This window comes from Martelella alba (assembly GCF_005217455.1).
In the GTDB taxonomy this organism is placed as follows: domain Bacteria; phylum Pseudomonadota; class Gammaproteobacteria; order Enterobacterales; family Enterobacteriaceae; genus Acerihabitans.
This window is the reverse complement of record NZ_SZPQ01000039.1, coordinates 1-42,129: the sequence shown is the minus strand read 5'-3', so window position 1 is coordinate 42,129 and position 42,129 is coordinate 1. Positions and strand designations below refer to the sequence as shown.

Genomic DNA, 42,129 nt, shown 5'->3' with positions numbered 1-42,129 from the left:
GAAAAGCGAGTATTTTTAGTCATCCTGTTACCTCTCTCTCAAAGAGTTTAGTCTCCAGGATTCCCGGGGCGGTTCAGGTCCCTTATCACCGCACTGCATTTCCTCGCCAACAGTTTCGGTACGCTGATAGGCTTAAGAATAGGTATCGGGACTTTCGAAGCGCCGGTAATGCCGTCCAATAACCGTGTTATTTCAAGCTGGTTCCCGGAGCAAGAACGCGCGACAGCCATCGGTATTTATTCTTCGGCGCAATTCGTGGGCATGGCCTGCCTGACCCCACTGCTATTCCATATCCAGGCGCTCTTTGGCTGGCGCGGCCTGTTTCTGTGCACCGGTGTAGCGGGTATGGTCTGGGCGGTCCTATGGTATTGGCTCTATCGCGAGCCGCTGGAGCATAAACGGGTTTCGAAAGCGGAAATCGACTACATCCGCGACGGTGGCGCATTGCTGGAAAGCCGGCAGGAGAAGAACGCACGCACGTTCAACTGGCCCGATCTCAAATTGATGTTCAGTAGCCGCAAACTGATTGGCATTTATCTCGGACAGTTCACTATTTCCGCCACCTTCTGGTTTTTTCTCACTTGGTTTCCCACCTATTTGGTGAAATATCGCCATATGGATTTCATCAAATCCGGTTATGTGGCATCGGTTCCCTACTTGGCGGCCTTTTGTGGGGTACTGCTGGCGGGCTGGGTTTCCGATCGGCTGATCCGTCGGGGCGTCTCGCCGAGCGTTGCCCGTAAATCCCCGGTTATCCTTGGTATGGCACTGACCCTGTTTATTCTTGGCGCCAGTTATACCAATAATTCTGTCTGGATCATTTTTTTTATGTCGATTGCCTTTTTCGGCAACGGCCTCGCAACCATTACCTGGGTATTTGTCACCGCACTTTCGCCCAAACATTTAATTGGCTTGGCGGGAGGCGTATTCAATTTTACCGGCGCGCTCTCTTCCATTGTGGTACCTATTGCGATTGGCGCACTTATCGATGGGGATAACTTTGCCCCGGCACTGGTATTTATCGCGGCACTGGCAGGGTTAGGAATATTTTCCTATCTGTTTGTGGTGGGCGAAATTAAACCGGATACCTCAACTGCCCTGACCAAATAGCAGCTTAGCCGGCAAGCTTACACTACGAAATAGGTTATTTTATCGCACTCACTGCCTATAAGGGTAGGCGCTTGTTCTGTCGCTCAGCTCTGGTGTAGGGATTCCGGCTGCAACAAATGTATCTGATGACTATACCGGGATCATACCATTCCTCCGGTTCGGCGGTCTCATGCCTCAATCCGGTGGGAAATCATTTTCTTGTCTGCTGATAGCACAGTTCAATTAAGCGGCATTTTATGAGAGGAATAAGAATATGATGGCCTTAAGGAAAACGGCTGTACTTTTCACAGTCATATCTTTAAGTTTGACAGTGTTACCTGATATCGCTCAGGCGGATATCACCCTACTGAACCGAAACAATAGCGTGCCAATGCTTGATGGGCTGGAATTACAAGTCGGCGGATTTCTCCGGCCGCAATACCGCAATAAAATGGGATCGGCTGATGATGGCACGTATATGCAACGAGGCTATGACAGCGGTAGTTTAGTACATACCTCAATAAACTATTATCTTAATGATAATATCAGCGTACTGTGGTATTACGAAGTCAGCTTCGACATTTTTAATGAGCTCGGTTCCAGCAGTCATTATGATCACCATAAAGATACCACTTATATTCGCAAAAATTATTACGGTATATCAAGCCAGACTTTTGGAACGCTGACCTTCGGTCAGCAAAACAGCGTTTATTACAGTGTCATCGGCGCAAAGACTGATCTGTGGGATAATGACGAACATGGTCAGGCATCGGGTAATGGTGTCAATGGCAACTTTGACGGTTCCTTCCGTGCCAAGCAACTGCTCAAGTATGTGGTCGACGCCGGTCCGGTGACGCTCAGCACCAGTTGGGACGCGCCAATGGACGATTATTATGTCGAAAGCGACAATGTCCGTTATCAGCGCCAGACCGGGGGAGCGTTGGGCATCGACTACCACGTAACCAAGGATGTAACGCTCAGTGCCGCCTACAGCTATACCCGCGCCTATATCATCAATCGCACGCCCGTCGGCAACGGGGAGGATACCGTGGGTTACAACCAGCAGCTCACCGGCGTGGCGGCACAATGGAAACCGAACAACTGGACGCTGGCGGGCTCCACAGGCTTGTTCCACGACTTTATCCCGTTGCGCCAGGGACGGATACCGGCGAAATATTTCGCCGGTCAGGCGAGGGGCTGGGAATATCTGGCCGCATATCGCTGGCCACTGAACCGGCGATTTATTAGCGCCGTTAAGCCGTACGTGGCCGGCGACGGGATGCGCTGGGACAATTACCATGCCATTCACAGTTATCTAGGTATCGCCACTGAATTACCATACGGTTTCCAAATCGATTACGAACATACCTTCAGCAATACCACGGATAATCAGCCGGATGAAAACTGGGTCCGACTTTGGTACCGATTTTGATCGAACACTTCTCCGGGCCGGGCCGATAACGGTCCGCCCGACAAGCCCTCCCTCACAGTAAAACGCGTATTTCCTCCAAATCGGGTAAATGATACCGGATGTAAAAGCACCGGCCTGTCACGGCCGGGCGCTTTTCAATAAGCCGTGAGATGCAATGCCTCGGCCTCTTTTTCTCCTTCACCAGCTCTTGACGGTTAATACCGCCATGACTTTAGCAAGGCGTTGCGATACCGTCCCACGTTCATCCTAGTCAAACGGCTCAGGGATTAATGCGTTATCAATGCTACAGTTTTGATACGCCCTTTTTTCTAATGCTTCACTATATGAAGCAATTTTGCCCGTTATTTTATGACTGCTTTCACGCAACGAAGACGTACGATAGCGCCCTGTCCCCGCCCGCCTACACTGCTGTTCAGGTAAACAAAATAGCTATCGAAGCCTTCCGGAGTTCCTTGTGTACCCTCAATGGCGAACGACGCTTCGTTCAGGAGACAAAATGACAAATTCCATCACTCAGCGGACGGCAATGTATGAGGCTGAGGCAGCACGAACCAAAAGGCAGCGAACCTTTAAAATCATGATGTCGGCGGGTATCGGTCACTTTATCGAGTGGTTCGACTTCGGCCTCTATGGCACGCTCGCGGCCATCATCGGCAGCAATTTCTTTTCCAGCGGCGATCCGACGGTGGCGCTGCTGAAATCCTTCGCCGTGTTCGGTTCCGGATTTATGATGCGTCCGCTAGGCGGCTTTTTCTTCGGATCAATGGGCGACAGGCTGGGACGCAGGAAGGTATTGGTGACAGTAATTGTCATTACATCTTTTTCCACCTTTGCCATGGGCATCCTTCCCACTTACCCGAACGTCGGAATCATCGCGCCCGTACTATTGGTATCAATCCGGTTGGTGCAGGGGTTCGCGGCGGGCGGTGAAAGCTCCGGCGTTATTACATACCTTGCCGAAAGCGCTCAACCCCATCGCCGGGCCAGCCTGACCTGCTGGAGCGAAAACTTCAGTTTTATGGCGTTTGTCTGCGGTTCCGGATCGGTACTGCTTCTGACGCACCTGCTGGGTGAGCCAGCCATGAACGATTGGGGTTGGCGTATTCCCTTCCTATTGGCCGCTCCCTTAGGACTCGGCGGTCTCTACATGCGCCGCAACATGGAAGATTCCGCTGAATTCCGTATGCTGCAAAAAGAAGGGAAACTGGAACATTCCCCACTGCGTACCACGCTGACGGCCTCCACCCGCGCCTTGCTGTTTTGCGTCGGCTTTGTCGTGGTGAAGGCGGTGAGCAGTTGGGTAATACAATCGTTTATGCCAAGCTACCTCTCAACCTATCTGCATTATTCCCGTACCGATTCCTACTTGATAACCACAATTGGCCTGCTCAGCGTGGCCATCGTGATGCCTCTGTCCGGCTGCTTGTCTGATCGGTGGGGCCGCCGACCGCTGATGCTGATCGGCTGTGGCGGTTTCATCTTGCTGTCCTATCCGGCAATGCTGGTGATGGCTCAGGGATCGGTCGCCATCTCCGTCGCCGCCATGAGCCTGCTTGGGATCCTGATCGCCCTGTTCAACGGCGGCTGCGGCGCGGCGATGGCGGAACTTTTCCCTACCACGCTACGCTACGGCGGTATCGCCATCGCCTACAACATGACGGTGGCACTCTTCGGAGGTGTGACGCCGCTTGTTTCGGCGAGCCTGATCTCCGCCACCGGTGACCCGTTGTCACCTGCTTTCTACGTCATGCTTACCGCGCTTATCTCTTTTGTCGCCGTTTTGTTCGCCAAAGAAACCGCCGGCAAAAAACTGGATTAACCCGCATAACCGGAGTGGATATGAAGATTGTTGATGTGCAATGTTTCCCGTTAAAAATTAAACCGAAAGAGATTTATCTCGGCGGGGATCCGGATGAGGGCGCCGGGGATTACTACTATCGCCCGGAATACCGCTGCGTCTATTCACGCAAAATGGAAACCTGCCTGGTAAAGATAACCTGCGATGATGGCCATGTTGGGTGGGGCGAGGCCCTGGCCCCGGTCGTGCCACAAGTGGCCGCGCAATTGATAACACACTTGTTCAAACCCCTGCTGCTCGGTGCCAACCCGTTTGCAAGCAATGTGCTGAACGCGCGGATGTATAACTCGATGCGCGACCGCGGCCATGTCAGCGGTTATCACATTGATGCGCTGGCGGCGGTCGATATCGCGCTGTGGGATCTCAAAGGACATATCCTGGGCCTACCAGTTCACCAGTTGCTGGGCGGCAACTTCTGCGACCGTATACCCTGCTATGTTTCAGGACTCCCGCGTCCTACCATTGAGGCCCGCTGCGAGTTGGCCCGCGAATGGCAGGCTAAAAACTTTAACGCCGTGAAACTGGCGCTTGGCTACGGCGTCACCGAGGACCTGGACAATATAAGTGCCATTCGGGAAGCGCTCGGGCCGCAAGCAACCTTGTTTATCGACGCGCACTGGAATTACAGCGTACACGAGGCGTCAACGTTGGCGGAAGGACTTAAAGCCTATGACGTCCGTTTTCTGGAAGCACCGTTGCTGCCGGAAGACGTCGCGGGCCATCGGGAATTACGCCAAAGAATCGCGGTGCCGGTGGCACTCGGCGAAACAGAGCGTACCCGCTATCAGTTCCGTCCTTTTATCGAGCAGCGCGCGATCGACATTCTGCAACCGGATGTCGGTCGCACCGGCATTACTGAACTGATGCACATTGCCTCGCTGGCCGAAACCTGGAATCTGCAAGTGGCCCCGCATCTGAGCGTCGGTCTGGGACCCTGCATCGCAGCCTCCATCCAGGTGGCGGCCGCGCTACCCAATCTCTTTATGCTCGAGTTTCAGCCTCCGGTGTTTGACGTGGCCAATAGCCTGCTGCGCCAGCCGCTCTTTTGCGCGGAAGGTCATTATGCGCTGCCCGCGTCGCCGGGCCTGGGTATTGAAATCAATGAAGAAAAAGTCCATGAAAATGACTGGAGTGACGCATGTTAAAAGGTAATGTTCCTATCCTGGCGACCGCTTTTGATCAACAGGGCGCGGTCGATCTACTCGCCATCGGCAGGCTGGTGCGTTTTTTACTTGAAAAGGGCATCGACGGTCTGGCGTTGTTCGGCAATGCTTCGGAAGGCTATGCGCTGACCGGGCGGGAAAAAGAAGACATTTTTCACAGCGTAAAGGCCCTCACTGGCGGTTTGCCGCTGGTCGTCGCCACCGGCGGCGGCGCCTCGGCGATAGCGATAGAAGAAATAAAACGCGTGCAGTGGTGGGGCGCGGATGTGGCGATGATCAATCCCCCCTCGGTTGTCAAACCCGGCCCGGAAGAGATCTACCGATTCTACCGCGATATCTGCCGGCAGTGCGATATCGACATTATGATTCAAGACGCGCCGCAAATGACCGGCGTCAACTTTCCGGTGCCTGTCTTGGTCCGGCTGTGTGAGGATTTCCCGCAGATTCGCTACATCAAAGTGGAACAACCGCCCACTACGCTGAAAATCAGCCAGCTTAAGGCTGCGCTGGGAGATAAGGTAGGGCTCTTCGGCGGGCTCAATGCCGGTTTTTTATACGAGGAACTCATGAGGGGCATTGTCGGCACCATGCCCGCCTGTGAATTCCCTGATGTCATCAATGCCATTTTGCAGGCCTGGGCACATGACCGGGAAGCGGCGCGAAGCGTGTTTTACCGCTACCTGCCTTTCCTGCGCTATGGCGTTCAGCCGGGCTTGGGCGTGGCGGTTCATAAGGAGATCTTGCACCGCTCGGGGCTGTTTGCCACTTCAGCCGTGCGAGATCCCGCGAAGGGACTTGATGAAATGACACGCCGAGAGCTCAAGGAGATAACTGACCATCTGCCGCTGGCGATTCTGGGGCAGGTGCAATGAACTATATTGCCGTCGATTGGGGAAGTAGTAATTTCCGCGCCATGCGCGTTAAAAAGGGCAAGGTGATTAGCGGCGTGCAGTCCGAAAAAGGCGTCGCCCGCTGTCCGCGCGAGCAGTTAGGGGCAATTTTACGCGAAGAATTGACACGGCTGGGGGATGATTTTGACGAGCGGTTGCCGGTGATCCTTTACGGTATGTCTCCGACGTGGAAATTCCCTCTAATGTTATAAAGTTCAGCGGAATACTGGCTGATCACCTTAGCAGCGATTTTTATCCGCCGCTGATTTTTTGCGCAGCCGAAACCAGGAATTGCTTCAACGTTTCGAGTTCCAACTTTTCGCCGCTCAGGTTTGATAATGCTATCGCCGCTTGCATGCCCGGAATGGAGCAGGCCATCCGGTAATCATTCCCCGGCGGGTACCGTTTCACCAAAACCTGATGGCGCCTGGCGTTGTCGATATCTTCTTTTATTAGTTGAAAATCATGTATGCCAATTAACCGGATGATCTCTTCATCACTGCACCCGGCCAAAAGTTTAATGCCAATAATTGAATCGGTAACCGGAAATGAATCATAATTGCCTATTGCCCGGGCCACGCTTTTCCCCTGCCGGGTATGGATCAGATACACCACATCCTTGCCGCTCAATACGCCGATAACAATGGATACCGGTTTGTTGCCCACTTCTTCAAGTATTTCAAGCACCGCTTTATAAAAGGCGGAATTATGAATAGCGTGGGCCGAAAAACGATGCACCCCAAGTCCAAGGGAATACTTGCGTTTTTCATTACGGTGCACCATCTCCAACGCAAGCAGCGTTTGCATTATCCGGGTGACTTTTGCCGAATCCAGAGACAACTTGCGGCCAATTTCGCGGATTCCCGTCGGTTCGCTAACGGTCGCCAGCAGGTTCATACAACGAAACGCATCATATACTGAACGTAATAGCATCTTTTTTTCCGTCTGAGTACATTGCGTTTTCACGCGCATCCGATCAGTAATTGGCTTTCACGTTCGATCAGCTTTTGGCGCGTTGATTCTATCAAGCTTAGCCTTAGCTCTTTTTTCTCCCGCTGCCAACCCCAGTTTATTTTTCCTCAGGAATTCATTCTGTAGCTCCAGTCGGTAGACGTTGTGAACCAGCCGGTCCCGCGTGAAAGTTTTTGTTCGCATAACCAAAGATGCTCTGACGCTCCAGCCAATCATCCGTAACAGGCGGGACGCTGGCCAGGCTACTATGCGCCACCGCCAGTGCAAATAGCGGCCAACCTGATAAGTCAGCAAAATCTGCCATTATCACCCCTTCGGATAAAGTGAATTTAAAAGATCTCCATTTAGTATGAGACAACAATAACTCCCTCAATGCACCGGACTGAGTTATTGTTGTCTCATACTATCCATCAGTTCAGTAACATTCCGACCAGGTAGTCAATAAAAGCCGTCACCCGGCGTGGCGGATATCGGCCCGCCGCGTGCACGGCGTAAAGGTTCACGTCCGTCTGCTGAAAAGTTTCCAGCGCCGTTTCAAGGTTACCTGCCTGCAAGTCGTCGGCAACGTCGTAATCTGACTTGAGAACCACGCCAGAACCTTCTATGGCCCATTGCCGCAACAGACCGCCATCGTTAGTAGCCCGGTTTCCCGAGACTTTCACGGTAAGTTCCCTGTTGTTGTCCTGGAACCGCCAGATATGTTGAGGATCGCCTCGACGTGACAGCACTAAGCAATTGTGCTCCACCAACTCCTCGGGGTGCCGTGGCTTCCCGTGTCGGGCCCAATAGGCGGGTGAAGCGCAAACTGAACGACCAGCTTGCAAAATCAGCCGGGCCTTGAGTCGAGAATCGGTCAGCGGTCCGGTGCGAAGTGCCAGATCGTAGCCGGTCTCGATCAGGTTTATGACTTCGTCGTCCAGAGATAGCTCAAACTTCACTCCGGAATGGTGTGCCTGGAAACCGTCGATCAGTGCCGATAGCCGTGAGCGTCCGAAGTCGTTGATACAGGTTAACCGGATAATCCCCTTCAGCCGCCCAGCATCAGCTACCTGGTCGATGGCTTCATCCAGATCACCGATGATGCGACGACAGTGTTCGAGAAAACGCTCACCCTCCAGTGTCAATGACAAGCCTCGGGTGGAGCGGAGCAGCAGCCTGGCGCCAACGTAGGATTCCAAGCGTTGCAAGCTGGCCGTCACCGCGGACGGGGCCACACCGCGCATCTTGGCCGCTGCGGCCAGGCTACCATGATCGGTAATGGCGATAAGGTCACGCAGATGGGAAAGCAGGTCCATAATTCACATAAACAGAATAAAGGGAATATTTTAAACCCAATTGTTCTCTATTCATACATCATTTACGTTGTTTCTTTAACATTCCACCCAGTCATCTATGGAGAATAAGATGAACGCATCCCAACTATTTGACATACACCGCAGAGGCTGAAAGGCGCGGGTGTGGAGCCCCGCAGATTTTCGGCATCATTGTGCCCAATAACGGAATGCATATCGCTCCCCAGACAGGAGGCTCCACACATGAATAAATATACTCCGGTTGGCGTAGATAGATATCGCAAAGCACCTGATTAAGGTTCACTTCATTGATTAACATAGCGGCGAAGTGGTGGACAGGCAATTGTGCCGTCAGGATTTCCTGACCTTCTTCAGCAACCGGGAACCCTGTCTGATTGGTATGGAAGCCTGCGGCGGCTCCCAGTGCTGTGCCAGGGAGCTGAAAACCATTAACCCATAAACGAAAGGGGGAATGCGGAAAGGTTGCGAGGGCAGCCAGAGTGATGACGAAGACAGGTAAGACCGGGATTTGCGAAACCTGAATGGTTTGTCGGGCCTGAAGCCCCCCAGGAAAATGAGGTGCGAGTCTGCGAATCTCATCAGGGCCCGCAGCGCAGGTGCAATAAGACTGGATAAATGACTAAATGGAGCGCGCACATTCAATGCCGATGATCGATTGCCGTGCCAGGCTGGCCTTACTGGTGGCAGGCACGTTTTTCATGGAGAACCTGGACGCTACGGTGATCACCCCGGCAATCCCGGCGATGGCTCACAGCTTCGCCGTGCTACCGGTTGATCTCAATGCTGGCGTGTCAGTTTATATGCTGACGCTAGGCGTCCTCATCCCTATCAGCGGCTGGGCGGCGGAGCGCTTCGGCGCGCGGTGCGTGTTCTCTGTCGCCATTGCCTTGTTTACCATTGCTTCACTGCTATGCGGCCTGTCGGAATCGCTGCTGCAGTTCGTTATCACGCGTATTTTGCAAGGCATCGGAGGAGCGCTGATGGTGCCGGTCGGGCGGCTGGTGGTACTACGCGAAACACCCAAGAAGGAACTAATACGAGCCATCGCGGTACTGACCTGGCCGGCGCTGGTGGCACCGGTGTTAGGGCCGCCGTTGGGCGGACTGATAGCTGACCACGGCAACTGGCGCTGGATTTTCTGGCTCAATCTGCCGCTGGGAGTGATTGCCTTTCTACTGGCATGGTGGATCGTGCCAGCGTTGAAGCCCGACCGGGAAAAGTCCTTCGACTGGCCGGGCTTCCTGCTGACCGGCGGCGGCCTTTTTGGTCTAATGACGGCCACTGAAATCTTGTCTCGGACCGAGGCGGCATGGGATGAATCGGTGCTGCCGCTGGTTGTCGGCCTGGTACTGATGGGGATGGGCGTGGTCCACCTCAAACGTGCGGCACGGCCAATGTTCAACCTCGGCGCGCTCGCGTTTCCGACTTTCGCCGTGGCGATCTGCGGGGGTTCGCTGTTCCGTTTGGGGGTAAGCGCGATACCGTTCCTGATCCCACTGATGTTCCAACTCGGTTTCGGCTTTGACGCTTTCTCGGCGGGTGCGATGCTGATGGCGGTGTTCGCCGGAAACCTGGCGATGAAGCCGATGACCACATGGGTGATGCGCCGCTTCGGCTTCCGGCAAGTGCTGGTCATCAATGGCCTGCTCAATGCCACCCTGATCGGCATTTGTGCATTGTTCTCCAGTCAGATACCGCTGTGGCTCATCTGCGTCGTGTTATTCCTCGGAGGGATGGCTCGCTCAATGCAGTTCACCGCACTCAATACTATAGCGTTCTCAGATGTGCCACAGGCGCAAATGTCAGATGCCAACACACTATTCTCTATGGCAATCCAGCTTGCTATGGGTCTGGGTGTCGCACTAGGCGCGATCGCCTGGCGTATTGGACAAGCCGTGTTGCCTCATGCGGGGGTTGAAATGCCATTTCGCATCGCGTTCCTGGTCGTTGCCATGACCGCGCTCTTGGCGGTGGTGGATAGTGCCCGGCTTAAGCCCGGTGCCGGCGATCATGTAGCCAAAGACAAATCCTGATAGAGTGAAGTGGGCTAGCATCAATCTTCGGCATCGACTTCAGCCACTTCAGCGTGACCGTCAGGGCATTGATGCGGTTTGCGCATGTTTCACACAGGAGGGCGGAATATTACGGGAAGGCCTCTACATCATCATAGCTAAAGAATAGCTGCCTGGACAGTCAGAGGTTGGTTCACAAAGGGGGCTAGATCTAAAAGATCCTCTTGGTTAACACCAAGTCAGCAAAGGCGTAATCCGGCATGAAGTAAGGAGTCATTCGTACGGTCAGGCAACCGGTTATGAGGAAATTGGATAGACCAATATACCGATTCTTTTCACGTACTGTCCCTCTACAGATCCATTATACCACTTAATAACTCCTCTGATCTGATGGTTTTTGTGAGATTACTATCATTTCTGATTAAATTGGATGGACAACCAACCTAATTAATAGAATAGTCAGCGTAACAGAACCAAAATCAGTGAAAGGCCTTTCAGATGTACAAAACCAATTTCAAGCCAGGATCTACCCGTTCGGCGGTACGGAGCGCGCAATGGCGTAGCATAGATATCCGAGTGGAAGACATGGGCAAGCCCAAAATCGCTATCATTAATGCTTCCCACAAGCTTTCCAACTGTTATGTTCATCTGGATGAAACTGCCCGTATCGATGCACTCATTTGGCTCTGCCTTACATTTTGCAGCCAGCTTGCACATGGCGGCCTCGCTGGTCAACACTGAACGAGTTGAATCGGAAGAAAATGTTAATCCCCTCAGAACCAAGATAATAAAACAACCGTTTGTTACCAACGAGAAGATGGATTTCATTTTACGCGATGAACATGGTTTAGGTATTGATATCGACTGGAATGAAGTGTGCCTTCTGACCGTCAAGAGATAAGGTGGAGTTTTATGTTGAGTATTTTTGGGCTGCTGGCTTCGATATTTGTCATTGCATTTCTTGTGTATCGAGGGTTGAATACAATCCCTGTGTCAATTATTGCTTCCATGGTTATCATTGTCAGTAATCATATGCCAATCTGGAAAACTTTCATGGAAGGCTACGCTGTAGCCCTGCAAAATTTTGCTGGTAATTATTTTATTATGTTCGTGCTGGCCGCTATTTTCGGGGTCATGATGGAAAAGAGTGGAGCGGCCTTTTCAATATCACTCTGGTTGATGAAAATTCTGGGAAAAGAAAGGGTGATTCTGGTTATCTTTCTAACTACGCTGGTTCTTACCTACTCGGGGATAAGTACCTTCCTGGTTGCTTTCACACTTTATCCTATCGGTCTAGCCTTATTCCGTGCGGCGGATATCCCAATGAAGCTTTTCCCCGGCACTGTATTGGCCGTCGCCGCCACCATTACCATGACAATGCTCCCAGGTACGCCATCAATACAGAATGTCATGCCGACCAAATACTTAGATACCACGATCTTCGCAGCGCCCTATATTGGCATTGCATGTTCGGTGTTAACGTTTATCCTGAATTATTATTATCTTGTTTCCCAGCAAAAAAAGTTGGCTTCCAAGGGAGAACACTTTGTTGTTACGGACGATAGCGCAAAGATGGAGTTGTTTGGAAAAGGCGAGGCTTCTGCACCGTCTATCATCTTATCTTTGATTCCTGTTGTGGTATTATTGGTAGCAATTTTTTCTTTGAAAGGCGTTGTGGACTCTCTTTACTCCGTCGTTATAGCAATGAGCCTATCGATATCTTCTGGCTTAGTTGTTTTTCATAAAAAGCATATCCTGAGTACAGTGCTCAATGATGGTTCTAAAAACGGAATTATTTCTTTGCTTATCACTGCCTCAGTCGTGGGATTTGGCGGAGTGGTAAAATACGCACCTTCATTTCAACTGTTTATCGATTATGTTAACAGATTCTCTTTCGACCCTTTAGTTTCCGCCTCTGTTTCAATCAATATATTTTCTGCGATAACGGGTTCAGCGGCGGGTGGCCTGGGTATTTTCCTTACGGCTCTCGGTGCCAAATATGCCGCTATGCAAATAAACCATGATGCCATACATCGCGTCATTACCATGTCATCAGGGGCGCTTGATGCGATGCCGCATTCAGCCGGGACAGTGGTAACGTCATCTATCGCCAGAGTCGAAATCAAAGATACCTATAAATATATTTTCACTACGTGCGCCATGGTGCCTTTACTGGCTATCGCTCTGGCAATCATTATGGCGAAGTTGGGTATCGTGTAAATATTACCGATAATTTTCTCGATTCAGCGCCGATGATACTCTGGAAGCGGCAGTCAGAGTTTTTTTACTCGTAACGCGCCAGTATGGTTTGCCTGCGGTGTTAAAACGTGACGTGCGCGATAGGACACAATCATTCCCGTCACTATGGTAATTTTATCTTCAAAAAGAGGACATAAACGACGTAAATACCTGTACTTGTGAGGTAAGTAACTCCCCCTTGCCCATAAATTGGGCAGCAGCAAATTAACCCTGGTGGCTTTCAGTAAAACGGATGTTTTCACACCCCATGACATCATAAGATTGTTTAACCGTAAGATGCCAATTGGGCAGTATTTGCGTGCTATAAGAGCAACGATCGCTACAGTTGCGGTTTGCAGGCCAATTTCAGTTTTTCAGCAACCCGAATTGAGATGCTTGATCTACTGACTTCTGACACCGCACGCAAACGCTTCTCCAGGTTCTAGCACACCAGGATGATCTTAGCACGGATGAGTGAAGTACCTTTCGGATACGGGCGAATTTTCCGGAATCACTCATAAGATCAAGCGAGTTAGGGGTGGGAAATCATTCTTAAAGATGCGTTTTTATCTATGGTTTCCATCCGCGTCAGTAAGTTGCAGATTTCCACTTTGCTGAAAACTGCGAGCCACCGAAGAGAAGAATGCTTAGCCCTTAAAGAAAGGGTTCCGGCGCCTGATTCATAACATATTGTGAAAAAATGCCACCCCTTGGTAGAGGGCTTCAGTAGTGACTTTATGCGTGGCATTTTCGTCAATGATCAATGTGGTTTTCGCTGCATAATCATGGTGTTGTAATTCAGCATAGAGTGCTTCGCTTTCATATACCGGTACTATTTCATCCTGCTTACCATGCCACAAGAAAAGTGGGACCGCGCCAAGGGCAGCGAGATTCATTCGTGAATCCAATTTATTCAAATTAGTCATGATCCGGTCAACCTGAGCAAAGTCCGCCTCATTGTTAATCGGCACTGGTGGAAAAAGATTATGCGATAATGTTGCAAAGAAACCTGAACCCATATAACTTGCCGCCGCATTGATGTTAGTATATTTGGCAAGTAATCCTAGTACTGTAAAACCGCCCATTGAAGTGCCGGATATGCCAATTTTCCCTTCAATCAGTAAACCCTTTTTCTGGTAGTGGCTTACGTACAAAGCAAATTCATCAATATTTCTTTCGAGTATTTCCCAAAATTGATAACGGCGACGTTCTATATTGCCATCAAAGCGTTGCCCATGCTGTATGGCTTCTGGAAGAATGACACGAAACCCAGCACGGGCAAATGCATAGCCAAAAAAGCTATGTAATTCTTTTGACGAGGTATAACCGTGAAAATGAAAAATTGTTGGTAATGCTTTATCTTTTTCACCCGCGGGAACCACATGTATAACAGGGATGTTCCCTATATATTCATCATAAATTTCAATCGGTTGCACATTGATCTCTTCGCTGAAAATGGCCTTTACTCGATTTTAGTATGCGTGATAACTCAAGGTATTTTATAATGGCTGATCACTACCTCATCAGGTTCCAACCCTATGCCTGGTCGATCACTTAGCATAAACAGGCTGCCGTTACGGATAGAGGTGTAATTAAACAAGTCGGCTTCGGGTCTAACATATAAATACTCCACATCTTTGATATTACAACACGCCTTAGCCAAATGTAAAGTTGCCAGAAAGCCTGGGCCGAAATAAGGGCAATGTGGCAGGATCTCCATATGCTGCAACAGCGCGTTTTTGGCAATTTTCAGAAATTCAGTAATACCGCCCACTTTCGTTACGCTAGGCTGGATAAAATCAACCGCTTGATATTCAAGAGCCAGCTGAAATTGATACTCAGTGCACCAATTTTCCCCAGCCACCAGTGGAACATGGAAATGACGCAGTTCCGCCAATACGGCGAACGCTTCCGGCGGGAAAATGGGCTCTTCCAGCCATGAAATACGTTTCATATTTTCAAATATATGTAAGTATTCCTTGGCTTGCTGTAACGACCAACTGCAGTTAACATCAATTGCCATTTGCGCGCTGGGACTATTTTTGCTGATATGGTCATGACAGGCGGTAATAATCGCCAGGTCAGTTTCATGAATCTTGACGTTGATAAACCCGTCATCGATCGCTTTTTGGCATTGGAACGGCGTTACAGTAGGGTCATTGTAACCGACAAGGCTGGCATAAGTGGGCAGCATTTTTTTCTCGTCGGCTCCCAGTAAACTGTATAATGGCGCTTTGTGGCGTTTTGCCCATAAATCCCACAGCGCAATATCAAGGCCGGAAATGGCGAACATGGTTATACCGTAACGACCATAGACATGCAATTTGTGTTGTATCGCGCGGCTCCAGTCAGATATGGATTCTACTTCGTGACCTTCTAATAAAGGTTTGAGAAGATTGTCAATGATTGCTTTCGTCGCTGCAGAAACAAAATAGCCGAAAGCTTCCCCCCACCCCACATTACCATCGCTATCCTCTACCCGGACCAGCACCATTTCCAGGCTATTCCAAGTTGTGGGCGTGACGACTTTTTTATTTCCCCCATCATCGAAGGGAATATTGATAGCCTGCGCCTGAACTGAGCGAATCTTCATCGTTGTTCTCCTATTTCCGGCGGGAATGGAATATAGGGCCCGCCAACCCACGCGGGGCCTTCCTCGTCAGGCATTTCATCGAGAGGAATGAAATCAACAGCTAAATTAGCTTGAGCATTATCCTGCGGGGTATAACCCAGTTCTCTCGCTCTGTCGTTCGGAAAAAATGCCCCTGGGCATGCTGAAATGCCGTAGACAATATCACCACGCGCATCTGGGTGTTCAAGACCAATCAGAGTCAGTTGCGCCATATCGGCGGCGCTTAGCCAGATATGTAGGCGACGACCATCCATGACTTTGTCCACCGCGCTTCCTATGCGAATACTTAATCCCTTAAGACCTATTTTATGGACATACAGCGCTAAAGCCGATTCGCCAAAGACTTTACTCAACGCATAAAACCCATCTGGGGCCACTGACGCATGATCGTCGTAAAAACCGCTCGCGGGATGATGACCCACAACATGATGCGAACTGGCATAGACAAAACGTGGAATGTTATAGTGTCTACACGCGTCAAGCAAATAAATCATCCCGCGATAATTCGCCTGGAGCGTATCTTCAAACGTGATATGCAAACTGTAGGCGCAAGCCAGATGAATGATACCTGCAATGTTTTCACACGCGTTCAATACGTCTTCCCTGTCGGCGATATCACCAATAACTTGTTCCTCGTTTTTTTGAATATCTTTACATCCCACACGATCGAATAAACGTAAACGATATCTATCACGTAAATAAGGGCGAAGCCGGGTACCTATTCCACCCGCTGCGCCGGTTATCAGGATCGTTTTCATTCTTTCCTCGCTAGATCAGCCGCCCTATGTCCCGAATTAATTCCCTCGGTTTAACATGATAAATTTATTTGTAAAATTTTGAAGTCAAGGAAAGCAAGCCGGTTTTCAGAACGCCCAAATCACTGGCAATCGCTATAAAACTGACCCCCTGTGCGATATATTGCTGTACAGCATCCTGATCGAAAGAGACCGTTCCTACCGCTTTGCCAAAATTTTTACAGACTTCAATAAGTTTTTTAGTAGTACTAACGACTTGCGGATGTCCCGGGTTACCAAGATGGCCCAACGACGAGGATAAATCACTCGGTCCAATAAAAATGCCGTCTATCCCTGGTACTTGAATTATTTCTTCGATATTGTCGACACCCTTGGCGCTTTCAATTTGAACGATAACGCCGATGTTTTGGTTGATGCGCGGCAGATAATCATCCATCATACCAAAATAATTACCCCGGTGCGAAATAGCTAAGCCGCGCATACCTTCTTGGGGGTATCGGGTTGCCGCAACAGCCCGTGCTGCTTCCTCGCGTGTTTCTACCATGGGCACTAAAAAATTGGTACAGCCAATATCCAACAAGCGTTTGAACAATACTGGATCATTGCAGTAAGGCCGCACAACGGCGGCTGTTTTCGTCCCCTTAAGCGCCATTAGCTGTGGCACCAGATTACTGACATCATTGGGTGAATGCTCACAATCAAACATTACCCACGCGAAACCGCATAATCCGACCATTTCGGTAACTATTGGACTGACGGAAGAACCCCAGCAACCAATCACCAATTCCCGATTGTTTAAACTGGCTTTAAATTTATTTTCAACGAATGGATATTTCATGTTACTTCCTAGTTCTGTTCACTTCGATAACAATTCACATGCCTGAGACCATCATTGCACAAGGACATGCCGATGTTCTGGTACTTTTGCCCTGACCAGGAAAAATACGACGCAAGAACCTATTACGCCAAGGACGCCCGCTAAAATAAATGCACCAGCATAGGAACTCGATTGGACAATCAAACCGGTCACAGCGGGACCAATAATACCTGAGGTGTTGGCGATGCCATGCATCAGACCACTTGCACTACCGACATATTTTTTCGAAGCGGCATCCTGGATCAGCGCCCAGTAGGCCGGGCCGGCGAGTTGTAACAAGCCAATCGCCGCTGTCATAGTAGTGACCGCGATCACTGTGGTGTCAGCGATTCCGGTTACGGCAATACAAATCGAACTGATAAAGAAAGCGGTGACAAGCACAATTTTGCGCGAAAAAAAACGTCGTTTGGTTCTGCGATAAATCATATCGATGACTACCCCGCCCAGCGCATATCCGATTGCGCCCATCAGCCAAGGCAAGGAAGTGATAAAGCTCATATCATGCGCACTGACACCGCGGGCATCCACCAAATACGTCGGAAACCAGGTGATAAAGAAGAAGAGTACATAATTATAGCAAAAGAGAGAAAGCGCCATAGCCAGAATGGCCGGTTGCAGGATGGCTTTCCACATTGAAGATTTACCACCTGACTCCGGTTCTTCAACGCTTTCCTGATCCCGTTGATTGATCAATGCCAGCTCGTCGGGGCCGACCCGTTTGTGCAGGCTTGGCAGCGAGGTGGATTTCAGGCTCCAGATCAGGACCCAGGTCAGACCGATAAACATCAGCGCCAAAAAAGAAAAACGCCAGCCAAAGTAATAGCAGACCATACCGACAAGCGGACCGGATATCGCCCCGCCCAAGGGACCGCCGGCTTGCTGAATACCTACGGCTGTGGCTTTTTCTTTGATTGGGAACCAATCATAGATTACTTTGTTAGCGACCGCCGCATTCGGACCCTCACCCATACCAAAGAATACACGGCAAAGGAAGAAGGTCCAAAAGCTGAATGCTCCAGCGGTCAATCCGCACATAATGGACCAAAACCCCATGGCGATAGCCAGGACACGTTTGGCACCGAATTTATCCGCCAACGCGCCGCCAACAAAATTAAACAACGCATAGCCGATTGAAAAACTACCGAAAATTATTCCTTTTTCGATATCACTTAAATGAAATTCAATGCTAATAAAGGGCATGGCGACTGACAAGGCCGAACGATCGATATAATTAATTAAATAGGCCGAAGTCAGCATTGCCAGTATTGCATAGCGATAATTCACAAATAATGGCATAAAATTCACCTGTTTGTAGGGTATGGCTAGAAATAATTTTTCGCAGATTGTGAATTTTTTATTTAAATATTGCAGATGACAAGTAATTCACTACTTTAAGCTTATCTAAGTTTACTTTCTTCGTTTATCTGAATGCCCGCGATCTGCTCGAAAACCTTGATGATATTAGAGTGGTCTTCGTTGCCTATTCCCTGCGCCATGCAAGTTTTGTACAGTTCGTGCACCAAACCGGCGACCGGCATTGGCGCGTCGATACCCTGACTCAGCTCCAAGGCAAGATTAAGATCCTTATATTGCAAGCGAGTCATAAAACCCGGTGCGAAGTCGCGCGCCAAAATCAGGTTGCCGCGGATATCCAGCGCGCCGCAACGGGCATAGCCCGCCGAAAGCACTTCAACAATTTTTTCCGGCGCGACGCCCGCTTTGACACCCATGACCAATGACTCGCCTAGCGCCGCCATAGTCGCCGCCGCCAGGACCTGGTTGCAGGATTTAACCACTTGCCCCGCACCGTTAGCGCCGACATGGGTGATACGTGCACCGAGAATGTCCAATACCGGTTTGCAGCGTTCAAATACCGATGCATCGCCTCCCACCATAATTGAGAGCGTGCCGCTTTGCGCACCTTTGTCGCCGCCACTGACTGGCGCATCCAGCATATCTGCCCCTAATCCTTTAATTCTTTCGGCGAACCCCCGCGTGGCCAAGGAAGAAATCGTGCTCATATCAATGACCACTTTGCCTGGGCATAGCGCCCCGGCAATGCCGTTTTCGCCAAAAAGTATCTCTTCAACCTGCGGAGTGTTCGGTACCATGGTAATCGTGATATCCGCTGCTTGCGCCACCTCGCGACAATTGAGGCAACCTTTGCCCCCGTCCCGTTCTATTTCACGCACGTCGCTGTCAACGATACTGTATACATACACAGAATAACCGGCGGAAAGCAGGTTACGTACCATCGGTTTGCCCATAATACCCAAACCGATAAAACCTAATCTTGGCTGCATATTTTTATCCTTAATGGGTGTGATATTCGATCAAGCAACGCAATTCATCGACATCAATATCTGCAAAGGAGCAATCGTCGCGACGGCTCAAATGCGCCGCTGCGCCTGCTGCATATCCAGTGAGAAAACACTGGGCGGTGACCCGCGCTGAAGCAAGCGCCTCATGCTCGGCACATAGCGTCCTTCCCGCGGTAATCAGATTTGGGATGTTTTCCGGCAGTAAGACGTCGTAAGGAATGTCGTAAAAATCGTTATCCAGGTAAAACATGAAAATACCGTCGGGGCCGTGTGCTTCAATACACCAGGCACTACTGGCAACATTGCGCCGGCTTTTGCGCGCCTGGTAAACATCCTCGTTGCTCAGGCGGCCGCGCCCCTGAATGGTCCGGCTTTGCCGGATACCTATTTGTGCCGCCACATCATTTAGGTACGCGGACTCGAACCCCGGCACAAAATTCCGTAGGAAACGTTCGTACTCCCGTACCAATTTGCGTCCTTTTAACTCGGCGAACGTCAAGTCTTCTGCCTGAGTGGCATCAATCGGCCGCCCATCGTCTCGCAGTACGCTTGTGACATTGCACATCACCTCTCCCGAGCGCGGCGATGGCAATAAATAAATATGCTTGCGCGGTAGGAGGTAGCTTTGTTTCTGAGCCTGTTCGACCCAGCTTTCCAACTGTGATACCGGGTGGCCGATACCACGGCCGATATCGACCTTGGCCATCCGGAATACCATACTGGGATACTGCACCATGCCGTTGCGGCCCAGGGTATAAGGCACGCCCGCTTTTGCGCACACATCCCCATCACCGGTAGCATCAATAAAACGCTGGGCGGCGATGCATTGCCGTCCCGTTTTATTCTCAATGATCACACCGCAAAGCCGATTTTCGTCCATGATTACGTCGGTCATTAAGGTATGAAACAGGATATGCACGCCCGCAGCTGCCAGCAGATCATCGGCTATCTCTTTCCAAGTATGGGGTTCATGCACCACCAGTTCGGTCTTGCCGAACGGGAACGGATCGCTTACGGCGCCGCGCTGCTTGAGATGGTGGTAAAATTCCCCGGCAAAGCCATGTACCAATTGTTCATGCGGCCCTTTCCCCGAAGTGAACAAGCCGCAAATGGTGCCAGACATCCCGGCGGTCGCCATCCCGCCGCAAAAACCGTAACGCTCAATCAGTAAAGTCCGCTCCCCAGCGCGCGCGGCTGCGGTCGCCGCGGCGACACCGGTGGGACCTCCACCGACAACGAGTACGTCTACCGTCAAAGAAATCGGAATATCCCTGGCATTTTCATGACATAATTGCATGGTTGTTTCCCCGCCTAGATTCCTAAAGTCAATCGGCATTTTTGCAATGGATGCGGCGCTTGCCGAGCACAGCTCCCTGGGCAATAGGCTGAACCAGTTGCGCATATTGTGATAGATAAGTGCTATTGCCGCCGCCGAGGGGTATCGCCGTTGGCTGCCAGGCCGCCAAACGGGCATCGATCACAGCCTTCGGCACATCCATATTGATGCTCAGGCCGATAAAGTCAATTTCGACTATGTCGCCTTGTTCGATGACCGCCAGCGGGCCGCCCGCTGCCGCCTCCGGCATCAATTGGCCGACGATAATCCCACGGTTAAGGCCAGAAAGTTCGCCGTCGGTGATAACCGCCACATGCGCGGCAATGCCTGCACCGTTGAGCGCGGCGACAAAACTACAGGCGAATACCGTGCCTGGCCCACCCGCCGGTCCCATGTTACGTAGTACGATCACGTCACCTTTATGGATTTTACCCTGGCCAAGGGCCTCAATGGCCTTATCTTCATCCTCGTAGATGTTGGCTGGACCGCTGAACTGCTCTATTTCTCCCGGTACGGCGGAAAGCTTTACGATTGCTCCGTCTGGGGCCAAATTGCCGCGGAGAATAGCCACTCCGGGCCGCTGGCTGATCGGATTATCTAGCGAATGGATCACCTCGCGGTTTTTTACGGCCGCAGTATAAATATTCTCACCGACGGTTTTTTGCGTCACAGTGAGGGCATCTAGATTAAGGAAATCGCGCAATTGGTTCATTACCGCCGAGGTCCCGCCGGCAGCCTCAAGATCCTCGGTGCGAAATGGACCATTTGGCCGTACCGATGTGAGCAACTTGATGTTTTTGCCATATTTTTCATAGAGTGATACCACATCGATCGGCAGCTCGGCTTCGGTGGCGATGGCGGCCAGGTGACGTACGGTATTCACCGAGCCGCCTACTGCCATGATAGTCATTACCGCATTCTGAACGGCTTTTTCGGTGATGATATCGCGCGGCAATACCTGCTGCTCAGTCAGTTCGACGATACGTTTCCCGGCGGCTTGCGCATACTCTTTGACTCTACGGCCATTGGCCCAAATCGGCGAGTTGCCCGGCAAGGACATACCCAGCGCTTCCGCCACGATATGCATCGAGTTTGCCGTCCCCAGACCCGCACAGACACCCGGCGACTGGATACCAACATCGGTCATGTCAGTCAGGTCTTGCAAGGTAATGGAACCGGTCGCCAGTGCGCCTACCTGTTCGTAGACATCGTCGATATCAAAGAACTGGTCGTCGAATTTCTCATTGGAGCATTTACCGCCAATTTGATAACCGCAAGTTAGCAATATTGACGGGACATTGAGACGCGCGGCGGACATCAAGTGCGCCGGAGTGGTTTTATCACAGGAAGAAAGACAAATCATGCCGTCCAGCACCGCACCTTCCATCATGCATTCCACCTCGTTAACCATCAAATCGCGGGTGGGCATGAGGTAACGGGCTTTTTTGCCGGCGCTAGTGACGAAATCACTCGGCGCGACGGTGCGCACTTCAAACGGCAGGCCACCTGCGTCGCGAATAGCCTGTTCCACTATCCGGCATAATTCATCCAGATGAACATAGCAGCAGGAAAGTTTGTTAGAGGTATTGATGATAGCAATTTTGGGCTTGCCCATGTCTTCCTCACGAATACCCATACTACGCCATTGCGCACGCCGTACCGCCCAACGGGTTGATCCTGGCTTGAAATTGCTTCTAAACATCTTTACTACCTTTGAATGGTGGTTGTTTTACTGTAATGGTTACTCGGTATCATAATGGTTGTCCAACCAATTTTACAATAAATGTTATTTTGCTCACAAAATAGTAAATTTAGGCTTACTGATATCGTTAAAACAAGCACTAAAGAGTGATTGTAGAGAAAAGAAAGAAATCGGTCTATCCAATGTGGACCTGGGAGGCAATACCAGCAGTGCCTATCAAGATGATCCTCCCCAGGCACGCCTAGCATCGTTAAGAGGGGGTACCACTACGATAGCTTGTATTATAACCGAGAAATTCTGCCTATGGCGCCGCCAACCCTACCCTGCCGGCGCGGGGCAAAACTTGCGTTGCCACGCGGTCACAAGCGGCAACGGGGAATAGGCTATGCCAATGACTATTCGATTTCTTTATCGACATGTTGAATGATTAAATCCACCACCCTGCCACTGTTTTTCGCTGCCAATGCATCGATAATATCCAAATGCTCTTGATGTAAAACAAGTTTCTTTTCCGGCACGTAGCCATATTCGTTCCATGCGCTGACCCAAAGCTGATGAATTTGTTGTTGCAGATTGGCCAGGATAATGTTCTGGTTAAGCTCGGCTACTTTACACTCAAATGTCAGATCCAAACCGCCATTTTCGTCGTTTTCTTCATCAGCAAATTCATGGGCGTTCTCTTCGACAAGGGAACGCAATAGCATAATGCCGTGCCGGGTAGACTTGCGCGAATATTCTTCAAAAATGGTGCGTTCAATACCCGCTCGCGCCACAATTAACTGGCGCATAAAGTCCTTGGTGACGCTTACACCAGGTTGAATATACATGCCAATGCCGACAACATGATTTTGACGGGCATCGATCAAATAGGTGCCGCTGCCTACGCGTGTTTCCAGCCTACCGGAGGCTTCCAGTACTTTCAGCGCTTGGCGGATGGATGTACGGCTTACCCCGAGGCTTTCCGATAACTCGCGTTCCGAGGGTAACCGTTCTCCGGGCCGAAGATTGCCACTATCAAGTAAATTGTTAAGTTGTTGTATTATAGTTTGAAAAACATCTGTTCGTTTGATTGGTATCATAGTGAATTTATTTTTATCCGGCATCAATTGATCCCCCTAAAAATCTGAAATGTTCATCCAGGAAAGCGCCCTAGAATGAAACCGCCTGCGGCAATCGGCAGAAAAATGCTACAAAGATATTTTATACATTTTTATCCATTACAGACAGCTTTTACCTACTGTTGCTGGACAACTGACATTATGCCAAAAAATTTTCCCCAATGTGACTGCCAGTACCACAAATTTTTAAATATCATTGATTTAACTGAAAAAAATTAGTCATCTTCATTTGAGAAACAACCACATCTATCAGTGCCGAATTCCCCGTTACCCAGGGTCGCTTTGAAAAAATGTGCGCTGAGATAGATATTAGTTAAAATTGGATGGACAACTTTCCAATTAGCATAAATACTGTGAGGAATTGTTAACATCTTATCCTACTTACAAGTATAACATTCTGAAAAAGGAGGCTTTTGTGAATACCCCGCATAAAAAGACTCATGCTAGATATTTTATCTTGGCGATGATTACATTGGTGCTAACACTAGCCACCGGCGATAGGGCCACACTGTCGGTCGCTGGGCTGGACATGCAACGCGACTTGGGTATTTCATCCATAGAAATGGGTTATCTATTTTCCGTTTTTAGTTGGGCTTATGTGATATGCATGACACCAGCTGGTTGGGTGTCGGACAAGTTCGGATCAAAATTGGCCATGTTCCTGGGTGTTCTCATCTGGTCAATCGTAACAATAGGCATGGGTTTTGTGAGCTACATTTCCCTGATTATTCCCGCTTTGCTCATATTACGTTTCCTGCTTGGCGTCTGCGAGGCCCCGGTGGGACCGTCCGCTGGTCGAATTATCGCCGCCTGGTTTCCATCTGCGGAACGCGGCGTTGCCGGCGCAATATTCAATAGCGCCCAATATGTCTCCATCGCCGTGTTCATGCCGTTGATGGGATGGTTATGTCATACCTTTGGCTGGCAACATGTCTTTATTATCATGGGGTTACTCGGTATGCTCGTGGCATTTTTATGGAACAAAATATTTCATGTGCCGATGAAGCACCCGTGGGTTAATCAGGCTGAGTTGGAACATATCCGCCAAGGCGGCGGATTGATCGATTTAGATATGGCCCTCGGTCAGGATACTCAGGGACGGCCCGTCAAAAAATCTGCTTCTTGGTACGATATTGGCCAACTGTTCAAAAGCCGTATGCTGATAGGAATATTTATTGCGCAGTATTGCATTAATGCCATTACCTGGTTTTTTATGTCGTGGTTTCCTATCTATCTCGTTAAGGAACGTGGGCTGACTATTTTACAAGCGGGAATGATAGCCTCGGTTCCAGCTATTTGTGGTTTGGCCGGCGGTATCACCAGCGGATATATTTCTGATTGGCTGCTCAAGAAGACGAATAATCTAAGCTTGGCCCGCAAAGGTCCAATTACCTTTGGGTTGACATTAAGCGCCACCATGATGTTGTGTAATTATGTACAAACCGAATCAATGGTAATCTTTTTTATGAGCCTCGCCTTTTTCGGTAAGGGTTTCGGATCATTGGGCTGGGCTGTGGTGGCGGATACGGCACCCAAGAAAATCATTGGGATAACTGGTGGAATCTTCAATTCCATAGGAAACCTATCTGGTATTATTACCCCGGTTGTCATTGGTTATGTGTTGTCCATGACCGGTTCTTTTCAATTGGCGCTGATTTTTGTAGGTTCACATGGAATTATCGCTGTTCTAAGCTACTGGGTGATCGTCGGCAAAATCAAACGATTAGAATTGACTTCTCTCGCTCTGTCGCCCACTGCCCCTGTGCCGACGACAAAAAAATTAACGTAAAGGGCAATAACTCCGTTTTTATAATCAAGCCAAAGGTATTTCTCTGTATATATCTTACTTATTTAATCTTATAGAAGTGATGAAACTGGAGGACAAATGATGAATACTCAATCCGATCAGGGCCGGGTTATCAGGCTGGACGACAAAGATAATGTTGTTGTTGCGCCAACTGAAATTCCGGCTGGCACCCTCATCACCAGTGAGGGAGTGACAACATTGCATAACGTCCCGGCTGGTCATAAAATCGCTACAACGTTTATAAGCAAAGGTCAGCCGATTCTGAAATATAATACGGTAATTGGTTTTGCTGGGGAAGATACTCAGCCAGGCAGTTGGATGCATAGCCATAATATTCTTTTCGATAATTTTGAGAGAGATTACGCTTTTAGTAAAAATTACCATCCGATAGATTATTTACCAAAAGAACAACGGGCCACTTTCCAAGGGTTTGTCCGTGAAAACGGCAAAGTGGGTACTCGTAATTACATCGGCGTGTTTGTGGTAGGCAACTGTGGCGCCACAGTAGCGCGTAAAATAGCTGATTATTTTACTGATGAGCGTTTAGCCGAATACGGCAATGTGGACGGCGTAGTACCTTTTATTCATGAGCTAGGTTGTGGTATGGAAATGACTGGCGAACCCATGGATTTATTACGCCGCACCCTGGCTGGCTTTGTGAGAAATCCCAATACTGCCGCAGCGCTGATAGTGGCGCTGGGCTGTGAACGTAACAATATTCATGGATTTTTTGAACAAATGGGTCTCGAAGAAAACGAGACAGTCCGCAAACTGGTGATTCAGGATACCGGCGGTACGCGTAAGACCATCGAAAAAGGTATCGAAGAAGTTTACGATATGCTGCCCCATGCTAATAGTTACACGCGTCAGACCGTCTCCGCCGAACATATCTGTATCGGTATGCAGTGTGGCGGTTCCGATGGTTTCTCCGGACTTTCCGCCAACCCATCGCTTGGCGCGGCGGTAGATATTCTGGTGCGCCATGGTGGTACAGCCATTTTATCAGAAACCACTGAGATTTTCGGGGTCGAGCATACCTTGACGGCACGAGCCGTCACGCCGGAAGTGGGACAAAAACTGGTGGATCGTATCAATTGGTGGTTAAAATACAATGCTGGGCGCGATACCCAAATCAACGGCCGGGTGAGCCCCGGCAATAATGCTGGCGGCTTGGCCAATGTGCTGGAAAAATCTCTTGGCGGCGCCAAAAAAGGCGGTAATGCGCCTTTGATGGAAGTATATGAATATGCATATCCAGTAACAGTCCATGGACTGGTGTTTATGGATACCCCAGGACTGGACCCGGTATCCGCCACCGGGCAAATAGCCGGTGGCGCCAATCTTATCACTTTCACTACTGGGCGGGGTTCTTGTTTCGGTTCCGTCCCAGCGCCGTGTATCAAACTCGCCAGCAATACTTCCATGTATAAACGGATGGAAGAGGATATGGACATCAATTGCGGTATGGTGATTGATGGAGAAAAAACCATCCAGGAAATGGGCCAACTCATTTTCGAGAAAATCCTGCGGGTCGCTTCTGGTGAGGAAAGTAAAAGTGAGGCGTTAGGGGTCGGCGAAAATGAATTTGTGCCGTGGCCAATTGGTGTGCTGGCTTGATAATCCTCGCGTTTTCTGTCCCGCGCGATCGCGCGGGTTATTCATCCACTGAGTCTGTTCTGCCGTAATCGCCATCTTACCTGGCTCGGAGGATAGCGTACTGAAGGCGTAGTGTGAATTTGACAGGAAGGTGAGATCCATCGGCTTATCCGGTAAGGTAAAGGTTGTAAAGATGATCATCTCAGAAGGAACAGACCTATTGCTGACCACAGCACGACCTTCAGCGACGCCCTGATGCAACTTGACGATGAGGGCTTTTGCATAAGCTCGCTGAATTCATGCGCAACCGTATCGTAAACGCCCAAAAGTCATCCTCGCGTTGACGCCATTACTGATCCATATCCGTGCTTTTTCCCCGCAGCATGGCCCGCAACAGGCCTATCAAATCGTCCTGTTGGCTGGCGGAAAGTTGTGACAAAAATGCGGCGTCAATGTCATCGGCCACTGGACGGGAACGTTGCAGTGTTTGTATCCCTTCCGCCGTGAGGAAGATAAAACGTCTACGTTTGTCGTCCGCGCCTTGACGTTTAATCAGCAGGCCCTTTTTTTCCATTCGTGACAACATTTCCGCCAACGTCGCTTTAGTGCTGAGCGCCGCGTCCATTAAATCCATTTGCTCAATACCCGGTTGATCAGCGACGGCGCAGAGCACGGAATACTGCGGCTTGGTGAGATCAGGCAGTAATTTTTGCCACAGCGATGTGTGCTCCTGGAAAAGCTGCCGCATAAGGTGGAAAGGAACACGCCCAAGTTCTTTGGCCATTGTATTTAAGATGCCACTGTTTCAAATGGTGTCGATACCATCGCAAAAAGTTGTGATTGCGGCAATAGCTTCCCGCCGACGTGCCTGAATCACGATAATGCACCGCATTATATTCGTATACGAACTTTTTCATAAATGTGATTGAATATCTTATAGGTAAGGTTTAACTTCTTGAAAGTTCGTATAAGAACGATTAGTGAAGAAGACGATGAGACTTAGTGTTGGGATGACCGGCGCGACAGGCGCGCCCTTGGGTGTCGCCTTGCTCAAGGCGCTCAAACCCTTACCCGAAGTGGAAACCCACCTCGTTATGTCAACGTGGGCCAAAACCACTGTCGCGTTGGAGACGCACTACAGCGTTCGTCAGGTGGCTGATTTGGCGGATGTCGTGTATGACCCGGCTGATCAGGCAGCGACGATCTCCTCAGGATCTTTTCGCGGCGACGGCATGATTATTATCCCTTGCAGCATGAAAACGCTGGCGGGTATCCGAGCCGGCTATGCCGATGGTTTGGTGGGGCGCGCGGCGGATGTGGCGCTAAAGGAAGGACGCAAACTGGTCTTGGTTCCCCGTGAAATGCCGCTCAGCGCCATTCACCTGGAAAATATGCTTGCCTTGTCGCGCATGGGAGTAGCGATAGTACCGCCCATGCCGGCTTTTTATAACCGTCCTAACACCCTTGAGGATGTCATTGACCATATCGTTGCCCGCATACTCGATCAGTTCGGTCCTGATTATCCCAAGACGCGACGTTGGCATGGGCTGCGCGATGCAATGGCACAGTATGATTTGAAAATGGAGGAGTAAGCATGGCATTTGATGATTTGCGCAGCTATTTGCATGCGCTGGATAGCCAGGGGCAACTATTACACATTAGCGAAGAGGTACAGGCCGAGCCGGATATCGCCGCGGCGGCCAACGCCACCGGCCGCATCGGCGAGGGCGCGCCAGCACTTTCGTTTACCAATATCAAAGGGTTCAGGGACGCGCACGTTGTCATGAATACCCTGGGTTCCTGGCAAAACCATGCCATCTCCCTGGGGCTGCCGCCCAATACCCCGGTTAAGCAGCAAATTGATGAGTTCATCCGACGCTGGGATAACTTCCCGGTGGCGCCGGAGCGTCGGGAAAACCCGGCCTGGTCGGAAAATACGGTGGATGGCGAGGAGATTAATCTGTTCGATATTCTGCCGCTGTTTCGGCTAAACGACGGTGACGGCGGATTCTATCTTGACAAGGCCTGTGTTGTTTCCCGCGATCCTCTGGAACCGGATAATTTCGGTAAACAGAACGTGGGCGTTTATCGCATGGAAGTCAAAGGGCCACGTAAGCTTGGCCTACAACCGGTGCCGATGCATGACATCGCGTTGCAACTGCATAAAGCGGAAGAACGGGGTGAGGATTTGCCCATAGCGATCACACTGGGTAACGACCCCATTATCACGTTAATGGGCGCCACCCCCCTTAAATACGACCAGTCGGAATATGAAATGGCGGGCGCGCTGCGGGAATGCCCGTATCCCATCGCCACCGCGCCACTGACCGGTCTTGATGTGCCATGGGGATCGGAAGTCATTCTAGAAGGTGTGATAGAAGGACGCAAACGTGAAATCGAAGGGCCCTTTGGGGAATTCACCGGCCATTATTCCGGTGGCCGCAATATGACGGTCGTGCGTATCGATAAGGTTTCGTATCGCACCAAACTGATCTTTGAATCCCTTTATCTCGGCATGCCTTGGACGGAAATTGATTATCTGATAGGACCGGCGACCTGTGTGCCGCTCTATCAGCAACTAAAAGCGGAATTCCCGGAAGTGCAGGCCGTCAACGCCATGTACACCCATGGTCTGATGGCGATCATCTCTACCCAAAAACGCTACGGCGGCTTTGCCCGGGCCGTGGGGTTGCGGGCGATGACCACGCCGCACGGGCTGGGGTACGTGAAAATGGTGATCATGGTGGATGAGGATGTCGATCCTTTTAATTTGCCGCAAGTGATGTGGGCGTTGTCGTCAAAAGTCAATGCGGCGGGCGATCTGGTGCAATTGCCTAATATGTCGGTACTGGAACTTGATCCGGGCTCCAGCCCCGCCGGCATCACCGACAAACTGATTATCGACGCCACTACGCCGGTTGCGCCCGATAGCCGCGGACACTACAGCCAGCCGGTGAAGGATTTGCCCGAGACCGCCCTGTGGGTGGAAAAACTGACCGCTCTGTTGGCTAACCGAAAATAATTAAGGAGAGAAAGATGATTTGTCCACGTTGCGCCGATGAGCAGATTAACGTCATGGCCACCTCGCCGGTGGCGGGCGTTTGGACGGTTTATCAGTGCCAGCATTGCCTTTATACCTGGCGCGATACGGAACCCGCGCGCCGGACTCAGCGCGAGCATTACCCGCAAGCGTTTCGCATGACGCAGGCGGATATAGATAACGCCCCGCAAGTGCCGGCCATTCCACCACTTTTGGCGAAATAAATGCCCTTTTCGGCGGGTGTCCAACCCGCCTCGGGATATGGAATGACCCCTGTCATGATTTTGGCGGGCTGATGAATGACTTAGATACCGGCCCGACTTTCAAGGTATTGCTGTTGCTTCAGATGGCGCAAAAACACACGCCCCTCGGGCATAAATTCGGTGCCATAGCGCACCAGGCCGAGTCCTTTCAGTTCAGCATCAATCGCATAGCGCAGCTCACCGGGTTGCGTCTGTTCAAGTAACACAACCTGAATTTTACCCAGGCGCGGCTCGTATTTCAGCAACACCGCTGAAAGCGTGGCCATGAGCTGATGCGCGGTACCGGGCATCCCCTGCAGAATTTTGGTCATATCCGGCAACCCGTAATCCGGCAAATGAGCCAGCGTACCGGCGCGGCAGTCGAGGATCCGCTGCATATTATCCAATACCGACAGGATAACCCGGTTCCGCTCGCTGATTTCATGGAGCCCTAAACCGCCGGTAAAGTTGCCGGCGAGCATCTCATAGAGTGATGGCGTTTCCTGTTCGTAGGGCATTATTCATTCCTCAGTGGCAATAACCTGAGATTGTTGTTGCCGGCCTCCAGCACCCGTGGTTTAGCCGGGTCCAGCTCTTCGCGTTTAAGCACCCGCTTCCAGGTGTTTTTCGCTATATCAGGATGTCGAAACAACCCCGCTACGGCCACAAACCGTGTATCGGCTTCCATCGGCATATTCACGCTGGACACTCCCCCTGGTTTCACCACAACATCACGACGGGCGAGCAGGTCCGTTAACAGAGTCGTGTCGCCCTCTTCAGACAGTTGCTGATAAACCAACTGGTCAAAAATTTTCCGATCCTTTAACTGGTAAATACGAATCATCACCGGTACGGAAAGTGAATGACTTTCCCGCGCATCGGTGTTAAGCGCCTCACGGGCGGTAAAATCCAGATGAAGTTGGCTGATTTTCCGGTAAAACAGAGAATTAAAGGCCGATTTGGCGCCATCCGTGACGTTTTGTGTCAGTCCGCAACCAGTAAAACTGAACGCCAGCCCTGGCAGCAGCCAGAACGCGGGTTTAGTCAAACGTGTACGTGACACTTCGGGTTCCTTTTAATTGTGTGGCCGGTTGTAATCCGCAGTGATACCCCGACTTCACGGTAAGGGTCGGCAACGCGCCAGAACCGTTAGCTCGCCTGCCCCTTGCTCCGGCGGTTTCGATAACCGATGCGCCGGCAGGATTTCCGCATGCGCGCGGGTCTGGCGCAAAGGGGCCGCGCCTTCCATTGCCCGGGCGCAAGAGGGATTGAGACGACCCGGGAGAAGACTGTCGGGCGCTTACCCCGTGGGCTTACCCCGTGGCGCGTTCATTCCAGGAATCGGAATGAATGATGTTGCCGTCTTTGTAGGTCCAGATGATTTTTTCGTAGCGCAGCGCGATCTGCTCCAGATGGTTGTGCTTCTCGTAGGCGGGATCCTTGAGGTCGTGCATCATCGGCGCTACCTTCACCACTTTGACGTTCTCCAGTGTGGTATTGAAATACTCCACTTCCTGGCCCGCGTCGTTGATTCTGTACCACTTGAATTCCGCGGAACTCAGGGTCTGACCGGTGGTGACCGCCTTGTAAAGGTATGGACTGGCGGCGTCGATTTCCTTGGTAAACTGGAATGGCGTGTGGATCCGGGTACCGGTCAATTTGCCGCTGTTGTTGTCAGTCGGGATGTACAGGTTGTGTTGCTGAGCGACCACTTCAATGCTGCCTTCACGCTCCCGAACGTTCACTGACCCCTTGATGTGGGTGCCTCCATCGTCTTTCAGCCAGAGATAAACAGGAATTGCCATTGAATTACTCTCCGTAGTGTTGTAACGCGTCATCATCCTGCGATGACGCCAAGGTGTCGCCCGGTATCTGACAGGCATTGGCCTGCGGTACCAGACTGATTTTTGAACCGTTGAACACTCAGACGTCTTTCGCGGTCAGTGCGGAAAGTTCGCCGCGTAGCGCATCGCTTAGCGTGGAATCACGTAATATGGCCTCAAACGATTTTCTGAAAGTGACATTATCCAGGAGATTGGATTTCAAATCGCGCAATAGATGACGCATGGCCAGCATGGCTTTCAGTTGAGGTATTTGACGAGCCACCTGCTCTGGCTCGAAATCTTTGATATCGCGGAAATCGAGGTGGATATTTTCTTCTGAACCGTCGCCAGACAGGGTATTCTCAATTGAAAGTTGTAACGATGGATTTAATTCCGAAAGCACACTGTTGAAGTTATTTTTATTTATACTTATTTTAATGCGTTCAGATAATGGTTTTTGTTCCTTGCCGTGGCTGAAATCCCCCACGGCTAATAACTTCAATGGCAGCTCGACTTTCTTTTTCGCCCCACCCGTATGCAGGTCCAGCTTAAGATTGACGCGTGCCTTGGGAACTTCATTCTGGAAGCTATGTCCGCTCATAAATTCCTCTTAATATCGTCCATGATAATTCTTTAACCGCATTTCCCTGTAAGGGATGATAAAACAGAATACCAACCGAAAGCAACAACTCAGTGTTTTGATTTCAAGAGAGATAATTCTTATAAAGAAACTCTCAAAGTGATGATTAAATCTTTTATTGAAAACAATAAAAACGCCGCCTCATTATCAACCCTGACATACCTTTTATATACATTAAATATTTCGCGTTGCATCCCGGCGGCAAGCGAGGGCAACCCATAAAGAAGCGACGCGAATGATTTGGCGATTTCCCGGCTACTTGCCCTCCGCTTGCTGAGTTATCAGGGTGTAACGGCTAAGCAGTTGATGCAGATGTCTATCGATTTGCGATACCAGCTCAGCGGGCAACGGCGTCCCGCTTCCAACCTGGTTAAGCTGATATAGTCGCTCTTCCACGGGAATTGTGCGTCCGAAATTCTGCGTTATGGCAAATACCATCGACTTAAGCTCAGAGCCGGTCAGGTATCTCCCTTTACGCTCATCCAGCGCATTGAGGCGACGGGTCAGTTCGTGCAAACCTTCCATGCCCTGATGCCAGCCGCAGAGCGCCTCAGATGGCAGGGCGCTTCCTACGATATGTCGCCGCCACTGCGCCGTAAGCTTCTCCGATTCATCCGGCCTCGCGCCGGCGGCCAGGATAAATCCGTAGTTCTGTAGCCATAACGGCGACAGTTGCCCCAGCGCCGTCAGGGCGGCTTCATTTGCCGCCACCGGCAGCGGGCCGCTCGCCGTGGGAATCAGACTCCGCCAACCCCACGAACTCGCGGCGCACAGTGCCAGCATAGTCAGCATGCCGCCGGTAAAGCTTTTCCACCCTCGCTTGGGTTTTGGCAATTCGGTCACTACCCGTGGCGCAGCCGGCGCTTCACAGGCGATATAAACCAGCGGTTCAAATGTGGCGGCGGGCGGCAGGTCAGGGGACAAATGGAATGTCGCGGGCAGCATAACCGCGGGATCAGGGCTGTTGTCCGCATACCTATTCTCAAGCCGTGTTGCCGCCATGTGCATAAAGATGCACAAATCCCCCATCTGACTGGCGTTTTTTAGCGCCAGGCGTTGCAGGATGTCGCGCACGGCGTTTAAATGCTGTTCCGCTCGATAGATTTGCGGCAAATCAGCGGAATGCAGAGTGAATGTGCGAAGAACCGATTGCAGACGCTGGCTGAATCCGGCGAGGATTTCCATCCGGGCATGAACCGGCTGCGGCCATAGCGTTCCCCACTGGTGCGTCAGTAGTGCTTCCAGAATCGCCAGTCCTTCATTGAGGCCTAACAGACCGGCCAGTCGGGTGCGCGCCAGCGTATACCACGACAGCGTTTGGAGCTCGACGCCGTTTTGTCGGAATAGCGACAGGCTCAATTGCGCTACCCGCTCCCAGTCCACATCCGGACGCGCTGGATGGGAAAGCCTGGCCAACACATCGCGCAGAGCCTCGTAATCCGGCAACGCGCGTGGATCACCGCCGGTTTTGAGTTGTTTACGGTTATTCAAGAACGATTCTCCTGCCGAGTGTCCATCATCATGTTTGTCGCTTCTTCACGGGTGTGAGAGTCAGAACGCCATTACCCAATTCGATGGTACGGGGCATGTGCGGGTCGAGTTCGTCACAGCCCAGTACCAGCCGCCCGATGTGTTCGTTTTTGCCCGTACCAGCAAACAGCCCGACGATCGCGACGTATCGGGTCTTATTGTCCATCGGCATGTCGAGCGTAGCGCTGGCGTTGGGCATCAACAGCAGGGATTTTGCCGCCACCGCATCGTCTCCCAGAACGATGTCCGCAGCACGAAGCAGTGTCTGGTCATCGGCCGTGTCCACCCTCCGGCGCTCTATTACCTGATATACCCACACCATGGTAGCCGACGACGTCTGAACTTCGCTTGCAAGAAACGCGGCGCGCGGCACGAAATCGAGGTGGAGCACCCTGATTTTTTTGCAAGAATTGGCTTTAGTCATGCTGATTGCGCCATCAGTGAGGGTCTGGGTCAGGCCGCAACCGGTCATGACACAGCAGAGGGCCAGTATGAGTTTCTGGCGCAGTGATACGAATGCCATCCGGCAAATCCCCCCAGAATACAAAACGGTAACCGCCAGCCAATGCGGGTGGCCGCGTGGCGCTACGCAGCCTCGCATAACAACCCAAGGCGATAGTCAAAGAATTAAGACCGGAGCGTGACTTTCCGCCTCCGAGTCCCGACATGCCCGTTCGTCCAAGCCATATACGCCGCTGCCAGCCTAGTCGCGACGCCGGGAGTACATTGGCGGGTATTGTGAGATCCCAACGCACTTCCGCGCGATAAGCCGGATAGACACGCGGTAACACCATCAGGTAGGCGAATCCTTCAAACAGACGTTCACACAGGGATCGCGGGCGCCAGGCTTATTCAGAGGAACCAACGGAAAATATGGACTCCGGAAAACGAAAACCGTGCAGTTTTTGCCATGCCAACGGACCAGCCCCCAGTTCGCTGCGAATGATGAGCTCCAGCGGATCGCCGTTCGGGGTGATCCACTTCAGTTGCGTACGACTTCCGTCCAACGGCGTAATCAATGCGTCATCCAGCAAACGAATGAATCCCCAGTGGCCCGGATGATGGGCATAAAGGCGCATTTCAGCGTTGGCGGTGCGCCATCTCAGATCCGTACCGGGAAAATAGGTGTTTCCAGGCCAGATAAAGCTCCGCCAACTCTCCATTTGATTGAAGTAATCCAGATTCTGACCATTCAGCGTCAGCTTCATGCGGGCCACGTTACGTGACGGACGGGCCATCAGTTCAAAATGGATTTCCGCGTCGCCCTGGGCAAAGACGATATCCGAGATGTCCGCCAATTGGTTGATGGCCTCGAGGAATGCCGAATCAACGGTCATACCTTGACTTGCCATGGGGTCGACAACCCAGTGGCGGCCTTCCTGATGAAGAATGCCGGCGAGGTTCGCTTTAAGGAATGACGCAATGCGACCGGAGTCGGCACGCAGGAACCACGCCAGCAGCGGGAGCGACGCATCAGGTCCTGTGGCGTTGAAGGGGTAGCGTGCGGCGAAATCGGCATTCCATTGCGATACGATAGTACGTTGCCAGCGGGCGTTGAGATTGCTTGCCGCGGGTGTAAGCACCTGACGCCAGGCCACGTCCAGCGGTTGAACAAACAGTGTCTGACCAAAGCCGTTCCACTCTTGACCGAGACTTGCCGCGACGAGACTGCCGTAGTCACGGGTTTCGGTCAAATCGATAGCGCTGCCCTCGAATACCGTCTGGGCCAGCATCCGTGCCATCGCTTGCGGATCCGGCGCGTTGTTGACCTGTTGCTACTTGAGACGTAGCTGGGTTACACGCGCCAGCCAGGATTGGACGCTAAGGTGGCCATTCTTACCGGTGCCATCCTTGCCGGCCATCAATCCGTTTATCGGTCCAAACACCCAATCCAGCGGGCCGTCCGGCTCTAACGCTTCTTTGAAGAGCTGACGGACATTCTTATTGGGCCCCCACCGTTTTTTCGCGGAGTCCACCAGCGAATCCGCCAACCGATAACTCTTGGCGCCCGCCTGTCCCTGCCAGGCCAGCGTATTGATCAAGGCCACCAGCGGTGACTGGCGCGCATCGGCCAGCAGATTCAACTGGCCGATGGTTTCCGATAGCGAACCGGCCTCATGCCACTGAATGCTGTTGACCATGTTTAACCAGGCGTTACCGAAATCCTTGAAGTAGCGTTCGGTGAAACGGTGTTTGAGCGCCTCCGATGAAATATCGCAACCCGCCGGGAGCGTCTTGTCCGACAGTACCCAGTCGATTTCATCGCGGCGGGCTTTCACCGCTTCTTCAATGGTATTGCGCACCTGTTCTTCCCAAGCCTGGCGGGTGAACATGCCGGGCACCACGGCTTCGGTACTAAATAAGCTGGAGGCATCGGTATCGCCGGTCATATCCGCCAGCGTTGAATCCGGCCAGTTATGGGCAACGCGCCGCAGCATCTCCCGATACAGGCCTGATTCGGCGTTACGCTGGCCGACCTGCTTAAGCAAAATCTGGCGAACAGTGCTGATTAGCCCGGCATTCGGTTTAATCTTCCACGCCGGATGCACAGGCAGGTTCTGGGCGTAAAAACCCAGCAGTTTCGGTGCCAGGGTTTGCCAAAGGGTATCCGGCACCCCCGCACGCTTCGGCCAGATGTCCAGTACATTCCCGGCAAGCCAGGAAGCGTCCGCCTTGTCCGGGCGGGCGAGCATCAAATATCCCTTCAGTAAGTGATAGGCCTGCTGTGAGGCGGCATTTCTGGCGGCGCTGGCGGGTGGAAGCCGCACAAAGGCACTGAGCCTTTGTTGCAGGACATCCGCCAATGCGTCACGCATCAAAATCTCATTGTTGCGGGCATAAAACGGCCAAAGACTCTTCAGCCTGTCGTGATCCCGATTCAGGCCAAAACGCGTGAACCAGGGCGCGCCATGCGCTTTCCTGTGCTGTAGCCGGGCAATGGTCTGTTGTAGAACCCACTGATTACGCAAACGTTCCGGCAAGGGCTGTTTTGTGTCGGCGGCGATACGGACGGTTTCCTGCGTCTGATATATCTGCGCCCGATTTACCATCAGAGAAAGTAGCGTGCCGACGCTCCACAGTAAGACCAGGGCCAATACCCCATGGCTCAGCATCCCTCTCCACTGGAAGCCCAATTTACGGGCTTGAACGCGGCGACAATCATTTTCCAGCGCTTGCCATGCCGGGTGGCTTATGCGTGCATGTGGTTGAGCGGCAGCGTTCATTAATGCAGGGCTGAACATCACGCCACGAAGCCCGTAGGGCGCGGGACCCTCCATCAAGCTTGTGAGTAATGGGGTCAGTTGCCGCTTAAGTTGTCCGCGCAATTGGGCGGATAAACGCAACAACCCGTCGCGACGAATATCACCCAGCAGCATCGGCACACCGGCACGGCACAGGCGTGAAGATAAGGTATCAAGCGCCCCCAGGGCCGTATCCGGCGTCGCCCTCGGACCAAACAGCGTCCCCGTCGCCGGGACACTGCCTATTTCCTGGCGACAGGACGCCTCCCAAACGAACCACAGCCAGACAGGCGCCCGCCACCCGAATAGCCCGTCGGTTTTCCGGCGAACGCGGATGAGCGCATCAAGCGCGACGGGGTCTGGGATATTTTCGCAGTTCATGATCTGCACGATACCGTCCACTGGACGCTGATGGCGCACTTGTTTCAGAACCTCAAAAATTACGGGCTCCGGCGGCGCCTCTGCCGCCCCCCCGTGAATAAGAACAATGCCGCCATTCTCCTGCCAGCGATCGTGCTTAAGCCCGGGAACGACCTTTTCGACCTACGCGTCGGCGCCTTGAACCAACAGTAAACGCACTTTGGATTTCCACCGGCGGCCGTAATGCTGGCACAGGTGATCAATAAGCGCGTCAGAAGTAAACCGGAGGGGTTCTTCGTCCGTATGCGCCGGCGCTTCAGGCTGGGAGGCCATCGCTTTGGCATTCCCCGGCGAGGCGTCCTAGTTGCCCCCGGTTTCTCCCGCCGCCGCCATCACGCTTTCGGCAAACCAGCCCAGAATCAGAATCATCAGCGCCAGCACCAGACAAAAAACGATAACGCCGAGATGGCTATAAGGACCTATGCCCATGGCATGGGCGGTTTCATCCGGATAGAGCCAGAGAAAACCACCGAAAATGCCTGTGATACAAAGGGCCAGCGCAACAACAGAGGCAAGGGCGGAAGGTCGTTTCATAACGGCGGTAAAAATTCCTGATGATTATTCTGGCGTTACGGCACAGAGTTGCCGATAGGTGGGAGAGGATTCAGTGATAACCATCTGCGCTTCACCGTCAGCGAGACACTGGCGGGTTGCGAGAATCAATGCCTGCCACGGGGCGGTAACGCCGGCGAAACCGGCAACGGTATCAATATTGACGTATCGCTGCACTGTCAGTGCGGGCGCATAGGCCTCACAAGCGCAACTGAGCGTACCGCTGGAGGCCAGTTTTCCGCCCGTGATCCAACCGCGCAGCGGTGCCTGCTTGTCAAGATCGGCCCACAGCATGGCATGACGCAATGCATGAACCAAATCGCCGTCGTGGTTGATTTGCGGGCGATGTAATCGCACGGATACGGGGGGTACGCCTTGTATACGGCAGTTAGTCATCAGCAAAACGGCGATGGCTTCCCCGGCATCGTCCTTCGGCGTCCCTTCCAGATGCACGCTGATAACCAGCAGCGCGGAAGGCTTTTGGTAATGGCAGTCGAGCCAGTAATCCAGAATGCGCAGCCCTGAAAGACCGCGGATACGGATCAACGTGCGGTGGATTTCAGGCAACCAGTTAAGCGCGATGTCCGGCAGTCCGTCGCCCAGGTCCAACGCCAGATAGCAGGGCGCAGTCCGGGGCAACGACTTAAGGAGTTTGTTGATGCGCCCAATCACGTCGTACCGATAGCAGGCCAGTACATCCGCAGCGCCGCCTTCCTCGGCGAACCGGGAATGCCTGACCGGCTTTTCCGCCTGGCGTGGCCTGATAGGTTGAAGGATCGGGTTTTTGCCGAGCGCCGCTTTTTGCGTGGGTTTATGTTCCCTTTCCAGCGCATTCACCAAATACTCACCGGCAAACCAGGCGAATCGTTGTCCCCGCTTGCGGCCGGCGTCATGGGCGAGCATTGATGACTCTGTTCGCGGAATTCTGTCCAACACGTTGCAAGGTATAACCCGCCCGGCGTGTTGAAAAAATTGCCCCCCAGATAAGCACGGGGAGTACCAATGCCAAAAACCAGAACCGTGGCCCGAAACGATCGCCTTGCCAGAACAAGAACGTTAGCCCCATGCCGACAAGTAAAACGGCAGCGCCGAACATCAGCCACCGCCAGGTTGCCGGACGAGGGGGCGCGTTTTTTTCTTCGGGGATCTTTTCCAGGTAGACAGGCATACTTACCCCACCAACGCGTCCGGCAACGAACTGATGAGTGTGCAGCCGCAGGCGCACTTATGTCCGTGAAATGCCACGGGGATCCCGTTATCCAGATAGTCGGGATGTCCTTCGCTGATCGTGGTAGGTCCATGGCCGGCTATGGGACAAGAAACCTGGTCGCCTTTGCGGGCCACGCCGATGCCGCCGAAAATCATGGTATTTGAACCGGACTGAACGGTTCCGCCGTGGGTTGTCTTATCACCGATTCGAACAATTCCTTGCATGAGCGCCTCCTATTTCAACACTTATCCCCGTAACACGGTGACGATGCATTGCCGATATTTGAGTTTGTGTTAGGTACTGTAGCTTTTTCTTAGATAGCGCTTTATTTTTTGCGCGTTATCTAAAGGATAGTTGTCAACCTTTCCATTTTTTTTCGTTTGGTAACCAGCTAATTTTTCGTCTTTATCAGCGTCTAGATTCAATTTATATCCAGAATCATTATATCGTTGATATGTTTTTATTTCGTAGTAATATAAATATTGAATACCCTTAATCTCATAATTTACATTCCAGCGCAGAAGAACCACAACATTACATTTATTATTAACAGGTTCAAAAAAAACAGACATGAGTTCCACCGGGGCATCTGAGTAATAGAATGTATCAACAATATCATTATGAATACCTTTTTTTGACATATAGTTTAAATAAAAATCTATATGATTTCTATCGAGGGAATTTTGAAAGCAAATAGAGCCATTATCGAATGAGTGATCTTTGAATGGTCCCTGCACAATAGCATTGGGATTATTACCGCAAGCATAAATTTTCAACGAAAATAACAATATTACCAAGATCAATATTTTTAATAAACAATTATTCATCATAAGCACCTATTGCCAGCTCATTTTCTATTAGTTTTGCCTCCCCCTCTCGACGATTTATTAATCCGGGCTGGTTTGGCCAAAGGCGCTTCATACTTCTCAACCGGCTGGGGATATTATTTATGCTCCCTTGAGAGAGATCATCACGAATCTGTCTCATTTCACAACGTCTATCGATAAGGTCGCCTGTTTTTGGAAGCGCCAGGGATGGACCACGATTATAAATCAACGAAAGTATAGCTCCTGCGCTATCTGGTGGAAGATTTATTGCCTGAGGATATACCTCAATTACAATTTGACAAAATTGCGCTTTCAGAACCATAGCCATTTCAATGGCTTTACTTTTGTCTATAATAATATCTGACAAATTACTAACCATGGCTCTTGCTTGGTCACCTTTTTTTCCGATGGTAGTGAGTAATTTTTCAACCTGCGACTCACTATAATAATCAAGCAAGATTTTCCGTGCCGATGAAACTGTTTGTTGTCCCAGATCATATCCATAACCGACTGTGACACCACTCGACTGATCACCTGCAGGAACATACGGTTTGGACACAAAAGCCTCCCATGACAATATAAATTCAGCAGATTTCTTTGAAATTCTGTATATACCTAACGTCGTCTTAAACTCTATGAAATCTACATAGATATCTGCTAGCGCATGTAAAAACATCACCGGGTGCATATGCCAAACCGCTTTCCCCGACGTAAAAGGCTCAACTTGGCGCATCCATTCCATATCATCCAACCACTTTTTCGCATAATCTAGCCGCAGAATGTCATAGTCCTGAAAAAACGCGGTCCATTTCTGGTGGCCGCTACCGCCAAACCACTCGCTCTCATGCTTTACCACCAGACAAGCGACAATATCGCGGACCCCCATGGCCGGAAACTGTAGGGCTTCATAGAGCGTTCGTCCTGACAGTTGGTCGGCACGTTGCGTATCCATTTGGTCCACCATCGCTTTATAGAAACCGGACATCCGCTGTTCTTGAATGCCACGTTCCGGTTTGACCTGCCGCGAAAGACAATGGAATGCCGACTTTACCCATCCTTCTTTCAGCGACGCGGACATATCCGGTGTTGATTCTTCGATCAACGCTGAGAATCCGAGTTCTTTGAGGTCATACTGGCTGAGTACATCCACGTCGTCCTGGTGTAGCCAGTTTTGCTCGCCAATCCGGTACCATTGATTGCCATTGCTTTTCTTCACATTGCTGTTAGCCAAAGCATGGATAAGACAGTCATCTTTTTTGACTAATGTCGATGTTTTGGTAAACATGTCGCCCAAATTCGTATACAGGACGCTTCCAGGGTGAATACGGATATATTTTCGCCCCGTCGTCAGACGGCCCGGATTATCCAAAAACGCCGGCATGCGTTTGTCTACGCTGATGACCTCAATATGGGCATATGAACCGCCCCGGGAATCCTGGAGACTAAACTCTTTGAGAGAGAGGTAACAGGATGACTAAAAATACTCGCTTTT

General features: G+C 51.2%; 40 protein-coding genes and 1 pseudogene. 15 read left to right on the top strand and 26 right to left on the bottom strand.

The genetic code is table 11. The features are described 5' to 3' along the window. The first annotated feature begins 84 nt into the window (after nucleotides 1-84). From FCN80_RS20725 to FCN80_RS20700, 6 genes are all read left to right on the top strand, one after another. On the top strand, nucleotides 85-1,110 hold the full coding sequence (locus FCN80_RS20725) for an MFS transporter (protein ID WP_306767909.1): 1,026 nt from the start codon (nucleotides 85-87) through the stop codon (nucleotides 1,108-1,110). Nucleotides 1,111-1,420: 310 nt separating this feature from the next. Next, nucleotides 1,421-2,521 (top strand): porin, encoded by a 1,101-nt coding sequence (locus tag FCN80_RS20720; protein ID WP_170975476.1) that lies wholly within the window; start codon nucleotides 1,421-1,423, stop codon nucleotides 2,519-2,521. Between the two features lie 496 nt (nucleotides 2,522-3,017). Further along, on the top strand, nucleotides 3,018-4,340 hold the full coding sequence (locus FCN80_RS20715; protein ID WP_170975475.1) for an MFS transporter: 1,323 nt from the start codon (nucleotides 3,018-3,020) through the stop codon (nucleotides 4,338-4,340). Nucleotides 4,341-4,360: 20 nt separating this feature from the next. Then, entirely contained in the window at nucleotides 4,361-5,524 is a 1,164-nt protein-coding gene (locus tag FCN80_RS20710; RefSeq protein ID WP_136992251.1) for a mandelate racemase/muconate lactonizing enzyme family protein, read from the top strand. Next, nucleotides 5,518-6,414: a dihydrodipicolinate synthase family protein gene (locus FCN80_RS20705; RefSeq protein WP_136992250.1), complete on the top strand. Its 897-nt coding sequence runs from the start codon at nucleotides 5,518-5,520 to the stop codon at nucleotides 6,412-6,414. The genes FCN80_RS20710 and FCN80_RS20705 overlap by 7 nt, the downstream gene beginning before the upstream one ends. Beyond that, nucleotides 6,411-6,644, top strand: coding sequence for a 2-dehydro-3-deoxygalactonokinase (locus tag FCN80_RS20700; RefSeq protein ID WP_136992249.1), 234 nt, complete (start codon nucleotides 6,411-6,413; stop codon nucleotides 6,642-6,644). Before FCN80_RS20705 ends, FCN80_RS20700 begins: the two co-directional genes overlap by 4 nt. A 40-nt stretch (nucleotides 6,645-6,684) precedes the next feature. On the opposite strand, the gene FCN80_RS20695 is transcribed toward FCN80_RS20700, so the two are convergent. Beyond that, complete coding sequence (locus FCN80_RS20695) at nucleotides 6,685-7,365, bottom strand: IclR family transcriptional regulator (RefSeq protein WP_136992248.1); 681 nt, start codon at nucleotides 7,363-7,365, stop codon at nucleotides 6,685-6,687. A 449-nt stretch (nucleotides 7,366-7,814) separates the two neighbouring features. After that, nucleotides 7,815-8,699 (bottom strand): LysR family transcriptional regulator, encoded by an 885-nt coding sequence (locus FCN80_RS20690; RefSeq protein WP_230492823.1) that lies wholly within the window; start codon nucleotides 8,697-8,699, stop codon nucleotides 7,815-7,817. A gap of 240 nt (nucleotides 8,700-8,939) precedes the next feature. On the opposite strand from FCN80_RS20690, the pseudogene FCN80_RS20685 reads away from it, so the two are divergent. The 4 genes and pseudogenes from FCN80_RS20685 to FCN80_RS20665 all read left to right on the top strand — a co-directional run. Beyond that, nucleotides 8,940-9,138, top strand: a pseudogene (locus FCN80_RS20685) (IS110 family transposase); the annotation flags it as partial. 220 nt (nucleotides 9,139-9,358) lie between these two features. Beyond that, on the top strand, nucleotides 9,359-10,750 hold the full coding sequence (locus tag FCN80_RS20680) for an MFS transporter (RefSeq protein WP_136992246.1): 1,392 nt from the start codon (nucleotides 9,359-9,361) through the stop codon (nucleotides 10,748-10,750). Nucleotides 10,751-11,381: 631 nt separating this feature from the next. Then, nucleotides 11,382-11,630: an enolase C-terminal domain-like protein gene (locus FCN80_RS20670; RefSeq protein ID WP_170975474.1), complete on the top strand. Its 249-nt coding sequence runs from the start codon at nucleotides 11,382-11,384 to the stop codon at nucleotides 11,628-11,630. A gap of 11 nt (nucleotides 11,631-11,641) precedes the next feature. After that, nucleotides 11,642-12,949, top strand: coding sequence for a GntP family permease (locus tag FCN80_RS20665; protein ID WP_136992244.1), 1,308 nt, complete (start codon nucleotides 11,642-11,644; stop codon nucleotides 12,947-12,949). Between the two features lie 698 nt (nucleotides 12,950-13,647). On the opposite strand, the gene yjfP is transcribed toward FCN80_RS20665, so the two are convergent. From yjfP to FCN80_RS20620, 9 genes are all read right to left on the bottom strand, one after another. Then, nucleotides 13,648-14,403: an esterase gene (gene yjfP, locus FCN80_RS20660; protein WP_170975473.1), complete on the bottom strand. Its 756-nt coding sequence runs from the start codon at nucleotides 14,401-14,403 to the stop codon at nucleotides 13,648-13,650. Nucleotides 14,404-14,456: 53 nt separating this feature from the next. Beyond that, on the bottom strand, nucleotides 14,457-15,560 hold the full coding sequence (locus FCN80_RS20655; protein WP_136992242.1) for a mandelate racemase/muconate lactonizing enzyme family protein: 1,104 nt from the start codon (nucleotides 15,558-15,560) through the stop codon (nucleotides 14,457-14,459). Then, the gene (locus FCN80_RS20650) at nucleotides 15,557-16,357 is read right to left on the bottom strand and encodes an NAD-dependent epimerase/dehydratase family protein (RefSeq protein WP_136992241.1); all 801 of its coding nucleotides are present in this window, start codon (nucleotides 16,355-16,357) and stop codon (nucleotides 15,557-15,559) included. The genes FCN80_RS20655 and FCN80_RS20650 overlap by 4 nt, the downstream gene beginning before the upstream one ends. A 64-nt stretch (nucleotides 16,358-16,421) precedes the next feature. After that, entirely contained in the window at nucleotides 16,422-17,192 is a 771-nt protein-coding gene (locus tag FCN80_RS20645; protein ID WP_136992240.1) for an aldolase/citrate lyase family protein, read from the bottom strand. Nucleotides 17,193-17,243: 51 nt separating this feature from the next. Further along, nucleotides 17,244-18,527: an MFS transporter gene (locus tag FCN80_RS20640; RefSeq protein ID WP_136992239.1), complete on the bottom strand. Its 1,284-nt coding sequence runs from the start codon at nucleotides 18,525-18,527 to the stop codon at nucleotides 17,244-17,246. Between the two features lie 101 nt (nucleotides 18,528-18,628). Then, a complete protein-coding gene (locus FCN80_RS20635) occupies nucleotides 18,629-19,534 on the bottom strand; it encodes an NAD(P)-dependent oxidoreductase (RefSeq protein ID WP_136992238.1) in 906 nt (301 codons plus the stop codon). 10 nt (nucleotides 19,535-19,544) lie between these two features. Then, the gene (locus FCN80_RS20630) at nucleotides 19,545-20,849 is read right to left on the bottom strand and encodes an FAD-dependent oxidoreductase (protein WP_170975472.1); all 1,305 of its coding nucleotides are present in this window, start codon (nucleotides 20,847-20,849) and stop codon (nucleotides 19,545-19,547) included. Nucleotides 20,850-20,877: 28 nt separating this feature from the next. Continuing rightward, a complete protein-coding gene (gene ilvD, locus FCN80_RS20625) occupies nucleotides 20,878-22,590 on the bottom strand; it encodes a dihydroxy-acid dehydratase (RefSeq protein ID WP_136992236.1) in 1,713 nt (570 codons plus the stop codon). A 395-nt stretch (nucleotides 22,591-22,985) separates the two neighbouring features. Next, nucleotides 22,986-23,693 carry a FadR/GntR family transcriptional regulator gene (locus FCN80_RS20620; protein ID WP_136992235.1) on the bottom strand — a complete coding sequence of 236 codons (708 nt, stop codon included), beginning with the start codon at nucleotides 23,691-23,693 and terminating at the stop codon, nucleotides 22,986-22,988. 430 nt (nucleotides 23,694-24,123) lie between these two features. On the opposite strand from FCN80_RS20620, the gene FCN80_RS20615 reads away from it, so the two are divergent. Next, a complete protein-coding gene (locus tag FCN80_RS20615; protein ID WP_306767908.1) occupies nucleotides 24,124-25,497 on the top strand; it encodes an MFS transporter in 1,374 nt (457 codons plus the stop codon). A gap of 96 nt (nucleotides 25,498-25,593) precedes the next feature. Beyond that, nucleotides 25,594-27,132: a UxaA family hydrolase gene (locus FCN80_RS20610; protein WP_136992234.1), complete on the top strand. Its 1,539-nt coding sequence runs from the start codon at nucleotides 25,594-25,596 to the stop codon at nucleotides 27,130-27,132. A gap of 328 nt (nucleotides 27,133-27,460) precedes the next feature. Here FCN80_RS20610 and FCN80_RS20605 read toward each other — a convergent pair whose 3' ends face one another. Next, a complete protein-coding gene (locus tag FCN80_RS20605; protein ID WP_136992233.1) occupies nucleotides 27,461-27,895 on the bottom strand; it encodes a MarR family winged helix-turn-helix transcriptional regulator in 435 nt (144 codons plus the stop codon). 208 nt (nucleotides 27,896-28,103) lie between these two features. Here FCN80_RS20605 and FCN80_RS20600 point away from each other — a divergent pair, with 208 nt between their 5' ends. From FCN80_RS20600 to FCN80_RS20590, 3 genes are read left to right on the top strand one after another with little or no spacing between them, the layout of a single operon-like run. After that, nucleotides 28,104-28,703 (top strand): non-oxidative hydroxyarylic acid decarboxylases subunit B, encoded by a 600-nt coding sequence (locus tag FCN80_RS20600; RefSeq protein ID WP_136992232.1) that lies wholly within the window; start codon nucleotides 28,104-28,106, stop codon nucleotides 28,701-28,703. A gap of 2 nt (nucleotides 28,704-28,705) precedes the next feature. Further along, entirely contained in the window at nucleotides 28,706-30,133 is a 1,428-nt protein-coding gene (locus FCN80_RS20595) for a non-oxidative hydroxyarylic acid decarboxylases subunit C (protein ID WP_136992231.1), read from the top strand. A 14-nt stretch (nucleotides 30,134-30,147) separates the two neighbouring features. Beyond that, complete coding sequence (locus FCN80_RS20590) at nucleotides 30,148-30,375, top strand: non-oxidative hydroxyarylic acid decarboxylases subunit D (RefSeq protein WP_136992230.1); 228 nt, start codon at nucleotides 30,148-30,150, stop codon at nucleotides 30,373-30,375. Between the two features lie 80 nt (nucleotides 30,376-30,455). Here the strand turns inward: FCN80_RS20590 and tssE are convergent, their stop codons facing one another. The 14 genes from tssE to FCN80_RS20530 all read right to left on the bottom strand — a co-directional run bounded on the left by tssE (nucleotide 30,456) and on the right by FCN80_RS20530 (nucleotide 42,018). Further along, nucleotides 30,456-30,911, bottom strand: a complete 456-nt coding sequence (tssE, locus tag FCN80_RS20585) for a type VI secretion system baseplate subunit TssE (protein ID WP_136992229.1) — start codon at nucleotides 30,909-30,911, stop codon at nucleotides 30,456-30,458. After that, nucleotides 30,911-31,456 carry a type VI secretion system lipoprotein TssJ gene (gene tssJ / locus FCN80_RS20580; RefSeq protein WP_136992228.1) on the bottom strand — a complete coding sequence of 182 codons (546 nt, stop codon included), beginning with the start codon at nucleotides 31,454-31,456 and terminating at the stop codon, nucleotides 30,911-30,913. Before tssJ (FCN80_RS20580) ends, tssE begins: the two co-directional genes overlap by 1 nt. A gap of 250 nt (nucleotides 31,457-31,706) precedes the next feature. Continuing rightward, nucleotides 31,707-32,198 (bottom strand): Hcp family type VI secretion system effector, encoded by a 492-nt coding sequence (locus FCN80_RS20575; RefSeq protein WP_136992227.1) that lies wholly within the window; start codon nucleotides 32,196-32,198, stop codon nucleotides 31,707-31,709. Nucleotides 32,199-32,316: 118 nt separating this feature from the next. Next, the gene (gene tssB, locus FCN80_RS20570) at nucleotides 32,317-32,817 is read right to left on the bottom strand and encodes a type VI secretion system contractile sheath small subunit (protein WP_136992226.1); all 501 of its coding nucleotides are present in this window, start codon (nucleotides 32,815-32,817) and stop codon (nucleotides 32,317-32,319) included. 294 nt (nucleotides 32,818-33,111) lie between these two features. Further along, entirely contained in the window at nucleotides 33,112-34,347 is a 1,236-nt protein-coding gene (locus FCN80_RS20565) for a VasL domain-containing protein (RefSeq protein WP_136992225.1), read from the bottom strand. Nucleotides 34,348-34,375: 28 nt separating this feature from the next. After that, nucleotides 34,376-34,909 carry a type VI secretion system lipoprotein TssJ gene (tssJ, locus tag FCN80_RS20560; protein WP_136992224.1) on the bottom strand — a complete coding sequence of 178 codons (534 nt, stop codon included), beginning with the start codon at nucleotides 34,907-34,909 and terminating at the stop codon, nucleotides 34,376-34,378. A gap of 325 nt (nucleotides 34,910-35,234) precedes the next feature. Beyond that, nucleotides 35,235-36,128 carry a type VI secretion IcmF C-terminal domain-containing protein gene (locus FCN80_RS26965; RefSeq protein ID WP_230492822.1) on the bottom strand — a complete coding sequence of 298 codons (894 nt, stop codon included), beginning with the start codon at nucleotides 36,126-36,128 and terminating at the stop codon, nucleotides 35,235-35,237. A gap of 33 nt (nucleotides 36,129-36,161) precedes the next feature. After that, the gene (locus tag FCN80_RS26960; RefSeq protein ID WP_230492821.1) at nucleotides 36,162-38,048 is read right to left on the bottom strand and encodes an ImcF-related family protein; all 1,887 of its coding nucleotides are present in this window, start codon (nucleotides 38,046-38,048) and stop codon (nucleotides 36,162-36,164) included. 300 nt (nucleotides 38,049-38,348) lie between these two features. Then, entirely contained in the window at nucleotides 38,349-38,582 is a 234-nt protein-coding gene (locus FCN80_RS26955) for a hypothetical protein (RefSeq protein WP_230492820.1), read from the bottom strand. Between the two features lie 24 nt (nucleotides 38,583-38,606). Then, on the bottom strand, nucleotides 38,607-39,503 hold the full coding sequence (locus tag FCN80_RS20550; protein WP_136992223.1) for a hypothetical protein: 897 nt from the start codon (nucleotides 39,501-39,503) through the stop codon (nucleotides 38,607-38,609). After that, nucleotides 39,490-39,768 (bottom strand): hypothetical protein, encoded by a 279-nt coding sequence (locus FCN80_RS20545; protein WP_136992222.1) that lies wholly within the window; start codon nucleotides 39,766-39,768, stop codon nucleotides 39,490-39,492. The genes FCN80_RS20550 and FCN80_RS20545 overlap by 14 nt, the downstream gene beginning before the upstream one ends. A 2-nt stretch (nucleotides 39,769-39,770) precedes the next feature. Then, on the bottom strand, nucleotides 39,771-40,034 hold the full coding sequence (locus tag FCN80_RS20540) for a PAAR domain-containing protein (RefSeq protein WP_136992221.1): 264 nt from the start codon (nucleotides 40,032-40,034) through the stop codon (nucleotides 39,771-39,773). Nucleotides 40,035-40,103: 69 nt separating this feature from the next. Further along, a complete protein-coding gene (locus tag FCN80_RS20535) occupies nucleotides 40,104-40,640 on the bottom strand; it encodes a hypothetical protein (RefSeq protein WP_170975471.1) in 537 nt (178 codons plus the stop codon). Then, entirely contained in the window at nucleotides 40,630-42,018 is a 1,389-nt protein-coding gene (locus FCN80_RS20530; RefSeq protein WP_136992219.1) for a pesticin C-terminus-like muramidase, read from the bottom strand. The genes FCN80_RS20535 and FCN80_RS20530 overlap by 11 nt, the downstream gene beginning before the upstream one ends. Nucleotides 42,019-42,129 lie beyond the last annotated feature (111 nt).

Coding starts and splice junctions, on each gene's coding strand:
- FCN80_RS20715 (WP_170975475.1), top strand. CDS start 3,018: ATGACAAATTCCATCACTCAGCGGACGGCAATGTATGAGGCTGAGGCA.
- FCN80_RS20710 (WP_136992251.1), top strand. CDS start 4,361: ATGAAGATTGTTGATGTGCAATGTTTCCCGTTAAAAATTAAACCGAAA.
- FCN80_RS20705 (WP_136992250.1), top strand. CDS start 5,518: ATGTTAAAAGGTAATGTTCCTATCCTGGCGACCGCTTTTGATCAACAG.
- FCN80_RS20700 (WP_136992249.1), top strand. CDS start 6,411: ATGAACTATATTGCCGTCGATTGGGGAAGTAGTAATTTCCGCGCCATG.
- FCN80_RS20695 (WP_136992248.1), bottom strand. CDS start 7,365: ATGCTATTACGTTCAGTATATGATGCGTTTCGTTGTATGAACCTGCTG.
- FCN80_RS20690 (WP_230492823.1), bottom strand. CDS start 8,699: ATGGACCTGCTTTCCCATCTGCGTGACCTTATCGCCATTACCGATCAT.
- FCN80_RS20680 (WP_136992246.1), top strand. CDS start 9,359: ATGCCGATGATCGATTGCCGTGCCAGGCTGGCCTTACTGGTGGCAGGC.
- FCN80_RS20670 (WP_170975474.1), top strand. CDS start 11,382: ATGAAACTGCCCGTATCGATGCACTCATTTGGCTCTGCCTTACATTTT.
- FCN80_RS20665 (WP_136992244.1), top strand. CDS start 11,642: ATGTTGAGTATTTTTGGGCTGCTGGCTTCGATATTTGTCATTGCATTT.
- FCN80_RS20655 (WP_136992242.1), bottom strand. CDS start 15,560: ATGAAGATTCGCTCAGTTCAGGCGCAGGCTATCAATATTCCCTTCGAT.
- FCN80_RS20650 (WP_136992241.1), bottom strand. CDS start 16,357: ATGAAAACGATCCTGATAACCGGCGCAGCGGGTGGAATAGGTACCCGG.
- FCN80_RS20645 (WP_136992240.1), bottom strand. CDS start 17,192: ATGAAATATCCATTCGTTGAAAATAAATTTAAAGCCAGTTTAAACAAT.
- FCN80_RS20640 (WP_136992239.1), bottom strand. CDS start 18,527: ATGCCATTATTTGTGAATTATCGCTATGCAATACTGGCAATGCTGACT.
- FCN80_RS20635 (WP_136992238.1), bottom strand. CDS start 19,534: ATGCAGCCAAGATTAGGTTTTATCGGTTTGGGTATTATGGGCAAACCG.
- FCN80_RS20630 (WP_170975472.1), bottom strand. CDS start 20,849: ATGCAATTATGTCATGAAAATGCCAGGGATATTCCGATTTCTTTGACG.
- ilvD (WP_136992236.1), bottom strand. CDS start 22,590: ATGTTTAGAAGCAATTTCAAGCCAGGATCAACCCGTTGGGCGGTACGG.
- FCN80_RS20620 (WP_136992235.1), bottom strand. CDS start 23,693: ATGCCGGATAAAAATAAATTCACTATGATACCAATCAAACGAACAGAT.
- FCN80_RS20610 (WP_136992234.1), top strand. CDS start 25,594: ATGATGAATACTCAATCCGATCAGGGCCGGGTTATCAGGCTGGACGAC.
- FCN80_RS20605 (WP_136992233.1), bottom strand. CDS start 27,895: ATGGCCAAAGAACTTGGGCGTGTTCCTTTCCACCTTATGCGGCAGCTT.
- FCN80_RS20600 (WP_136992232.1), top strand. CDS start 28,104: ATGAGACTTAGTGTTGGGATGACCGGCGCGACAGGCGCGCCCTTGGGT.
- FCN80_RS20595 (WP_136992231.1), top strand. CDS start 28,706: ATGGCATTTGATGATTTGCGCAGCTATTTGCATGCGCTGGATAGCCAG.
- FCN80_RS20590 (WP_136992230.1), top strand. CDS start 30,148: ATGATTTGTCCACGTTGCGCCGATGAGCAGATTAACGTCATGGCCACC.
- tssE (WP_136992229.1), bottom strand. CDS start 30,911: ATGCCCTACGAACAGGAAACGCCATCACTCTATGAGATGCTCGCCGGC.
- FCN80_RS20575 (WP_136992227.1), bottom strand. CDS start 32,198: ATGGCAATTCCTGTTTATCTCTGGCTGAAAGACGATGGAGGCACCCAC.
- tssB (WP_136992226.1), bottom strand. CDS start 32,817: ATGAGCGGACATAGCTTCCAGAATGAAGTTCCCAAGGCACGCGTCAAT.
- tssJ (WP_136992224.1), bottom strand. CDS start 34,909: ATGGCATTCGTATCACTGCGCCAGAAACTCATACTGGCCCTCTGCTGT.
- FCN80_RS26965 (WP_230492822.1), bottom strand. CDS start 36,128: ATGGCACGGATGCTGGCCCAGACGGTATTCGAGGGCAGCGCTATCGAT.
- FCN80_RS26955 (WP_230492820.1), bottom strand. CDS start 38,582: ATGAAACGACCTTCCGCCCTTGCCTCTGTTGTTGCGCTGGCCCTTTGT.
- FCN80_RS20550 (WP_136992223.1), bottom strand. CDS start 39,503: ATGCTCGCCCATGACGCCGGCCGCAAGCGGGGACAACGATTCGCCTGG.
- FCN80_RS20545 (WP_136992222.1), bottom strand. CDS start 39,768: ATGCCTGTCTACCTGGAAAAGATCCCCGAAGAAAAAAACGCGCCCCCT.
- FCN80_RS20540 (WP_136992221.1), bottom strand. CDS start 40,034: ATGCAAGGAATTGTTCGAATCGGTGATAAGACAACCCACGGCGGAACC.
- FCN80_RS20535 (WP_170975471.1), bottom strand. CDS start 40,640: ATGATGAATAATTGTTTATTAAAAATATTGATCTTGGTAATATTGTTA.
- FCN80_RS20530 (WP_136992219.1), bottom strand. CDS start 42,018: ATGCCGGCGTTTTTGGATAATCCGGGCCGTCTGACGACGGGGCGAAAA.